Source organism: Leptonema illini DSM 21528 (assembly GCF_000243335.1).
In the GTDB taxonomy this organism is placed as follows: domain Bacteria; phylum Spirochaetota; class Leptospiria; order Leptospirales; family Leptonemataceae; genus Leptonema; species Leptonema illini.
Map to the genome: position 1 here is coordinate 3,785,552 of NZ_JH597773.1, position 55,898 is coordinate 3,841,449.

A 55,898-nucleotide genomic window follows, 5' to 3' on the forward strand; every position below is an offset into this window, starting at 1 on the left:
AAGACCGATGGTCGATGACGCTTCTGCATCTGATCGTCGACGGACTGTTTCATCTACGTTTCTTGCATGCCGATCCAAATGCGGCTAACTTTGGCTTTCGCGAAAACGGCGACGTGGTTCTCTACGATCTCGGATGCATGAAGGTCGTACCCGAGCCGATCTCGAAGGCCTACGCAGCCGTGGCGCGCAGTGTTCTGGTTAACGATGAGCAGGCGATTCCCGGCCTCCTGAAAGAGGCCGGCATCCATCGCATAAACGGCGATCCGCTTTCGCTGGATCTGCTCGGGCCTCATATCAGCCTCATCACCGATGTTTTTCCCGATAAGGAAACTGCCTTCGGCTCTGATCCTCTTGTATATGCGAAGATCATCGAGCTGGGCCGCGAGTCATGGACGGAGTCGCGAAACATCGCCTTCCCGGGCGACATCCTCTTTATTCATCGTACGCTGGGCGGTCATTTCGGGAATCTGCGTCGTCTTGCTGCAAGGCGTAACTGGCGTCAGGCCTTTCTCGAATTGCTTGACGCAGTTCAGGCCGAATGATGCCGAATGATGCAGGATGGTCGCTGCCGTTCTTTATCGTGCGTTACCATTCACTACCGTACGGGGCCGGACCTGCCTCCGCCTACAGATCGAATTCCAGAGCCGCTTCAGGTTGAAAGAGGATCTCGTCGACGACGAAGTAGCGCGTTCCGGCCGGAACCTTCCATTCGATCACGTTACCCGTTTTCTGTCCGAGCACGGCCGTTCCGATAGGGGATAGTACTGAAAGCTTTCCCGAAAGAAAGTCCGCCTCATCGGGATATACAAGCGTGTATTCAAAGCTCTGCGGATTGCCGAGGTCTTTGAGACGAAATCTTGATCTCATGGTGACGACGTCGGGCGGGATCTTCGCCTGCTTCACGCGACGGGCTCGCGTCAATTCAAGACGCAGCAGATGTAGATTCTCAGCTTCGCGCGGGGTGTGTTTTTCAGCGATGCATTCGTTGATGCGACGATAGTCGATATCGGTTATATAGATTTCAGCGGGCATGTTTGTGACCTCAAAGTGTATCGGATTGCTTTAGAGAGTGACCCTTTTGCGTTTTCAACAGACACAGGAAAAGATGGCGGATCTGCTGGTATGCTACGAACAGTGTTTGTGCGCAGATCCGCCAGGAGAGAACCAGGAGTCGGTTCTACGATATCAGGTTTGCAATGGGCTGTCGTCTTGCTTTATAAAGCGAGATGAATGAAGGCTGTATAAGAGACGGGGCCGGCGTGGACTGTGTCGCTACCTGTCGGAAGCGAAGCGGTGTCGTGCCCGTGATCTGTCGAAAGGCCGTATGAAATGCGCCTTTGGAGCGAAAGCCCGCCTCATAACAGATTTCAATGAGAGAAAGCTCGCCTCTCTCACGCAAGAGACGACACGCCTCGGCGACGCGATAGCGGTTCACAAGTTCGGTATAAGAAAGGCCCAGGCGGCGATTCAGGAACTCCGACATCTGATGCGTTGAAAGTCGCAGACGTCGCGCAAGTTCTTCGAGCGAAAGATCTTCATCAAGGTGTACGCGTTCCTGCTCGAAGAGCGCCTGCAGGGATTTCAGAATATGGTGATCGTCGACCCTTGAAAGATGAGTCTGCGTTTTCTGTTTATCGGACCAGGAGAGATCAACGATGAATCCTCCGACGACGATGGCGTCGCCGCTTCGTTCGCGAACACGTCCGCGCAAAAGGATCGTATGGAAGCGATGATCGGCTGACAATCGCAGTCGCAGGCTCATGATATCCTCTTCGAGAAGCAGGGCGGCCTCGGCGCGTTCAAGCCGCCGTCGATCGGCTGCATGAATCCGCTCGGTAAAGGCGCGCCCATCCGTCAGGACTTCGTCGGAACGAAGCTGCAGGATGAGAGCGGCGTCACTCCACTGTAGGAAACGACGCTGACCCTCACGATTAAGATGGTATTCAAAAGTGGCGCAGCCGAGAAGATCGGCTGCGTCTGTTCTTTCCGTTATCATGGCATTCTCCTGAGCACACGCATAGCGCGCAAAAAGCGCCGACACAATGCGACGCCTGTTTCAGTATGCCCCGGAATCCCCTTTCTGTCGTCCTCTTTTATAAAGAATGACCGAATAAAGAAGGAATGGTGTAGATTCAGGCGGCCGGGGCAGGGGAGTCATTTGATTAAAGGGTGACAGAATTACCGCCTCACGTTATTTTCCTGCCCATGTTCTCTTTCCGTCCCTTGCTGCGATCTCTGGTGGGTTCAGGTCTTCTGTTCGGCCTCCTGCCTTCCTTTTTCGCCCTCTTTCTCGCAGTCACCTGCTCGAAATCCGTCGAAGGTTTTTCGGCCGAAACAAACGAACGCCTGCAGGAGTTTTTCGAGCGTCATCGCCATACACAGAGCCGGAAGGTCGCCGTCTTTGACGGTGACGGCACCGTATTCGGTCAGGTACCTCATTACCTGGCCGATGAATGTCTGTTTCAATATGCGAAACAGCATCCTGATCGCCGGCCTGAAATCATCGAACGCATGAAAGGCCTCTCTAACGTCAGCATCCCCTATGTGCAGATGCGCGTGCACTACTTCGCCGGTCAAACTCCCGAGTTCTTGCGAGAGCTCGGTCAGGAATGTTACGAGCGTGACTATCGCGGTCGGGAGTATCCGCAGATGAAGCGGTTGATCTCTCTTCTGCAAGATGAAGGTTTCGAGGTGTGGATCGTTACAGCCTCGCCGGAGGTTCTCTATCAGGGATTTCTCAGTGAGGCGCTGGGCATCCCCCTTACAAACGTAGTCGGAGTGAAATCCATTGTGCGCGAAGGATGCATGAGCGAAGAGATCGTTCAACCTGTGCCGCAGGATGAAGGGAAACTCGAGGCCATCGCAACGTTTGTGCAGGCACGACCGTTGCTGGTGGGTGGGAATTCGCGCGGCGATCGCGAGATGATAGGCTTTGCATCCGATCTGCATCTCATTATTAATCCCGATGAGCACGTGGAGGCAGGCGAAACGGAAAGCGTGGCCAGCGTTGCCCGGCAAAGCGGATGGCTGGTGGAGCGTATCGAGGATCGTCCTGCGCCTGGCTTTCCTGCCGTCTCCCGTGAATACGGCATCCGGCAGAATAAAGAACACTGAGACGTTCTTACGGTGGGGCGCGAGGAGGCGACAGCTCTGTGTCAGCAATGGGAGGCGTGGGTAGTTTTAGCGTCAGGTGTGAGTCTGTCGAAAAACCTGAATCAATTCTGAATTCCCCTGGAAATTACCGGCCGGGTAGATTATCGGGGAGCATGGCACGCTACAAACAGCCTGACTCTGATCAGAGCCAGATCGTTATCTTGAATTTCTCGGAGTTGTTTCCGGAGGATCATCCCATCTCCCGCCTGCTTGAGACGGTCCGGCGGCTAGATCTCAGCCGCTTTGATGCGAGTTACAGGAATGATTCGAAGCAGGGAGGTCGCCCGGCCATGCCGCCCGACCGAGTTCTGGCTATCATCATCTATTCATTGTTGTATGGAAACCTTTCCATGCGAGCCCTTGAGCGAGATCTCGGACAGCGTGCAGATTTGATGTATCTGTCCGGTGGGATGGAGATGGATCATTCAACCCTCGGAAAGTTCCGGCTGAGGCATGCGGCAGCAATTCAGGAATTGTTCACGCAGACAGTGTTCCTCGGTATCGAATCGGGATTCATCGATCTGGATACCGTCAGCATTGACAGCACAAAGATCAAGGCCAGTGCAAACAGACGGGATATAGGCACTCGCGAGGAACTTGAAAGGCGTTACGAGCATCTTGAATCTGTCTGTAAGAAACGCTACGATGAATGGGAGGCATCACAGAACGATGCAGAACAGGAATTACTGGCAAAGAAAATCCAACAACTGGAGATCCAGAAAGAGAAGCTGTCTCTGGGGCTGGAGTTCTTGAAATCCAGACCTGACCGAAAGCGAGTTCATCTTACAGATCCAGATGCAGACTGGCACAAAGACGGATCCAACAGCTTCATCGTGGGTTATTCGACCCAGAATGCAGTGGATTTCCAGAGTGGCATGATTGTTTATCAGGAAATTGTTACGGGACAGAGCGACAGTACATTCACCAGTTCGCTTGTGAACAGAGTTGAGGGCGTAAAGGCGGAGTTCCTTCCCAAAAAAACAGACGAAATCAAATACGTTCTCGATTGTGGATATGCGAGCGAGAATATTCTCAAAGAGCTTACAGGGCATGACCTCTATATGCCAGACCGGGAACTGGCACACAAGAAGACCGGCGGTAAGATCAAGCCGGAGGAAAGAAATGAGGCTGCCGCTGAACCGCCTCTGATTGAGAGCAGCCATGCCTTGTTGCAATTCCACTACGACCGAGACAACGATTGCCTTCAGTGTCCGGCCGGCGAAATCCTCACCTTCCAGCGCGAGAGAAATCTACAGGGAGTCCTCTACCGGCACTATCGACGTTATGGCTGTTCCCGGGGCTCTATGAAAGAGCAATGTATTGGCCCGGAAGGCAAGCGCAAAGAGCTCTGGATTCAGACCAAACATATTCCCGATTTACAAGTCCGTAGTTTACCTCCCATCATGGAAGCAAAAAAAAGAAACGGGGATGCGGTCTATTTCCAATCCCCTTACCCTTCTCATGAGAGAGAAGCTGGCAACTCCAGATGGGAAGAAAACCTATGCTCGCCGATTTCCATCTGTCGAGGGCGTCTTTGGTGTGATGAAAAGTGCTCGTAATGGCTGGCAGTTCTTGCGGCGAACAAGAGAAAGGGTTCAAGTTGAATGGTCTGAGCGGTGCATTGCCCATAACCTTGCCCGAATGATCGGGTTTGTCCGGGTAAATCCGATTGCGGCTGACAATATCTGAGCAAGAGCCCGGTCGGGCGACCGGGAGCTCACGCGCTTAACGAGATAGGTTTTTCGACAGACTCGTGTAGGGTGGGTGCTATGTTTGTAGGATTCTCGTGAGTTCTCTCGTGACTGCATCGACCGAAATGGAACAAATCACTACAGGATTCCAGTGCCCCCTCACCCAAGCTGGTGAAGTTCCTCCATCTTCAAGGGACACCACCCCCAATGCGATTAGCATAAGGTAGACGAAGATGTAGCAGCGAGAGTATCCAGTCGCATTCGAAATCGCCGCCAGCCGCCCCCAATCCCGGTCATCCGGGTAAAAATTCACCCGCACCAGGCCCTGCCCTTCGTCCTGATACTGCTTCTTCCACTTTCCCGTTGTCTCCAGGAAGCTCAGTTTGTATTCCAGCTGCGGGTCATTCATTAGCCCGCTCAGATAGGAGGCAAGAGCCCAATGCCCTATTTTGATGTAAGGACTCCGCCAGAAGAACCGCCTGAATAGAGTTTCCGGAATAAGCAACGTGGATCGCGATCGGTAATAGGGCTCCCGATCCATTCGAGTTTGTTCGTTCATGAAGATGCAGGTCGGAATAGGGTCGAATCGATAGAAGAAAAGTGGAGCTTCTCAGAAAAATTCCCTGACGAGCCGAAGGCCTCTGCTGTGACATAAAAAATACTGTCGGACTTTTTTTTTCTGTACAGAATCGCGGTACTGCGCGATGCGGAGAGCAGGATGAACGTCATCCATCTCAACAACACGACGGGAAAGCGCAAAGGTCGGTGGATTCGCTATGAATTCGGCGAGGATCTTTTCGGATTCTTCTACTACGATGTGTTCAGCGGACGCAGCCGAAACGGCCGTCGGCTGAAGACGCGCATCTTTGCCGATCCCGCAGATTTCCTCTGTTCACTGGATATCGAGCTGTACAACAGCGAGAATCGCGACTACGTTCCTCGCTGATATTGGCGCCCGGTTTCCCGTCTCATCCGGCATTGCCGGGCGCTCCCTCATCCCCTGACCATCATCGCTCAGTCGGCTTCTTTTCCTCGGTGGATATCGATTCGATTCTTCTGTCAGCCGTGGGCACCGGCGCCGAATAGTTAGTACGGACGCCGAAGTAAAAGAATCGTGGCCTTATCGGATCAAGCTGCGCATCGTAATGATCGAGCATGTTGTCCACACCCACAAAGGCCTCGTAGTTTTCGAGGAACTTGTAAGAGAGCCGCAGATCCAGGATATGGTTGGCGTTTTTCATCTCGTAGCCGTAATCGGGCGTATCGGGATCGAGATCAATGAGCTTGAAGTCCCGATTCTGCTCTGCGGCGCGAAGAATTACGTTTCGGTCCACGACAAGGCGGCCACCCTGAAGCGTCGCCAGAGATTCTTTCTCATAGTAGAAGGCCTGTTTGCCGTTCACAGAGCCCTGTAGCGATATGCCGAGACCTGTTTTTCCGCCATAAGAGATACGATAGATGCCGCGATGCAAGGATCTCCCTTCCAGAGGAATATCCTGAAGACGATCCAGCGTATCGGTCAGCGTATAACCCACGGCAAACCTCAGCTTTTCAAAGGGACGTATCTCAACGAGAAACTCCGCCCCTCGCGTGTAGGCCTTACTGACGTTCACCGTTTGATAGGTCGTCAGATCGTTCTTGCGATCGGCAGTGCGGCGAAAGTCGATCAGATTCGTGATGGAGTTATAGTAACCGTCCAGACCGATCCACAGCCACTTCTTCGGCTCATATTCGATGCCGCCGTTGTAGCCGACGGAATGCTCCGGCTTCAGGTTTTCGTTGCCGACAACCTGATATCCGACGCCGGGATTCTGGAAGGCAAAATAGAGATCCTTGAACGACGGAGCTCTGTAGCCGCGCCCAACGCCAAAACGCAGCTTGACGTCCGATGAAGGATCCCAGCGCATCGACAGCTTCGGAGTCGTCTGCGATCCGAATTGCGAGTCGGATTCATAGCGCAAGCCCGGCACAATATAGAAATAATCGTCAAAGGGCTTATACTCGTCCTGTGCGAATACCGAGGCCCGCTGTCTGTAGCCATATCCGCCTTCACTGATGCGCGGCGATTTGTATTCTTCCCAGAGGCCTTCCACTCCTACGGAAAGCATGTGGCGTGAACCCATGGCGATATCAAGCTGCGCCCGCGCCTCCTGCACGCGATCGTCCTGGACCTCTTCAGAATCCAGCTCGTCCGAGGCGCGCTGATCCTGCGTTAGTGTATCCAGAAATCGCGCATGAGAGTAGGCGATGGAGAGTCGGTTATACGTACCGAACCGATAGTCCGTACGCAGACCGGCCATCACGTCGTGTGTTTCATTACTGCGATCGAGGATGGTGCGCGGAGGGCTGTAGTCCACCTTTTCCTGATTGAGGTAATGGTACGAGGCCCGTCCGGTAATATCCCATGCATCGGTGATCTTTACTTTTGTTCGGTTCGAGACGTTCAGATCCTGATAGGACGATCCCGTCGTGCCCTCGGTTACCGGCAGATCTTCGTTGCGCAGTCCGGGGATGTGCCCGACAAGAGAGCGTATCAATTTCAGGTCGTTCGTTTCGGGATCAAGATCATAGCCGTCCGATCGATGCCATCCCGTCGTCCACAGTGTGCTGATCCGCTCGCCTTTGACGCCCGTCGTCGCCGATGCATGCGTCTCATTGCCGCTACCGTAGTGTAAAGCTCGCCCCGAACCATACTGTAGCTCTGTGCTCAAACGTGCGGGCTCTTTCGGGTCGCGCGTGATGATGTTGATCACGCCACCGAGCGCATCGGCGCCGTATAGAGCAGAAGACGGTCCTTTGATGATCTCCACTCGCTCGATCTCTTCGGCTTTGAAGCGTGTGAGGTCGATGGCTCCGTCAAGACGTCCGGTGACGCGGTCCCCGTCGACAAGGATCAAGACGTATTCAGGCGAGAGTCCCTGAAGCCGCACTTCCTGCCCGCGGATGGCCGGCTTGATCTCGATGCCGTTTCGCGAACGCAGGATCTCGGCCAGGTTACGCGATCCCTGTGCTTCGATCTGCTGCCGGCTGATCACCTCAGTTCGGGTGACCGTATCTTCGACGGGCTTTTCGCGTCGATCGCCGGTCACGACGATCTCTGCGCGGTTCTCGTCTTCTGCAAGAAGAGGCGAAAAAAGAGGCGTAAGAAGAACGTTTATTCCCGTGCTAAAAGCAGCGAGCAGCAGTAAGGCTCGGATGTTCGTAATATTGAGAGGCTTCTTCATCTCACAGCCTCTTCCATCGGAAAGTCGGATAACCAGACGTTCCGGCGTCGCTATAATAATCCGTAAACTGGATGGCGATGATATCGGTACCGTTCTGCTGACGAATCAAGTAAACGATGTCCTTCGATTCAAGAACATGCGTCGTGCCATTGTAGCTGTACCAGTCGATCATGACCGACGATCCAGGAAAGGTCGATGAAGAGGATTCGCCGTCCTGCGATGTCTGCATCGTGTCGGCGACGAAGTTCGGGCATTCTCCTGCCGTCGCCGAAGAGAACTGACCGAGGCTCGTTACGGCATTGAGATCGGTGAGCCCGGTGCTACAGGCGCCGCCGTTAGCCGAACCGGACGCCCCGCTGTTCGTGCCGACCTGATACCGGCGAAATCTGAGATCCCACGACGTGCCCGTTGTATCGAGAATGCCAAGGTCCATGTTGCAATGCGTCCACTCCTTCGTAGAGATCGCCTTTGCAATGGTAGTGAGAACTCCGCCGGCCGATGTTGTACAGCTTCCTGTACCGGCTGCTTCGTCGATCTGCTCTTCTATAAGAGACCTCAGAAGAGCATTCTCCGGTTTATCCCAACGACAGCTGGCTGTTCCTGTGATAACGAGTGCGACAAGAAGGGCCGCTCGGAGGACCGTACTGGTTGTCATATTGAGAACGAGAATGAATCTCAAAAAAACTTGCATAATCTAACCGGATAAAATATGCGGTTAGAGGAGTCAAATGAAATTGAGTCTCAGAATCAGAAATGATTCATCTTGAGACCGGCTCAGGAGCTAAAGTATGAAACGTTTTTTACCCTCACTGATTCTAACAGTGCCTTTTTTCATCGGATGCCCGGGCGGCGAATCCAGCGATGACAGTGCAGCAGCATTGCTGTTACTTGCAGCGGGTGATAGCTCGCCGACCTGTTCCATCACCCACAGTGGGAACACGTATCAGATTCCAACCGTGCGGCTGAGTGGTGATTCTTCGGCAACGCTTCCGACTGTTCCCAAGGTTGCAAATCATGCACACTTTGCAGCTGTGCTCTTGCCCGCCGTCAAGCAAGGAACTACAGTGACGTTTGGATCTGATCCCAAGTATGCCCCAGGTGGTCCAACTTCGATGATCCTTGGCTACACGCAAACTAACTGTCCGACAGAATCCGGTAATGCGGATACTGCCATGTCAAATGCTGGGTTCAATGGAACGAACTATGCGTATAACGATGCCACGAAAACGATTACGTTCAATGCTACGGGAAACAACAAGGATATGATTATTATCATGGGCCCGGGAACAACTGACCCGTCTGGCGCGACAATTACAAGAAACGACCCCTGATATGTCATTGTAGTCTGGAGAAATCGAGAGCTTCCGGGGGATCAGTGATCCCCCTTTTTTTGCCCGCTCAATGCATTCTGAAATCAAGCGTCACGTAGAGTACGGTTTCGCTCTCTTTGAATTCCGGTGGAAAGGGAGGAAACGGACCGGCACGGCGGATGCTGGCCAGCGCCTCGCTGTTGAAACCGTCATATGAGCTTGTGCCCGTTAGAGAGCATTCTTTTACAGAGCCGTCGGCCTGAATGCGCAGCTTAACGGTGACTCGATCCTCGATGCCGGCCGCCTGTTCGCGCCGCGGATAACGCTTTGCCGCTTCGATACGGCGGATCACGTCGCTCAGATACACGTGTCGCGCCCCTTCGCTGGAGGATCCGGCCTCGGGAGCCGTTCCTTTCTTCTCGGTCGTCTGGAGGCTATCCGTCGTTTTCTTTGAGTCGTTCGTTGCGAAATGCACTGAGATGTTTTCGTACCGCACCTCTTTTGCTCTACTGTCAGGAGTGGCCGCGACCAATCCGAGGGCAAAGATCGGCGCGCTGGCTACGATCAATGCTGGTAGAAAGGTACGACCTTTTTCAATAGAGTCGTCCTTGCGGGCGTACGCTCTATGGCTCATCGCGATACCTCGTGCTCGATATGGAATTCGGGAATTCCCGCTTTGCGCGCTCCGTCCATCAGCTTCATAAATAGATGGAAGGGCGTATCTCGATCGGCGCGCAACGTCAGCTCTGTGATTTCAAGCGCCTTGATGCGACGGGGTAGCTCGGCCTCAAGGCTGTCGGTTGGAATCTCTTTCTCGTTAAGCAGAACGCGGCCGTCAGCCGTCACGCTGAGCACGGCCGTCATCTTTGATTGCGTCTGGCCGGTTGCTGCTTCGGGTAACGTAAGTTCGATCTGCGGCTTCACAAAGCGCGATCCGACAAGAAAGAAGATGAGCAGCAGAAAAACGAGATCAACAAGCGGAGCGATATCGACCCAGGCCCGCTGCCGTATGGGTAATTCAAATCGTGGCGGTGTCATGATAGTTTACCGTCATGATAGAGTTGCAGCAGCCTGTCCTGAAAGCGGTTCATGCGCTGCAGTCGTTCGTTTATGCGCGAAAGCAGAAATCCATGCAGCAGCTGCGCGGGGATGGCGGCGATGAGTCCGAAGGCCGTCGTGATCATCGCCACCCAGATGCCGTCGGCGAGCGTGGCAATATCGGCCTGTCCGCCTGTGATGGCCAGGGCATGAAAGGCTTCCATCATACCGGCGACGGTTCCAAGCAGTCCGAAGAGCGGCGAGAGCGATCCGATCGTATGCAGCGCATCGACGCGCTTCATCATTCGCTCCTGCATCAGCGTACCCAGGCTGCGAAGCGAGGCGAGGCGACTTTCAAGCGACGATCCGGCCTGTTCTAAAAAAGTACGGGCAAGGCGCACACCGGGATCGCGTGCAAAGCGCTGTTCTCTGTTCGGAAGCAGGCGATCGAGCACGCTCTGGTGAGAAGCGGGCTGAAGCGATTCGGCGAGCTGCTCTTCGGGTTCGCCCGGAGTCGTATACGTCCACAGCATGTAGAGGGCACGCTCAAGGCCGATGGCCACCGTAAAGATCAGGCCGATGAGAATCGGCCACATAAAGATTCCGCCGGCAGCAAAGAGCTGCGAAAGAGACATCGAGTTCATAGATTGTATTCCTGCGCGATTCTCAGAATCTCCGATATTGAAAATGAGACTGCGTCTTAATATCAATTAAACGCTTGTCGAGTCAGGACGCAATCGAAAAACGACAGAATGGAACTGGCAGGAAAGCTCAAAGAACATACGTCTGTCGTTCACCGCCAGACGGAGAACTCGTTCTTTATGAAGTGTTTTATCAGAGGGATGCTGGAGCGCGAAGAATACGCCCGCCTTCTTGCATCTCTATGGCCCCTTTATGAATCGCTCGAAGATGCGATGCGACGCAATCGTACGCATCGCATCGCCGGAAAGCTCTACTTCCGTGAACTCGAACGATTGCAGAACCTTGAAGAGGATCTTCAGTATCTGATGGGATCGCGCTGGAAAGAGATTCCCGTTCCCGACGCCTCTAAGGCCTACGCGGCACGGTTGCGTGAGCTCATGATAGATCATCCGCATCGCCTTGTCGCGCACGCCTATGTGCGGTATCTGGGCGATCTTTCAGGCGGACAGATACTCAAGAAGATCGCTTCGAAAACGCTCGGGCTCGATCGTCAGGGGCTTCGCTTCTATCATTTCGATGGGATCGTCGATGCCGACACATTCAAGACGAGCTATCGCGCAAGGCTGGATTCGCTTCCCGTCTCTGAAGAAGAGGAGAAGGATATCCTTGAAGAGGCCCTTCTGTCTTTTGAGATGAACGGACACATCTTTCAGGAACTGGAAGGCCCCGTGCGGCAGCGCCTGGGACCGAAGGCGGCGGCACTCGAAACGGCAGGCGCATGAATACGGTGGTTCTCACGGATCGGCAAAGCGACGGATGGCGTATCGCTCTGCCGGTCGTGCTTATCTTCTTTGTAATGGCCGCGAACACGGCCATCGTTCCCGTTCTGAAAGAGAGCGTGAAGGATCGCATTGATGAGAAGGCCCTGGGATGGTTTCTCAGTCTGTCGTATCTCGGCTCGTTTCTCTGCGCTCCGCTGGCGGGATGGTTATCCGACCGCAGCGGACACAGGAAGACGTGGATCGTGGCGACAGCCGCCCTTTCGGCTCTTTCGTATCTGTGGATGTCGTTTTTTCCCGATCCTTACATCTTCTTTGCCGTGCGCTTTTTCGAAGGGGCGGTCGGCGCCTTTGTTCTCTCGCTTCTCATGGCCTCCGTCGGCGATCTTGAGGTAGAACTCGGTCGTCCGTATCTGATGGGGCTTGCCGGTATGACGCTGGCGCTGGGTGGCGGTCTGGGCATGCCTCTTGGAGCGGCCGGCAAGGCTGATCCGGCTGTGCCGTTTATGATTTCAGCGGGCTTCATGGCTCTTGTCGCCGTCGGCGCGCTTGCTTTGCGAGATGCGGGACGTTTAGTCGAAAGCTCACATACGACCGTCGCCGATTTCTTCAAGCTTCTTCGCCTCGAATGGCTTCTGTTTATACCGCTTCTTTTTGTCTTTATCGATCGCTTTACGGCCGGATTTGTGACGGCTTCGTTGAATCTTCATCTGCGCGAAACGCTGCATCTCGGTCCTGGACAGACGGGCAGTATGCTTGGCCTTGTATTCTGGCCGATGGGCCTGCTCTCGTTTCCTGTGGCGCTGCTCATGAAGCGCACCGGCGTGCTTTTGCCCGTGCTTCTCGGATCATTCGTTTACGGCCTGGCCCTGCTGCTTCTTGGCTGGACGGATAACGTTGTTTTGCTGATCGCTCTTCTGGCCCTGGCAGGTCTCGGTGCGGCGTTGATGTTTGTGCCGACGCTTACGCTTGCTTCAAGGCTCGCGCCCGAGTCCTATCGTGGAACGGCCATCGGAGCCTACATGGGCATCGGCTCGCTGGGCTTTCTGCTCGGTCCGCTTGCGTCGGTATATTTAAAGTCCATGCTTGCCGATTATTTCGAGGGCATGACGCTCTTTGCCGTTCTATCTGGTATCTTCGGTTCGCTTGAGATACTGGTCGTGCTTGTGGTGCTGCCGCTGTACGGCTGGATCGGGCGACGGCTGCGCCAGAGCGAGGGAAAAGACGATTCAGGATTTTATCGACGATAGGAAACAGGGTAGCGCCTCCAAGAACGGCTACAAGCATCCACCGGGTCATGACGACGTTGTCCCGGTGAAGGATCGCTATGTCTGACTTGAACTCCGACTTCAGCTCGGCCTTCATTGCAACCATCTCGGAACGCAGCTCTCCCATTTCAACATGCAGCTTTGAAACTTCCGTTTGCAGGGTTTTTTCGAAGGAGAGCGCCGACACTTTCATCACATCTTCCTTCTGTAAGGTGAAGGGGGAGGCGAGAAAGTCAATGAATTTTGGAGCGGCCGGTGGCGGCCACTTCGTCGGGCAGATGGATCAGGTTCGACATGCCGTACCTCTACCAGAAGGGGTCTGAAATCGCGAAAGAGGCAAAAAAAAAATCTGTCGTTTGTGGATTAAAAAATGATGTGATTGGAAAGTAGAATCTACTCACCAACCGTTTCGACACGCGCTCCGATCGAGCCCTGGCCAAGGCGTACGTGAACGGTCGATCCGACCTTCGCTTCCATGGCTGAGCGTACGATACGACCGGCATCATCGGTAACGATTGCATAGCCGCGCTTCAGCGTCGACTCGGGCGAGAGCGTCTCCAGGCGATTGGAGAGCAGCGCCAGGCGATGCTTCTCTTTTTCGAGAGCCCTCTCCATTAATAGAGACATGCTTTCGGTGCTCTGCACTCGCAGTCGCAGCGTTTCAAAGACGGAGCGCGAAAGGGCGCGCATCTCTGAAATGCTCTGATCGAGTCGGTACTGAAATGGATCAAGGATGGCAAGCGGATTGCGATATACCTTCGATCCGGTAAGAAAACGAAGCGACTCTCGAGAGCGATCGAGCCGCTGTCTCAGATTTCTATGGATGCGATTTACCTGCAAATCCATCGTATAGACAAGATCACCGACCACCGGAACGCACATCTCGGCGGCGTTAGACGGCGTAGCGGCGACGGCGTCGGCTGCCAGCTCGCAAAGTGGATGATCGATCTGATGCCCGACGGCGGCCACGATAGGAAGGCGTGCGTTTGCGAAGGCTCGAACGATCGGCTCTTCGTGAAACGGAAGCAGATCTTCGAACGAGCCGCCGCCGCGACCGGCGATGATGACGTCGACGTTCCATCTCGGATCATGCAGCGCCTCGATGGCTGCCGGTACCGAAGTTAAAGCCTCTTCGCCCTGCACGATACACGGAGCGAGAACGATGTTGATGTCGGGAAAGCGGCTGCGGGCGACCTGAACGATGTCGCGAATGGCCGCTCCGGTGGCCGCAGTGGCCACGCCTAACGTAATCGGAGCGGCTGGTAGAGGCTTTTTGCGCTCTGCATCGAACAGGCCTTCTTTGGCCAGCTTCTCGTAAAGCTTGCGCAGACGCTCGTGTACGTCGCCCTTGCCGGCCTCGGCGACGCGAAGTACGTTCAGCTGATAGCTGCCGCCTTTTGTATAAACCGAGATGTCGCCAAAGGCCCGAATCTTCTTGCCGCTTTCCAGCTTTATGCGCATGCTCATATTGGCACGCTTGAAGAAGGTGCAGCGCAGAACGGACTCGCTGTCTTTCAAAGAGAAATAGATATGCCCGCTTGAATGGTGCTTCAGATCGAAGATTTCGCCTTCGATCCAGACGTTCTGCAGCTCGGGCTCCGATTCGAGCAGCTGGCGAATGAGACCGTTTGCCGCCGTCGGACTGAGGACGCGCGCATCCTCTTCGAGTAGCTGCACATCCTTCATGAACGGTCATCCTTACCGGGAGAAGCGGATTCTTCACCGCTTTTTCGTGACGGTTCCATCGCAGTATGCGAATGTTCGTGCTCCTCGCTCTCTTCCCAGATATGGTAGATACGCCAGATTGTGAGGAAGATGGCGAGAATCAGAGGCCCCAGGATGAAACCCGTAATGCCGAACTCTTTCAGTCCGCCGAGAATCGCGAAGAAAAGCAGCAGCGAATGAACTCCGAGTTTGCGATCGAGGATGCGCGGCTTGACGATGTTCTCAAGAACGAGGTAGCAGGTTAACCCATAGACGGCCAGGCCGACGGCCAGAACGGTGTCCTGCTTGAGAAAGTAGAGGAATAGCGCTGCCGGACCCCAGACCATCGCCGTGCCGATGACGGGAATGATCGAGAAGAACGTGGCGACGGAACCGTACAGCAGAGCATTCGGAATGCCGCAGAACCAGAGTCCGACGCCGACCATCGTGCCCTGTAAGATGGCGATGAAAACGTTCCCTTTAAGAATGGCCTGGAGGATCTCTTTCATGCGATCCTTGAACTGATCGACGACATCTCCTGAAAGAGGCATGGCGCGGCGAATCATCTGATAGAAAGAATCGCCTTCGCGAAACATGAAATAGAGCAGAATCAATCCGAAGCTGAGATTCAGAATGAACGCAAGCGACATGCCGATGCCGCCGAGAAAGTAGCTGTAAGCGCCGCCGACGAGCTCCCCGACTCGCAATGAATCGACGACGTCAGAATATTCGTTAAGAACGAGAAAGAGCCGATCGAGCCAGTAAACCCAGAAGAAGCTGCGTTCGGTAATGAGATCAATGAGCCCGGGAAAGGTCTTCGCCAGGATGAGGATCTGTTCGGATTCAACAAAGCCTCTGAGGTAAGTGACGATATCAAGACCCTGCTGGACGACCAGAACAAGCACCGTACCAAGAGGACCGAGTACGACGAATAGAATGATCACGAGCGTCAGGCTGGCGGCCACATCGCGACTGCGTACGGTGCTGTGCAGACGGTGATAGATCCCTTCGAAGGCTGTATAAAGCAGGATGGCCATGAAGACGGCCCATCCGAAAGAACGAAACGTGAAGAATACAAGGACGCCGGCGCCGATCAGGAAAAGACCGGAGGCGATGGGAGCGATGACCTCACGCTGTACGGTGCGGATCTGCGGCCGCTTCTTTTTCTCGGATTCGTTCATCGTTCATTTTTTGCGAGCTATGTCAACAACCAGCATCCGTGTTGGTCCGTGGCAAAAGATTTTTGAAGCCATTTTTGAGATGGGCTCTAAGCTCAATCGTCGGAGCTTTTTTTCAGATATAGCTTCACGCGGGCCGCTTCACCGTCTTCGACGACGATGGTGACGGTCTGCTGTACAAAGCTCTCGGCGACGATGACCGTCTTTCCATCTTTCTCAAAATGCCGGCTCTGTAATATCTGCCAGTTATCCCTTTTCAGAAGATTCAAATAGTGGTCGATTACGGTCTCGGCCTGATCCGTTGTTTCGATGAGCACGGCGTATTGGGCCGGCGACCAGAAACCCGCCGTATCAAGGACGCCGAGAAGCTTCGGCTTCCCGCTCGGATAAACAAGCTCGGGCGGAAAATCCTGGGGAAACTCGGCGGGATTCCTCGACAGCGTAAGATCGCCGCTGTGAATCGTCCGGTCGCCGCAGGCCGACAGAGCAAGAACGGCGACAAGACATGCGATGCGAAGGGTCTTCATCAGCGCACCAGCTTCACGATAAGATTCAGCCGCTCCACCTGTTCGACGACTTCGTAGATGCGATCGGGATCGATGAGAATCGTCGTCGGGCTGATCTGCTGCAGTACGACTTTCTTTGCGCCGATCTGGCCGAGCAGCAGATCCATGTGATTCGGATCTTCGGTCTGAAGAACGACGCATTCGTCTGTGATCGTAACAAGCGGAAAGTTATTCGTCCATTCTTCAACGGAGTACGAAAGGTTCTGCGGCAGATCGTTGCGTGACGTCTTTTTGAGAAAGTCGAGGAACTCTTCTTTCTTCGCCTTCAGTAGAATGCCTTCCTGAAAGGATTCTCTGGTGAGCTGGAAGTTATACACGTTCTCGAACGACTTCACCTCACAGAAGGCTTTGAGTAGATAGAGGCCGTGCAGGCTGAGTTTTTCGGGAATGGCGATGATGCTCAGGTCGGGGTTGATGATGATACCGCCCTTCTCATCGTCTTCTTTCAGCGGCTTGTGTTTGAAGAAATGCTCGCCAAGAGAAGAGATCTCGATCCAGCGATCGGGATAATGGGCGCGAATCAATCCGAAAAGCTGTAAAAAGAAGAGCGCCGACGTCAGTTCTTTGCGATATTCGTTCAGGCGATCGGGAAAGTTCTGAATGCGAAAATCCTTATCGAGAACGACGTGATCGCGAATCATGATGGCCATGACGGTCGTGTAGAGGCAACGCCCCATCTCGCCGATCAGTTTCACCGTTTCGTCGAACACGGCAGGCTGAAAGAACGGCACATAAACCGATTCAAAGACCTCTTCGTAACGGGTAACGCGCTCGCGTGATTTACGCACCTCGGCCATCACCTGCTTCATCAGTTTCAGCGGATCGCTCTGAAGAACTGCGTCGAAGTCATTGCGCAGCACCACATCGTCGCGTTTTGTGCGGACGATGTCGAGCAGCCGCATAACGGGCAGCAGCAGTTCGATCTGATAGATCTGACTTTTTTCGAGGAAGAGGGCGATGTCGGGGCGCAGCAGTCGGTTCTCGGTTTCGCGCAGGTCCGTCTGTTTGATCTTGCCCGATTTGGCAAGATTCAGTCCTTTGCGCGTGATATACACGATCTGCTTTTTGATGTTGATGAAGAAATCGAGATCGTTGCCGATGACTTTTTCCTGGCTGCGTTTGATGCCTTTTTTCGGCTTCAGAATAAGAGGGAATTCCGTAAGGTATTCGAAAACCTCGATCGGCATCACAAGCATGCGCACAAAGCGTTCGTCGACGTAGTAGTCGTCGAGCAGCAATCCGGCTGCGTCCATCTTGCGCACGATGTCGATCCACTTACCGCGTTCCTCTTCGATGAACTCACGTGCGGGGGAGATCTCGAGGATGCCGCCCTGATTGTAGGCGCGCAGGACAATCTCCTGTTCGAGATCGCCAAGCTCATCGACGAGCTTCTTCAGCTGTTCCTGTATGCCTGCCTTCGTATTGAGCGCGTTGGCCGCCTTTTTCCATTCGGCGGGCAGATCCTTGCGCGAACGCAGCACCTTGACGAGCGACTGCCGGAACTTCTGTCCTTTGTCGTTCGTCTCGACGCGAACATGGTCGGAGCTCTCGCGATACGCATAATAGCGGTCGAGCGTGTTCGTCAATCGCTCACGATTCTTGCGCTGGTAGACGAGAAAGTAGCGCTTGAGAACGCCCATCTCCATCTCAGCCGAGGCCGGTTGAAGCGTGAACTTTCTTGCGATTTCGCCGAGCGTCATCACCCGGTCTTTCGTTGACAGGATGGCGGTGTAGATGCCTACCTGTACGGGACTGAGCTTTTCGAGGATGCCGCGTACGTAGAACTCATCACTCATCGTATCGATGAGCTGCTGAATCTGACTTTTCTTGTCCCGGCCCGGTTTCTGGATGTTCCAGATCTTGAGCAGCCGTTTCAGCGAAGCGGCATCGAGGCGGTACAGTTCCGTAAACAGGGGATTTTCTTCGGTCATGTGGGAGATGTTGCCTCTGAAAATTGGAAAAAAAGAAACAGAGAACAGAAGAGATCAGAGCTACTCTCCTGTAAAACCATTTTCAATCTCGCGAAAGTGGGTGCACGCCGTCGCCTTCCTGTATGGCGGATGGTTTTTTTCCAATCGCCTGCTCTCCGATCCGGCGCTATACTATAGTCCGTTCTTTCGCGTTCTGGCCGGTTTCGTGATAATAGCGGGCATGGTCTTCGCGGTAGCATGCTTCCTGCGACCGAGGCCTGGCCTTCTTCGTGTGATGGCCCTGATGCTGCTTCTTTTTCATGTGCGACTCATGCTTGTCGATATCGTTCGCGTGCAGGGGCCGAGCATGCAGCCCGCTTTGCATGATGGTGACCTCATCGTTGTGGAGCGCCTGAGCAGCGGACTTCATCTTCCTGCCCTTGATTTTCCGTTCACGCTTTTTCGTGCAGACGATCCGGGCCCGCCCTGGTCGCGCACGCTCTTTGCCACAACAGCGAAGAAAGGCGATGTTGTTGTCTTTGATTTTCCGGAACGCCGGAGTGCCGGGCGATTCTACGTCAAACGGGTCGTCGCCCTTCCGGGGCAGCATTACCACTTTACCGAACACCTGCTTTTTATCGATGGAGAGCCGGTTTTGAATCCGGCCGGACAGATCGCCGTTATCGAGCCGTATCCCGAGCGGCATCAGACTCCGGTTATGGATCCGCCGGCCCGCCTGCTTGCACTCGACGCAGCCTTCGTCTATGCCAGCATGAACGGCGTCGGTGTGTCGGGGCGTGTGCCCGAAGGAGGCCTGCTTGTGATCGGTGATTCGTATAAAGAGAGCCGGGATTCTCGCGTAATCGGATTTGTTCCGATTTCGGCTGTACAGGGACGTCGCTGGAGCGATCTGGTATTCTGAGATCAGAAATTCGTATGGAAAAGCGCCGACTCAGATTGATGCTCTTTCTGGCCTTTCTCGGGCTTGGCTTTCTGGTGGTGCTCGGTCGCGCCGCCTATCTTGCCGGTCTCTTCGATCTGTCGGATCGCATGCCCGGTCCGGGATCGTCGATCCGCGGCCCGATCAAGGATCGACGCAGTATCAGCCTGGCGGTTACCGAAGAGGCGAGCACCATCGGACTGGCGCCGCCCGAGCTGCTTGATCCGGAATTCACCGCCCGGTATCTTGCCGGTTATCTCGAAACCGATTCGGGCGAGATCCTGAGAAAGATCTATCTCTATCAGGGGCGCAAGTACTTTCTGTTGCAGAGGCAGGTGGATAACTTTACGGCGCAGCAGATTATGGATCTGCGTCTGCCCGGCGTTTACAGAGAATACGAGAATCGTCGTGTTTATCCATCCGGACGTCTGGCCTCGAATCTGCTCGGCTTCACCGGCCGCGATTCGGCGCAGGCCCTGGCCGGTCTTGAATACGTATATAACGACGTGCTCACCGGCAGCGGTTATGAGCGCGGTCCTACGCTCTATCTGACAATCGATTCCATCTTGCAGTACCGGATGGAGAAAGCCCTGCGTAAAGGCTTCGAAGGCTCCGGCGCCGATCGGGCCGTCGGAATCATGATGGACGTCGAGACGGGAGAGGTGCTGGCGGTGGCGAACCTGCCCGACTTTGATCCGAATTTTTACTACAGAGACGACGCCGCGGCGAAGGGAAACTGGGCCATTCGGTTAAACTTCGAGCCGGGCTCGACAATGAAGGTGTTCGCCGCCGCCGCCGTCCTGAACGAGCGACCTGAAATCCTGAATAAGCGTTTTATGTGCAAGGGAGAGTTTCCCTTTCAGGGAGGATCGGTACGCTGCCTGCGACATGGCAAGACGCAGGCACACGGTGAGCTCGACCTGTTCGGAATCATCGAGCAGTCGTGTAACGTCGGCATGATCCAGGCGGCGTCGACGATCGACGATGCCACCCTCTACAAATACCTCGTCGAGTTCGGATTCCAGGAGCGCACCGGAGTTCTGCCCGAAGGCAGCGGCGAAACTCGCGGCTATATGCCCGAGCTGAAAAGCTGGGTGCAGTCCACGCACTATTATACGCCGATCGGCCAGGGCATCAGCGTTACGCCGATGCAGCTTCTGCGAGGTTATTCGGCCCTTGTGAACGGAGGCAGCCTGCTGCAGCCGTCTTTGATGAAGCGCATCGTCGCCGAAGAAGGCGTCGTGCTGGATGAGATGCAGATTTTATCGAAACCGACTTCGCTTCGTCCGGAACGAATGCAAATCCTGAATCGCATGATGAGGGCAGTCGTCGCTACGGGCACGGGTCGGGCGGCTAACCTGAAAGAGATCGAGATCATCGGTAAGACGGGAACGGCGCAAAAATCCAGTGCTGCCGGCTATATCGATCGTTATTCGACGTCGTTTCTTGGAGCCTTTCCGGCCGACCGCCCGCGCTATGCCGTTTTGATTCTGTATGACGGCGTCGGTGGCGATCAGTCGGGCGGGGGGTTATCCGCTCCGGTATTCGCCGAATTCGTGAGAAGCATTCTGCCGTTGATTGAAGCGCATTCCGAGGTCTTTGATGTCGCCGATTATGAAAGGAAACGGGAAAAGCGCGAGCAGGCAGACGAGCAGAAGCGGGAAGAACAGGGCGAAAGAGATCGAGAGAGTAGCCAGGACGAACCCGACGGAGGAACCGGAGCGGAGCAGGCCTACAGGCTTGCCGTAAGGCGTCTGAAGGCCCGCGAAGGCGTCGTACCCGACTTCCGCAATCATCCGGTGCGCACAGCCATCGAATGGTCGGCGATGCATACCGGCATTCGTCTGAATGTGCGCGGATCGGGCTATGTGTTCAGGCAGCAGCCGGCTCCGGGAACGCCGCTTCGCGACGCTCCGGAGCTGACGCTATTCGCCGAATGACAGAACGCTTTTTCGTTACCGATTGGCCTCGACAAAGCCGGCCGTGTCTTCATAGAAATCGTAGGTGAAGATCTTGCCGTCTTTGATAACGCATTTCAACGCCCAGGCGCTTTCGTAGGTCTTTCCCGTAGATTTCAGCTCATGCTTGAAACGGCCGTTTGCGAATACTACGTCGCCGCTGCCGATGACGTTCTCTACGGTGAACTCCTTTGTATTGAATGCGGCTCCGAGGCTCTGGATGAACTCCTCCACGCCTTTTTTGCCTTTATAGGTACCGTAGGGCTCGCCGGGTTTACGTCTACCTTCACGGACGGCGTTTATGGTCGCCTTCTCGTGAAAGCTGCCGATGAGTCCGGCCATATCGCCTTTGCCAAAGGCGTTGAAGAAGCCTTTAACGACGTCCACGCCGTCCGCCTTTTCTGCCTGAAGCGTCGATGCGAAGACCGACGATACAAGCAACATGAGTAATCTGTTACGCATTGTTTTCTCCTGATGACCGGCCCGTATTTTCGATACTGCCGGTATCGTTATTTCGATACCAGTAATATCGTAATTCGCTTGACCGGCAATCTTTTTCTGCAAGAAAAGCGGGGTGAAGAAAAAAGAGCCGGATCGCAGGCGGGGGCGGCCTCGATCCGCTGAATACGAAGAGGCCATTCTTGCAGCCACTTACGCGCTGCTTGCCGAAAAAGGGTATCACGGTTTCTCTATAGAAGATGTCGTGCAGGCTACGGGTGTGGCTCGCACGACGATCTATCGACGCTGGCCGGACAAGGCCTCTCTTGCCATGCAGGCCATTCTCACACAGATCAGTCCGTATCTGGACTTTGATGAACGACTTCCTTTTGCAGAGGCAATGAAGAAGCAGATGAAGGGTCTGGCCGGCGTATTTCAGGGAGATAACGGACGCGTCATTGCATCCGTTATCGGTGCGGCCCAGGACGATGAACAGCTCGCGAGGTCCGTTCGCGATGACTATCTGCGTCCGCGAAGGCGCATCGCCCATGATTTCATCAAGGGCGCGATACGCCGCGCAGAGTTCCCCGCATCAAGCGAGGCCGAGATTGAAGGATTCATCGACCTTCTTTACGGAGGGTTATACTTTCGCCTGCTGTTAAAGCATAAGAGGCCGGGCCTTGATGGCGTGGAACGATGGATCGACCTCGTCTTCGCGGCCCTCAAGAAGTAACTACAAAAGGTCAATCTATTGCTCTTGCCTTTCCTTACCCTGGAGGGCCTGTTTCTGGAACCGGCTTTTATCTCTTGCGCAGATCTCGTATCTGTCGGCCTGTTCTGCATCGTAGCAGTTCTCCCGACGGCATGAAGGCAACCTGCATTGTAACGGCCTTCTCAGGCGTCGTCGTATGATAATCATGCAGGCAGTGCCGCTTCGGATCGGGCGCCTCGCCTTCTTTCGGAAGCCGGTTCAGATCGCACCAGATGCGTTGCGTTTCGGTCTGCCAGAGCCTCCAGTCCCACTGCACGCTGTTACGCAGTCCGGCGGCATACATGGAATTCCACTGTCGCGAGGCGGGCAGATACGGATTGCCTCCGCCGTGGGCGCCGACAAAGATATCGATGCGATCTTCTTTGATGTGCGTCGGCGCTCCCGTGTCGGTGGCGCAGAACCATCCGTCGTGCACCGAGCCGTCTTCCATTTTCACATTGCGAGCGGCCACCTCGGGCATGAACACGGCGATGCCGAGTACGCCTCCGCGACGGCAGCCTTCGCGCTGCACGGCATCGTTCGGATATAGACGCGAACAGAACCCTTTGAAGTTCACGGCGATCGTTCGGTACGGAAAAACCTCATAGCCACGCCCGGCGCCCATCCCCCATTCTTCGTCATAGATATGATAACGCCCCTGAGTACCCGAGTAATGGTATTTCGTGCCATCGTCGGCGATGCCGCTGCCCTGCCAGCGCACCTGCTTCTGGAATTCCTGCGACGTATGTCCGATCACCTTACCCTGCGGAGAGAGAACAGGCACCTTCGGGCCCGGATGATGCTCTTCAAGGGCGAGGTGATAGTAGGTGAACCAGAACTTACCGAGGCTTGCCTTTTTATATGAAGAAACGGTCTGCAGGGCATCCTCTTTTCTCAGGCCGAGAAACAGCACCTCAAGCGGAAGCGGGCGATGATCGAGCTTCTGAACGGAAAGCACATGATCGACGGCTTCGGGCTGCCATCGCAGAGCGGCCGTCGGATAATAACAAACGTCTGCGTTTTTATCAAGCGGTTGACCTTTGTAGCGAGCAACTGGCGTGAGCTGCGCAACGGTCTCGCCGGCTTCGATCAGCGCCTCGTTATGATAGATGCGCGTGGCGACGTTCTTCTGATCCGCTCCTGAATAACAGGGGCAGCCTTCGGGCTGCATGAGGCAGACGGGTTTGGCGATACGGCCGTTTTTCACGGGGGCGCCGGGAAGCGTCGATGTGCAGAAGCTCAAAACGGCGATGAAGGCGAAAAGAGCGAAACGATGAGAAGGCATGAGTCCTCATCGTCGTCGGCGATTATCGCACAACCATTTTTAGAAAAGCGGCTTCGCGCTTGCTTCCTGATCCGTTTCGTACACTTTGTATCCCACATGCGAAAAAAAAAGAGAGCATGGCGGAGTGCCGGCCTTCTTGCCGGCCTTCTTGCCGGCTTTCTTCTGGTATTGTGCGTTCATGCAATTGATGCCGCTCCTGTCTCCGTTAATTTCGATCGCGTAGATCTGCGCGGTGCAGAGAAGGCGATGATTGAAACTTGCATCGATCCGGGGGGCGACATGCGCCTTGCCGATGTGATGCAGAGTGATTGCTTTCATCCTGAAAAGAAAGAGATCCCCGGCTTCGGGGAAACGACAAACAGTATATGGTTACGCGTGACGTTGAGTTCCGAATCTTACGTTGCAAGAATGCTCGAACTGCAATGGCCGCATATCGACGAGCTTGACGTTTACACCGTTCACTCACAGATGCTGCAGCAGGAGTGGTCTACGGGCGTGCGAAAGCCTTTTTCACAGAGGCCATACCCGACGCGAACGTTCGCCTTCCCGCTACAGCTACAACCCGGCGAAACAACGATTTATCTCAGAGCGTGGGCGATCGGTAATCTGCAGATGCCCATGACGGTATGGGAGGCCGAGGCCTTTGCCGTTCACGATCGCCGGGATCAGGTCGTGCAGGGCATGTACTTCGGCATCATCTTCGTAATGGGAATGTATAACCTTTTTCTCTTCTTCTCGTTTCGAGATATCAGCTATCTCTATTATGTTTTATACGTGGTCGCCTTTTCGCTTGTGCAGCTTGGATTTACGGGAACGGGCTTCGAGCTTTTCTGGCCGAACCTTCCGTATCTGCAGGTGCGGTATTTTCCGCTTTTTACGGGGTTAACGCTGATTTTTGTCTTTCCTTTTGCTCGCGAATTTTTGCAGAGCAGGGTGCACGCTCCGATCATGGATCGATTGCTCCAGGCTATGATCGTTCTTGGCGCTCTTTTCGTCGTGATGCCCTTCTTGATCGACCCGCATATTGCAAGCCGCATCGCTACGATCGCCACTCCCATTCCTCAGGTAATCGGTATTATAACGGCAGCCGTCGTTTACCGACGCGGATTCCGACCGGCGCGGTATTTTCTGCTCGCTTTCGGATTGCTTGCGCTGGCCATCGTCGTCACTCTCATGCGTTCGCTCGAACTGCTGCCCGTATCGTTCTTTACCGAGAACGGAATGCAGATCGGTTCGATCAGCGAGGTGATCCTTCTCTCGTTTGCTCTTGGAGATCGTATAAACACTCTGAAATCCGAGCGCGAGCGAATTCTGCGCGGATCTCTACTTCAAGAGCAGAAGCTATCGATGCTACGCCATGAACTCGATGCCGCACGCCGTATTCAATCGAGCGTATTGCAGAAAACCATCCCCCGCATTGAGGGCCTGGGCGTGGCCTCGCGATACATGCCGATGAATCATGTCGGCGGAGATTTTTTCGACTGCCTGCAGTTAGGCGAATCCGAAGTCTGCTTCATTATCGCCGACGTTTCGGGGCATGGCGTGTCGGCCGCCCTCATCGCTTCGATGGGACAGATCGCCTTCGATTTGCAACTGGAGCGAGCCCGTCGGCCCGAGCATGTTCTGCTCGGTATGAACGACATCCTGCACGGTCGCACGGGCGACTATTTTCTCTCGGCAAGCTGCGTTCATATCGACGCGAAGAACCTGAAAGCGCGGATCGCATCGGCGGGTCATCCGGCTCTACTGCTCTACCATCCGAGTCGAGAATCGCCTCTCGAAACGCGGCCACGCGGCAGATTGATCGGGCCTTTTCCTGATCCCTCCGTCGAAGGATTGGACCTGGACCTGCTCGCCGGTGACCGTATGCTTCTTTTTACAGACGGCATAACCGAGGCGCGCAACGGCAGCGGCAAGATGTTCGGAACCCGCCGTCTGAAGGAATTTCTGATCACGCATTACGAAGATGCGGTGGAGACCTTTGCCGACAGATTGTATGGCGAGGTGAGAAGATGGATCGGTACCGGCCAGTTTGACGACGATTTCACGCTGCTCGTCATCGACGTACGCAGAGACGGACAGACGGTCGTGGCGGTTACATCGGAATCGGCGCCGTAAACGCCGACAGCACCGCGTTAACCAGATCGTTTCTGCCGTTTCAATCTTCGTCTTCTACGGCGCCTTTTTTCAGCGTTCCGGCCGAGAGATTCTTGAGATACGAGATCACAAACGGATCAAGATCGCCGTTCATCACCGATTCAACATCGGACGTCTGTTCGCCTGTGCGAAGGTCCTTCACCATTTTGTAAGGGTGCATTACGTAACTGCGAATCTGGCTGCCCCAGGCTACGTCCTTCTTCTCGCCTGCCTTGCTTTCGGCCTCGGCCTCTTTCTTCGCCTTTTCGACTTCATAGAGGCGAGCCTTCAGCATCTTCATGGCGCGATCGCGGTTTTTATGCTGTGAGCGCTCGTTCTGACACTGAACGACGATGCCCGTCGGAATATGCGTGATACGAATGGCCGAATCGGTTTTGTTAACGTGCTGACCGCCGGCGCCGCTTGCTCTGTAGGTATCGACGCGCAGATCCTTCTCTTCGATCAAAACGTTCACGCTGTCGTCGAGTTCAGGAGAGATATGAACGGAGGCAAAGGATGTATGACGTCTTTTATTGGAATCGAACGGAGAGATACGGACAAGGCGATGTACGCCGTTCTCGCCTTTCAGATAGCCGAAGGCGTTCTCTCCTTTTACAAGAAGCGAGGCGCTTTTAATGCCGGCCTCATCGGCCTCTTGAAAGTCGAGCGTCTCGACGTCATAGCCGCGTTTCTCAAACCAGCGCGTATACATGCGATAGAGCATCTGCGCCCAGTCCTGCGATTCCGTTCCGCCCGCTCCTGAAGAGATCGTCACAAGGGCGTTGCGTCCGTCGTCCTCGCCGAGAAGCGCCTCAGAAAGCTGCAATCCGTCGAACTGTTCTTTCATACGGGCGAAGTCTTTCGACAGCGATGCAAAGCCCTCTTCTTCGCCGAGCTCATCAATCGTCAGGGCGATCAGATCACCGAAATCGTCCACCTCGCGGCGAAGCTCCACCCAGGGCTCGGTCTTCTTTTCAAGGGCTGACTTCTGACGTGAGATCTCCCGCGCCTGGTCGGCGTCATCCCAGAAATCGGGCTGACTCATGCGGTTTTCCATGTCAGAGAGCTCGACTCGCAGGGCGTCGATGCGGTTCTTATTCCAGCGCTTGAGAAAAAGCTCCTGGAATTCCCGCGCATCCTTTTCCAGTTCGTGTCGGTTTCGGTACTGGTAGTAATCTGTGCCCTTCTGCTCGGCCATAGCGCTCCAGTTCTCTGGCGGTCATTCTGGCGGCAAGACGAATCTGAACTCAGGATAGAGCTCGAATTGCAGCTCGTCCGTCATCGCAGACGTGCCGGTGCGTATCTCGAAGTAATAAAGAAGTTGTGGATTTGAATTTGACAGTTGCAGGCGGCGAAGAAGGGCAAAGCTATCCAGCGAATCCCGGCAGCGCACCTGTAGCGTAGCTGCCCGTTCCTCGATCCGCACTGTATCGGGCGCGCATCCATCGCTGAGCTCGGCCGCCATGCTCTGAAGCGGAACGGCACGATTGTAGCGCAGAGTCGTCATTGCTATCTGTAGCGTCTCGGACCTGTAGCTGCGTGCCTCAAATCGGTAGAACGCTCCCTCTTTCCAGATGCGAAAGACGATATCGTCGGGAGCTACAAAGCTATACGGAAGGCGCTCGTCTTTAAAAACGTTACCTTTGCGAATACCGTCAGACCAGAGAAAGGGGCGCTTCGGTTCGGCCGCAAGTAGCGCGGCGAAAACGGAGAAGAAGATAGCGATGATCGAAAGCCGCGTCACTGTTCTAAAGGGCCGTGCAACTGTTAAGAACAGCCGGAATGCTGTTATCAGCGATAATGACTGATCGGTCGATCTTGCCGTCATTCGGGCCCGCCTGCAACCGGTCCCAGGAATTCATCAGAGATACGAATGATATCGCGGTAGGTCTGCAGCGTATCGTGCATGCCGGGCCCTGCTGCGCCGTCGAAGCGTGCCATGTGAAAGAGCGCCTCACCTTCGTTAACAAGGGGGATGTTGGTCGTGCAGATGACCATGCCGGCGGCAGGATTGATAACGGCCGCCTGTTTTTCGGCAAAAGGATCGCCGATCCAGCCGAGTATCTCGTCGCGATCGACGATATCGCCGGGCTGTCGGGAATCCAGCATCACGCCCGAAATGGGAGCGCGGACCCAGGAACTCTGCTTGAAGATCAAAGGATCAAAGTCGGCCTTCTTCTCGCGAGTCGCTTTGCCGATCATGTCCAGATGTCGCATCACGCGTAGCAGTCCGCGCACGCCGGTGCGGATCGAAAGCTCGTCATAGCGAAGCGCCTCTCCCGCCTCGTAGAGCAGGCAGGGGATGTTAAACATTTTGCCGGCTGCGTGGCGCACCGATCCTTCGAAAGATTCGGAGTCGAGTATAACGGGAGCGCCAAAGGCTCTGGCGAGTTCGAGGTTGCGCTTTTCGGCTAACGTCGCGCGAATCTGCGGAAGGTTATAGCGATGCAGCGCTCCCGTATGGATGTCGATGCAGTGTGTGGCGATGGAGAGCAGCTCTCGAACGACGATGTGCGCCATGCGCGAGGTCAGGCTTCCGCGCTCCGAGCCTGGAAAGGAGCGATTGAGATCGCGCCGGTCGGGCATATACCGCGAATGCGCCTGCAGCCCGTAGACGTTCACGACGGGGACGGCGACGATCGCTCCACGAATCTTGCGCACGGACGGATTCGACAGCAGGCGGCGAATGATCTCCATACCGTTGATTTCATCGCCATGCACGCAGGCCAGGATCAAAAGAATCGGGCCTCTCTCTTTACCCGTAACGACGCGCACGGGCATCGACATGGGCGCATGCGCATAAAGACCCGGTACGGGAATCTCTACCGATGTCATGGATTCCGGCGGGATGTCGATGTCGGCGATTCGAAGGCGCAACGTCTTACTCCGGAACGGTACGCCGACGTCGGCGGGCGTTCGTTTTACTCTGATGATGCTCGACGAATTCGACGATGGCGCCTGCGATATCGAGCCCCGTCGCCCGCTCGATGCCTTCAAGGCCCGGCGAAGCGTTCACCTCCATCACAAGAGGGCCCCGATGCGAGCGCAGAATGTCGACGCCGGCGATGTTTAACCCCATCGCCTTTGTAGCGCGAACGGCCGTCTCGCGCTCTTCTTCGGTGATCTGCACCATGCGCGCATGGCCGCCGCGATGCAGGTTGGAGCGAAACTCTCCTTTCTGTCCCTGTCTGCGCATGGCGGCAACGACCTTGCCTCCGATGACGAAGCAGCGAAGGTCGGATCCTTCGGCCTCTTTTACATACTCCTGTACGAGAAAGTACTCTTTGAGACCGCGAAAGGCGTCGATGACGCTCGCCGCCGCCTGTTTCGTTTCGGCTAACACCACGCCGATACCCTGTGTGCCTTCGAGCAGCTTGATGATCAGAGGAGCTCCTCCTGCCATGCGAATGAGGTCGTCGGTGGCCTCGGGGGAGTGGGCGAATCCGGTGACGGGCAATCCGATGCCGCGCACGGCCAGCATCTGAAGCGATCGCAGCTTGTCGCGTGCTCGTGCGATGGCCCGGGCACGGTTCACCGCGTACACTCCCATCATCTCGAACTGTCGCAGCACGGCCGTCCCGTAGAAAGTGACGCTTGCGCCGATGCGGGGGATGACGGCCTCGACGTCGCTCAGCATTCGACCGTTATAATGCACCTGCGGATCGTTCGCCGTAATATTCATATAGCATTTAAGCGGGTCAACGATTTCGCAGTCGTGGCCGCGCAGCCGGGCCGCTTCGGCGAGCCGTCGCGTCGAATAGAGGTTAGGCCCACGTGATAGTATCAATAATTTCATTGTGCGGTCTCCGTTCGGAACGGTATTCCTTTTACGTGTCGGTTTTGTGAGATGAGTTCTACTTAGATTCTGAACGGCCTGGATCGACGACAAAACGTCCGATCAACGCCTGCCGTCCGAGCAGCATGCGAAAGATCATATCTTCGCGATTGGTCAGCGTCACCTCTATCGGGAACTCCTTCCCGGCGAGGCGGATGCGTGTCTGTATGACGGGCCGTTTCTCGACCTTGCCGCCCGAATTCTTCACGGAGCGTTCTTCGATTACGTTGCATTCATGCAGCACGCTCAGATCGGTGCGGCGACGATACGGGCGAATCCGAAACGATACCTTGCGGTGGCCGTCTTTGAAGAAGATTTTCATATCATCAACATGCAAAGCGGATGTACGGGCACCCGTATCAATCTTCACCTTGATCCGCTTCACGCCCAGATCGGGAAGGGCGGCCCACTCCTTCCATCCGACGACGGTAACCTGATTGTCTGACACAGCGTGAGAATCGGCCTTCTGTGCGGGCGGTCAAGTAGAAGCTGAGAATTCGACGACGCCGACGCATGATTAACCGGGTATCCAGGCTGGCACCTGGTCTTCGGGCATCGGAGTCGCAATATAAAAGCCCTGAATCGCATGGCATCCCATTTCGGCCAGCGCCGCCCGTTGTTCGTAGGTTTCGACGCCTTCGGCGATGACATCGTGACCGAATACTCCGGCGATGTTAATGATGGCCTGCACGACGGCCTTTCTGCGCTCTTCGTTGATCATACGATTCACGAAAAGTCTGTCGATTTTTACCGTCTGCACCGGTAGCTGGCTCAAGTAGGCCAGCGAGGAATATCCCGTACCGAAATCGTCCAGAGCGACGCGGATTCCAAGCGCCCGGCATCTTAAAATGATGTCTCTCGTTCGTTCGAAGTCGTTGATGGCGGTCGTTTCGAGGATCTCAATTTCGAGATCGGACACATGCGCTCCAGGAACCGATTCGATGACGGCCTTAAGATCGTCGATAAATTCCGGATGTTGCAGATGGCGTCCGGCGATGTTCACGCTAACATGCGAGGCGAGGCCGAGTCTTCTCCATAGCGCCGATTGTTCGACGGCGCCACGCAGCACGTATCTTCCGATATCGCAGATCAGGTCGTTGTTTTCGATTTCAGGCAGAAAGGCGCCCGGCAGGATTACGCCATCTTCGCGATTCCAGCGCAGCAGAGCCTCAAAGCCGCGGATGTCGTTCGATCGGAGGTCGATCTGCGGTTGATAGTAGATGGATAGGTCGCCGTTCTCAAGGGCCGAACGAACCCGACCGAGCGTGCTTCGACGCTCGCGGGCAAGTCGATCCTGTTCGCTATCGAACCAGCGGATCGTGCCGTGAGCGTCACGTTTCGCGTCGTCAAGCGCCATACGCGCATGCCGCATCAGCATGTCGCCGTCTGTGGCATCGACGGGAAACAGCGAGATTCCGGCCGAGGCCTGCAGCTCTATCGTATGATCGTCAAGTCGGATGATCAGATTTTTCGGTTCAAGGATCTGCAACAGTCTGTCCTGCGCCTCGTCGCGATCGGATACGTCGGTGATGAGCAGAGCAAACTCGTCCCCCAGGATGCGGGCGGCGTAAAACCAGGGAGCCGGCCGTAAAAGAAGGGCGAAGTCGGTCAGGACTTGATCTCCGGCGGAGTTACCGTACGTGTGGTTGATCTTAGCGAATTCATCAAGATCGATCTGCACGACGGCAAGCATGCGATTCGACGTTTTTGAACGCTGTAACGCCTCGTTCAGGGTGGCGGCGAAAAGCTGAGCGTTAGGCAGATCGGTCAGAGCATCGTAGTGAGATTCACGCTCGATGCGTCGCTGCACTTCGCGCTCATACGTTTCGCAGAGCTTGATGGCCGTGCCGAGACGGGAGAGAACGGGCTGAAAGAGCGTCGTCAGCGGCAGCGTCGTCGTCGGAGCGTCCACGCCGAGCAGAATCATATGCCCGTAACCCGGCACGGGCATGGCTAACGCTACGCGATAGGGACGACTTTTCTCATGTCCGTCGAGGATATGCTCGCCTTCAATAAGGCGGGATTCCTGACTCACAAGGTCTTTCGTCAATTGCAGGGCTTCCTTTCTTCTCTCAAGAAGCTTATAATCGCCGATTACCTGATCAAGGATCACACGGACGGAATCTCCCGCAATCAATTCATCCGTTACGAATATTCCGGCGGGAAATCCCGTATGATAAAGAAAACGTTGCAGCGTCTTCTGGATAAGGGCTTCGCGCGAGACATCGCTTCCGATCGTGAATGCCAGATCGTAAAGTACGACCAGAGCCTGTTCTCGATTTATCGACACGGTACACCGACCAGGGTGGCGTTATGAAAGAGCGGATATCGGCTTTGATGCGAGGTTCCGATCTCGCCCAGAGAGAGCGCGCCCAGAATATTCCGGAAGCCTCCGCGCGACCGGATCTCATCGATTTCCTTTTCGGCCTCCGGGCCGCGATGGAGCCGCCGTCCGGCACAGTAGAAAAGCAGCAGATCGGAGCAATCCGACATCGCGTTCAGGGATTCGGCTAACCGGGCCGGAGCTTTATGGGAGCCGGCGGCCGCATCGAGCAGAGTCAGGAAAGAGTTTGCCGGTATCTCGCCGATGCAGTAGATGCTGCCATCTTCGGTTAATCCTACGGGAATTCGCACAAGAACTTCGCCGTCGGCGCGCATGATGCCGAACGGGAAGTGGACGGCATAGTTATAGAAGTTCTCCCGCGTCACTTCCACGCCCTTTCGCTCGAACATGATCTGTCGATATCGATCGAGGGCCGGTTGCCAGTCGATCTGAATGATCTTATTACCCTCTGCCGACGTTGCCGTAATGAATTCCGCCGGCGCCGGATAGCCATGTTCGAGAATCGCTCCCGGGTGATCGGGAAGAATCTGTAGAAGAACGGCATCCCGATACAGAAGTTCGTTATCGAACAGACAATCGATTGGAGTAAAGCTCTCGCTGCCGGCATTGACGCCGAAAAGCCTCACTCGATCGGCGACATGCAAATACCAGGTGTCGAGCTGCGTTCCGATATTGGGAATCAGAGCGTCGAATATGCAGAAAAGAGCGGCCGGTTCATTTGCGGGAAGGCTCTTTACATATTGCGCCATGCGAGCGGCATTATCAGCCATACATGCTTCAGACGAAGCGTTCTCGAGGATTACGGGCTCCGGAGCGGCTTGCATCTCGATGACGATACAGCCTGCGGCGTCGAAGCGCCCGTCTGCCAGCAGAGCCGGGAAAAGCGCCCCGCTGATGCGCAATCCATCAGGCACGCTCTTCTGGATAACGGGAATCAGGCTCGCGTCTTTCTCTGAAAGAAGAAAGCAGTAACGGAGACTCGCATTGAGCTCGTTACATTGTTTGCTGATCGCTACGGGATCCGACGAATCCCATCTTTGAATTCGAAATCCGGCCACGCTTACTTTGATTGCAGTATGTGTTTGCTGTAAAGCAAATCAATTGTGGCCGATTCAATCTGTGCGACGCTGACGGTCGCGCAGTTAAAGGCGACGTCGAAGAAGTCCGTCGTCGGCGTCTCGCCCGATAAAAACTTACGCAAAAAGACACGCTCCTGGTCGACGGATTGAATGCGACGCAGCGCCTCCTCTTTAGAAACCTTATCTCTTTCCATCACCCTGTCGAGCCGCCAGGCGACCGGTGCATAGAGCTGAATGTGAAGGGAGTCGGGGATGTTGCGTGCAAGCATGGCGCCGCCCCTTCCGACGATGACATAGCGACCGTCCGTGGCCATTTTTAGAACGATGTCGGCAACCTTCTTTTTGATCTTAACGTCTCCGGGCATCGGGTTGCCGGGAAGCGACCTGAAAAGATCAACAAGCGGATGCACGGGATGCGCCCTTCTGTAGATCTCGTTCACAAGAGATTCGGGTAGCTCGAAATGATCGGCCGCTTCTTTGAGTATCTCACGATTCACGGCCTTCCATTCGCCGCGGCTGCCATCGGCAAGCGTCTTGCGCGAGAGAGTGCCGGCCAGTTTTTCGGCAAGCGTAAAGCCAGGACAGCCGTATTCGCGCGATATGGTAACGACGGGACCGGGCTTCTTCGGTTCCACCTCGGGGCCGAATTCGGCAAGGCGCCTCTCTTTCAGGTATTTTAAGATTGCATGTTCCGGCATGGGCTGAGCCTTCCCATAATGCTAAAGAAAATCAAGCAAATTTTGCTCTCCGGCAATTGATGAGATCGTGAATCAAAATGATGCAGGACTCAAGGCGACGATCACGCTTGTAACAAGCATAAGGATTGCGACGGGCGCCCAGATCATACGTTCTCTTTTGCTCGGCGTTATAAGATTCAGTACAGTGGCGAGCAAGCTGAAGCCGACGACGGCCCAGATCGCTTTTACAGAAAGCTCGTAGAACTCTGAGCCGGCGATGCCCGCCCGCGCAAGCACGATAAACGTAATGAAGGCGAGTACAACGACCTGGACCAGAGCGGCGATGCGCATTGCCGATGGAAGCTTCCCGGGAAAACGCCCTCCCATTGCGAATTCGCCCCACGGAGCGCCCGCAGCAAGGGCGATCTGGAATAGGATAACTACAATCGTGCAGAGAGCGAAGACAGAGGCGGCGACTTCGGACGTTGTGATTCCGTTGCTGACGAACATCGCTCAGCGACGTCTGAATGGAATCGCTGTCAAACAGAAATACGAGAGCCGTTCTGTGACATTTCACCCATTTTGAAGCGATCAATTTCAAACGGCGAGTCACAGGAGTTTGCATGCCTTACATCAACCTACAGATCACAAAAGGAGCTTCGCGCGATCAAAAGAAGAAAATTGTCGAAGAATTCACCGATACCCTTGTGCGTGTTCTCGGAAAAAAACCCGAGCATACGCACATCGTAATCCAGGAAATCGAAGAAGAGGACTGGGGCTTCGCCGGCATGCTGACGGACGATTACAGGAAGCAGCATCAATAGATAATAAAATCGGGCTGGCGCGGCTCCGCCGAGAGAAATTCGAAGGCAGGCCGCCCTGCGTCGCTGTCAAGCAGCCGCTGGAAGTCGGGTGTTCCGGGTGGGTAAACGATGCGTCGTTCGATCAGGCCGAAAAACTTGATGGGTAACCTGTAAACCTGGCCGGGAAGCAGATCGCGAATCTTTCGCTCTGCAAGATCATCGAATCGATCCGTACGATAGCGAAACAGAGCCTCTTTGCCGTCCAGATCGTAAAAGACGACATGATTCCATTCTCTCCCGCGATAGCGCAGATACAGAAAATCCGGCAGCGGCTTCTGCTCTTTTAAGGCGTCTCTGAATTGAAAGAGGCGCATGTCTGATTCGCGAAGAAGTCCTTCGTAGGGGGCGGATCCGGCCGGTTGCGCCTGGGCCGTGCCCGAGGCGACAAGGCATAGGAGAGCGAGGATTGTTATGCGTGCGCTCACTTTCACAGCTCTTTCAGAACGCGCTCTGCCTCTTTGCGAACCTTCGGGCTTTCATCGTGTTTTGACTTGAACTCGACCAGATCGCGATACTCTTTTAACTTTAACTCGCCTATATAGCGGATGGCGCGAAAGCGCGTATTCGCATCGTCGTCCTGAGCGGCCGCCCGCAGCTCTTCTTTTACGGAATCGTCGCCCATGCGTATCATGGCGAGAATGGCCTGCTGTTTTAACATGTTCATGCGCGCACGCTGTCGCGAATCACGAATGTTGCGAATCTCGTCGAGCACGGCCTGCATCGCTTTCAGATATCGATCCCGGCTCTCGCCTGTGGCCTTGCCGCCGTCTTTTGCCGCCGTCTTTCCGAGAGAGTTAGCCGCATAGGAACGCATGACCAGATCGGCGTCTGTATCGGCGACGATTGCAAGAAGCTTCTCTTCCATTGAGATCGCCCGGATCGAGCCTGCATACAGCAAAATGCTGCGCCGGCTTTCCATTTCGGTCGCGGGGTTATCCAGAGCGTCAAGCAACCGCTTCGTGAATTCGGGCGATTCGTATTTCAGCGTGCCGAGCGTTCGAATAGCGGCGTGAATCACCGAGTCGTTCTCGTTTAGCTCAGACTCCGACACAAGCTTTGCCAGCTTTTCCCCGGCTTCTTTCAGCTCGATCTTGCGGATGCCTTTCAGCGCTTCGAGGCGAACGTTGCGCTCCGTATCGTCGAGTCCGGCGATGTAGGCCTCTTTCGCTTTTGACGTGGATACGCCTCCTTCAGCCAGAAAGCGGAGCGCAGATTCGCGCACGGCAGCATCGCGATCCGTTTTCACGATGAGAACGAGATCGTCGTAAAAGTCGGATTGCTCGTCTTTCTTGAGGCGCTTGAGGTCCCGGATAGCGCTACGGCGATCAGTGCTCGAAGCGTAGAGGATGCGTTTCTTTAAAAGGGAGAGCGCCTCTTTTCGCTTTTCAGGGGATTCCTGCTTTCCCGGCTTTTCGAGGGTTTTCTCGGGCTGCTCTTCGGGCTCTTCGTCTTCTATGCCGTCGGGGTCGGCCGGGTCCGGGAAGACAGGCCCGGGTTGGAGAGCGGTCAGGGCGAGCAAAAGCATAAGCGTCGGAGTTCCGACGTGACGTAATACGGGCATGATCGGGCGGACAATCGGCCGTATTGCGGGCGTCAGGCCGGGAAAAGGCTCAATTCTGCGATTCGATCTCCTGAACCTGCTCTTCAAGCTCGCGAACGCGGGCCTCAAGCCGGCGCAGCAGCCGGTGGTTCTCGACGTTGTCGCGATATCGGAGGATGAGCCTCTCAATATCGACATGAATCTCTTCCATATTCCAGGGTTTTTCCACATACAGGTTCAGGCCGCCGCGATTGATGGCGTCGATCGCGTCTTTCAGACCGGCCTGCCCTGTTAGAAGGATCTTGATCGTCTCGGGAAGCATACGATGCACTTCTTCGAGCAGTTCATCACCTTTCAGGCCGGGCATGACCTGGTCCGTAATAACTACTTCGACCGATCCGCCCTGAGACATTATATCTTTGATCAGAGCAAGGCCCTCTTCTCCGCTTGTAGCCAGCTCCACGTCATGTGAGGCGCCAAAGAAGCGAAGCAGCTGCTCCCGCAGCGTTTCGAGAACGGCTCGCTCGTCGTCGATGCAGATGATGAATCCTTTTTCCATAATAGCCTGAGATACCTGCCGTTTCTATCAGTGCCCGGCCGGTTTTCTATTCGAAAAACAGCGGCCCTCTGTTGCAAACCGAAAAAAGGTTGTTCCGGAGCAAGAAGTGGCAATTTCTTGCCCCATGCCTCCCACGTCGGAACTCCGCTACCTGAAAACCAGCCAGATTGTTCCGGGCAAAGGCATGAGCTTCACCCTTTACGAAGTCGAGGGTGCCGACACCATTCTGAGAATGCTGACCACCCTGCCCGATGTGGACGAGATTTCGATCTACCCGAAGCCTCCTGTGAAAAAACTCTTTGCTCCGGAGCGCTGCGAAACCGTTGCCGCCGAGGAGTTTCTGAAGCTCTGGGAAGAGGGCGAGTCGCGCCGGGCGTGATCCTCAGGGCTTCAGATCGGGCGGTTACTCACTGTCGGGTCGTTCAAGAACCGGGTAGAACCATAATGACAGCATTTAACGCAAAAACATACTTCGTGTTCGTTTGTTTTTTTATTGATTTTGTTTGATTCTTTTGGGTTGACCTGCGTAACTGGTCTTTTTACGTAATGCAAAAGCCTACTCTAAATAAGAGGGACAAGTATATGAATCAGTTTTCAAGAAAGGCCTCCGTACTGGTGGCCGGCGTGATGTCGCTGGCAATTCTGAGCAATTGTGGTGGCGATGACAACAACAATGATGCTCTGCTGCTTCTGGCGTTGCAGCAGCCCCCCGCATCGGGGTCAAATCCAACCATCGTAGGCTCCCCGGCAGCCATAACAACGACGCGTGGAGCAACCCTGGCTTCCTCTTCAGCGGGAAGCGCGGCCTCTCAGGCTGCCGGCATTTCGCCGACTGCCATGCAGGCAGAGCTGATGGCCAGTATGGCGCAGATTAAGGCGGCCGCACAACCGGCGGCAGCGCTGAGTTGGACCAATCAGCAGATTGATCTTTCAACGACTCCGGTCTCTTGCAACTATTGGCCTGGAGCGACTAAGGTTACTGAAATCTCAACGCCTACAGTTCAGGGCAGTTTTGCCTTCCGAACCGGTTCGAAAATCGTCATGAACGGTACCTATAACTCTACGTCCACAGGATCATATCCGAATACGAGTTCGACGTTGGATGCCGACTATACGATGAATTCTGACTTTGTAGTGGACTTTACAGAGTGTGGAGTGACGGCCTTCGACGTGAACAACCTTGCCGCCTGGGACGGAAAGTACACTACCATTCCTGTGAAAAGCCTTGTGATTACGGGCGACGTTACATTTCAGGGGACCAGCACGAGAAAACAGCAGGGGACCTCAACAATGAGCCTGAATGGCTCTATCTATAGCTCTGAATCCAACCAGAACAGTCAATTCAGTTCTCAGTTCACCTCGTCTTCGACAGCCATGAAGGTTGCGAATACGCTGGCCGAACTTGCATCGGCCACAGCGAGCACCTCCTCTCTGACCGGCAGCGGTTCGGGTACTCAGGTAACGAATACAAAGACTGTACTGAATACCGATACCTCTGAGTATCAGGATTTTTCGATGCTGATGAACTGGAGCACGACGGAAACCGTGAAAGGAACAGTGAACGGCGAGAACGTCGAGATCACGATTCCGATGACGCTCAGTTTCAGCTGCTCAAGCCTGAGTTCCTGCACTATGTAAAGCTATTTGATCAGACGCGAACTCAGTTCGCGTCTGATCCCCTCCGGGCATCTTCTATGAACCTCTGGCATTCTTTAACCATCTTTACTGTCTTTATTCTTTCCTGCTCCCATCCTCCACAGGCCGCCTTCGATCATTACCTGAATCATCTGAAATCAGGAAAGGCCGAGCCTTATAAAGAGCTCACTCTGAATGGCAAGCCGTTGCCATTTCTTGTCGGGCCGCCGATCAAGGCGCGCGACGACTTATTTCGAATGATCGTCTCAAAGGCTCGCATCGAAACGCTCTCTTTTTCGAAGGGCGAGGACCGGGTTATCTATAAAGTTAAGATTCATACCCTTGATACGGAGAAACTCCTGGCGCAAACCCTCATGCATGTTGCCGTGATGCAACGTGTAGCCGTTGCTCCCGTTCCACCGGAGCAGCTGGAGGCTATTCCGTTTATTGAGATGTATCGCCTGGCTCTATTGCCTGATGCGCCGAAGAAGACCTTGCTTTCAGAGATTCACGTTGTGAAGAAAGACGCGAAGTGGGTCGTCGAGCCCCCTCCCGCATTCATCGGTGCACTGTTCGGCTTCGAAGGCCCTGACGCTCCGCCGGCCGTTACGCAGTGAGGTCTGTATATGCTGACGCGCATCCTCTCGCTGACGGTTCTCTGTTCTTTATCGGTTTCAGCCTGTACGAAAAGAGACGCTGCCTCAGATTCCCTGATGGAAGGGCTGCTGCTGGCCAGTGCCGGAGCAGGGGCATTCTGCGGTCTGAGTTCCGACGGGATTGCCATGGCGGGCGAAGTCCTTCTTGATGTCACCAGTTCGAGCCCGTCTTTGATTGAAGAGTTGAAAGCGCGTGATTCTTCGCTTGCCATAATCTCATCCGGTTCAGGCCTCCTCCGAGTACAGACAGAGCGCAGCTCTGAGTGGTTCAAAGGGATTCGAGGAGTGCGAAGTGCTCAAAGAAATTTCGTCTACCATATGCAGGCCACACCGGATGATGCCCTGTATGCCGATCTTTCCTGGCCTGCATTGATTGCGGCGCCGGCAGTTTGGGATCAGAGATCTGACTGCTCCTCCGTCGTTATAGCCGTCATTGACTCGGGTATCGGGCTTGGTCACTCCGAATTTGCCGGGCGATTGTGGACCAACTCCGGTGAGATTCCCGATAACGGTATTGATGACGATGGAAACGGTTTTGCTGACGATGTGCACGGCTGGGATTTTATCGAAGACGATGCAACGCCGGATGATCGTTACGGTCACGGCACGCATGTGGCAGGACTGATCGGTGCGGCCGGCAATAACGGGGATGGCGTGACCGGAATTTGCTGGAATGCTCGCATCATGGTGTTGAAGGTTTTCGACGCAGCCGGGTTAACCACTACGGACCGCGTGGTTCGGGCTCTGGACTACGCCGTTGAAAACGGAGCATCGGTTATCAACCTCAGCCTCGGCGGTACAGGAGGAGCGAACGGCGATCTGACGTATGGGGCTCTTGAAAGGGCTCGATCGAGCGATGTACTCGTCATTGCCGCCGCAGGTAATGAGGGGCGGGATAACGACATCGAGCCCTTTTTTCCTGCATCTTATGATCTGGATAATATCATCGCCGTTGCCTCCAGTTCCAGTGCCGACGGTATTAGCTCTTTTTCGAACTATGGAGCTGTATCGGTCGATATGGCGGCTCCGGGCGAATCAGTCCTGTCCACCTTCCCCTTCCTGAACGGAAAAACGGATTTCGAGGCGTTTGACTCGATCCAGGATTGGCGTCACGTTTCTGCCTCGTGGCGAGTGGAAGAAGTGGATGCTGTAGACAAACGGCTCTGTGGACTCAGCGATCCTTCGGGAGCGGGCAGCAGATACACGGCAAACTCCGATTCCATGGCATTCCGTCAGTACGATCCTGAGGGAGAGGGGCCTGTTAGAGTTTCTTTTCTCGCAAAGATCGATACGGAGCCCCTACATGATCGTTTCGAAGTCCTCTGGGGAACAGGCTCTTCCGCTCCTCAGAATTTGCTGACCTATGCAACTGGCCCGCGATTCCAGACAGTCGGCTGGATCCAGTATTCTTTTCTCATTGAAGAGAGCGGTCCGATTCAGCTTGGCTTTCGCCTGAAGTCCAACAGCAGCGTTGAGGCTGAGGGAGTGACTGTTTCTGCCCTGTCTCTGAGCAGGCAGAATGATGTTTCCGCCTATAAAAGGATGTCTGGAACATCCATGGCCACACCGCTGGTTGCCGGTGCAGCTGCTCTATTGCGCAGCGCAGATCCGAGCTGCCCATACTTAGATATTAAGAACGCCCTCCTTGCCGGAGGTCGACCCGCCCCGGCCTTTGCCGGGAAGTCGGGTACAGGCCGCATCCTGGATCTGCCGGGTGCTGCGGCAAACGGGGGCACCTGCTTGTTTCCATGAAAAGGCAGATCGTTGTAAGAATACATTTAAAAAACAGACTGAATGTTCTTTTTCTGGAAAATAGCGTATGTGACTTTGTTCAGTCTTTATGGCGACTGATCTCAAAGAAACCCATGGCCCTGGTCTATTATTGTGCCTGTTGCTGCTTACCTCCTGTATGCAGGCCGAGAAGGTCAGCCTCGATTCATCGGGCCTGGAAGGCCTTTTACTGAACGGGATTACTTTGAATGCAAATTCTTCAGCAGGTGATACCGGTGGAGGCGGAGATGGAGGCGGAGATGGGGATGGTGGGGGACCGACCACGCCGCCTGTGGCGCTGACGATGACGGCTTCGACACCAGCCTCGCTTTCGTCTCAGGATCTGCTTCTGGGCCGAAATGGCATTTCTATCACCATGAGCGAAACGCTCGACGATTCCGTTTCTCCGGTAGTGCACCTTTACATTGTTCGCTCGGGAACGGCCTATGAGCTGACCGGCTTGAATGAGACCGTTGCGGTAACCGGAAACTCTATCACTGTGGATCCTCATCTGCATGTCTGGCCCGGTATAGTTCGGATTCGTGTGGTCATAGAAAAGGCCAGTCTACGCACGGTCGACGGACGCTCGCCAGCTTCCGATATCAGCCTTGAATTCACTACGGCCGATACAAGTGGCCTCTACAGGGCTCCGATTCCGTTAACACGGACATACACGAACAGTGGCGGGGGCACACCTTACTATTCTGAGCCGGCCAGCGGGATGTACTGGATGCCCTGTGTGCAGGGGCGCAGCGGAGCCGATTGTTCAAGCGGTGTCGTTCAGCTCTTTACGTTTGAGCAGGCTCAAGCAGCCTGTGGAGCTCTGAATGCCGGTAGCGGGTACGGCGGCCTGAAAGGATGGCGTGTTCCGACAATAACCGAACTGGAAACCCTGCCCGATTACGGCAGAGTGAACCCGGCTATCAGTCCGACCTTCCCCGCAACGTGGTCTCTTCCTCATTGGACAAGCAGTTCCCGAGGGGCGGATGATGCCTTTGCCTGGACAGTAGATTTTCATGCAGGTGAAGTGCTTCTCAAAAATAAAGCCGAGAGCTTTCCTGTTCGATGCGTGCTGGATCAGCACGGATTCCATACAGACTCTGTGAGTCATGGGTTCACCTGGGATACGGATGAATTTGGAAGCACCTACTTGACGGACGGATACAGCTCTTTGCCGAAATTTGATATGTGTCCGTATGGATATTCTGCGGGCGGCCTTTCCTGCGTCGGTTCAGGAAGCGAGCTTGCCGCACAGGCCACGATCCGTACCGCCTGTCAGGCAAGAGAACCGGATTTTTTTCAGACTCAGCTCGCTTCGGTCAATGACATGAAATATATCATGCGACGGTTCAACCCGTCGGGTATGGCTCCGGGGCTTGCCACTGGAAACAGTAAAATCTACTGGACCGATACAAGGTTGGTGGGGAATCCATCACTGGGTTTCGCGGTAAACATCGCTACAGGCGAGATCTTCCTTGTAGATGTAAACACATTCAATACGGGGCGCTGCATCGTTGTTGCTCCGATTATTCTGGGTTAACAGTTCTATGAATACCGGCGTAAAATCCATAGGCCTGCTTGTTCTTGTTTTGTTATCAGCCTGCATGCAGGCCGAGAAGGGCTTCTGCTGAACGGGGTTGCATTGAATGCTAATTCTTCAGCAGGCAATAACGGTGGAGGCGGAGGCGGAGACGGCGGCGGATCGACCGGCACGGCACCCGTCATGCTGGACGCCAATCCTGATGCAGCCGATGGTGTCGTCTTCGTCAATGTGCACTTCTCAGGGCTTTATTTTGACTTTGATACGAACTTGCGAGCGACAGATACGCCAACCGTCAAGGTGGCCTTCTGGAACGGCAGCGTATGGGAAGAGCCTTCGAATCTGAATATTACGACATCCATATCGGGCTCACGGCTAACCGTTCAAACCGGTCTGGTCTTTTTTCCAGAGAACACCCGCGTTCGTGTCACCGTCGTCGGTTCCACGCTGCACAGCGCCGACGGTCTTGCCGGCACACAGGACTTCACGACAGAATTCCTCACAAACAAGATCGGGCCCCGCGTGATAACGACAGGATCGGGCAGATTTCAGTCAGCGACTTTAAGCGGAAATGATGTAGTAATTGATAATGCGACGACTATCCGCTGGACGAAGTGCGCACTCGGAACGGCCGCGGATTGCAGTGGAACTCCGCAGCTCTATTCACAGGGCCAGGCGATGGGGGCCTGTGCAGCTTTAAATACGATGAATAGCGGAGCGGGTTATGCAGGGCGTACGAACTGGCGCCTGCCGTCTATCGAAGAACTTGAAAGCCTTCCGGACTTTGAGCGAACCCAGCCGCTTCTTCCGTCGGCTAACTTTCCGAACCTCACAAGCGGGCAGTACTGGTCGATGAGCGCCGTGGGGCCCACCAGCACGCTTGCCTGGAGCATGAACCTTTATACGGGAGAACAGAACCAGACGGGACGAGCAACGGCGCTTCCGGTTCGATGTCTCAGCGATGAAGCAGGGTTTGGGCCATACAATTCTGGCAGCATTACGAGCGGTGGAGGATACAGGTTAGACGAAGACGGGTTGTCCATCTCGTACTACAGGCTGGATCTCTTCCCGACCTACTATTTTTTAACATGCGCGCTCGGGTTCTCATCGGTTTACTCCGGCAGCTATCTCTGCGAGACGCCACAGACTATTGCGGGAGTGCATTCTGAGCGCGTTGCTGCATGCGCCGCTGTGTCAGGTCGAAGGGCTCCAGCCATAGACGAGCTCCTGTTGATACTCCGTCGTGAACTGCCCGCAACGGGCTACAGGGCTGCGGATTTTTACGGAGCCGGCGGCGATACCATCGTCTGGTCGTCTACGACTGCAGCGGGAAGCAAGGCCTATGCCGTTGATTTTCAGACCGGAGCAATCAAGCTTTTGCCGCAGGCTGAATCACACGCCATCCGTTGTTTGCGGACGGCTGCGCCGTTTTAATCCTCGTTGAAGCAGAGAATCATCGCCGATCCGCGCTCGGGTAGCAGCGTTAACTGAAGCGCTGTGAGCACGGCGACGACGCGATCGGCGTCGACAAGAGAGGCGTGATCGAAGCGGTCAACGACTTCGATGCGGGCCCGCTCCGGCGCTTCGCCGAAAAGCTCCGAGACGCGATGACCGTTTGCCGGGTCGCGCAGGATGACGAACTGTTCGAATCGATCAAGGCCGCGATCAAGCACGACTCCTGCGGGGCAGCGGATGCGCGAAAGCACTTCACCGACGCGTCCGCCCAGAGGCTCGTCTGCGGCGAAGAGGCCGGCAGCTCCAAGAAAAAGATAATCCGGATTAAAGGCTTCGGTGTGCCGGACGATGGCGTCGGTAATGTTCGCCGCTTCTCTGTAAACGAAGCGAACGCGTGTTTGCAGCTCATCGGCGACGGATTTCAGGCGATCGAAGGATTCGGCGGTGTTATATGCCGCCTCTTCTCGGGGCACCGTCGGATCAGGCGAAAAATGAATGGCCTGAAGTTCTGCGGTCGGTCGCAAGAGATGCGCCAGCCTCAAAAGCAATTCGCCCATGCGCGGACGTCCGAATGATATTAGAATACGATCGCTCATGGCCTGAGAGGAGGAAATCAGGAGGATCGGTTTTCGTCAAGGGAAACGGAGGAGGGGAATATGCCCAGGGGCGGAATCGAACCACCGACACATGGATTTTCAGTCCATTGCTCTACCGACTGAGCTACCTGGGCGACCGTTGCAGACACTGTTTTCCCTGCCGGGAGTCGTGTCAATCGAAATCACTCTCTGGCTTCCGGGCCCGCAGGAATACGTTATGGTCGAAGTCGTTCCGGTGGCCGGGCTCCGTAACGAGTCGTTCAAACGTATCATACGGCAGATTCTGCATCAGAGCAAAAGAAGACCGGTACTCTTCAACGCTGATCTTTCCGCAGAAGAGGTTGGACTGGAACTGATAGATGCGGTGTTCCATCAGGAACTGAAGCGTGTCAAGATCCTCGACGGCCTCGGCCGTGATGGCCGCCTCTCTGTTATCGGCCAGCCTTTTACAATAGGCGATGAAGGCCAGGTTATCCAGGAACTTCGTCTGATCTTCGTTGGCCTTGAACCGAAAGCTCATCGGATCAAGCTTGAATTCGCGAATCATGATACCGAGATCAAGGATGACCTGATGGCTCTGACTTTTAACTCCGAAATCGTCGGCGGCGAAACCGATGCCGTATTGCCAGAACAGTTTGCAAACCTCTTTAAGAGAAGCGCGTCTTTCTTCATAGGGCTTCTCTACGAGTTCAAAGAGCATGCGTTCCGGTTCGAGGCCGATGCTCTGAATGAGTCCGTGCAGTCGCTTGACTTTCAGTTCATCGTGAAAGGTATCGATGAAGGATTGCGGCGAGATGTTAAACTTCAATTTGCCGGGAAGCCCCTCAGATGCGAGGATGAGTTTCTCGAGAATCAGCAACTCGAAGCGATTGAGATCCTGGTCGTCGGGCAGATCGGCGATCAGGTCGCGGTAATGAGCATAGTGGCCTCCGCCGATGAAAAGCTCGCCCCCTTTTACGGAGAATGTGTTCGTCGCCGGATCAAAGGCGACGGCCGGTTGAATCATCGCCTCGCGCTTCGATCCCGATAGATACATATTGGCTCTGTTGAAGAACGTCCACTTCCAGCGAGTCACGTTATCGTTCAGATTCTTGAGCGACGTTCCGTACAGCTCGCGATAGATCTCGACGCTGGCTGAGAGATAGTTACACGGCGTACGGCCGACTCCAAATTCAAAGGCGCAGAGCCCGTTTTTTGCGCATTCGTCCTGAAATCGACCGACGGCTCCGTCGATGTTCGGAATCTCGGTGCGGTCGTTGCGCGGAGAGAGACAGAGCAGAACGGTGTTCAGTTCTTCGAGCACGAGAAAGCCGAAGTCGATGTCGGTGGCGTTGACCAGCGAATGGATCTCTTCGTAGAGCAGGGAGGCGAAATCATCGAGAGGAAGACTGATTCTTTCAAAGCGGATGAGGAAAAGCGGACGTCCGCGGTTTACGGCAATAAAGCGCCTGATAAACGTTTCTTCTTCCCTGAATAGAGTGTCTTCGAGCATGAGCCACTGCGATCGCCCGCAGCGGCGACGATGTCAAGGTCAATCCTGTCGGTTCTGACAGGATTGATAGGAGTTTGTAGCGAATGAGGTTCGCCGGGTACGAAAAACTGTTGATCGGGTTTCCAGAATAGAAGAAACTGGCGGCATGGCCGATATCAAGGACTTCAACGTCCCCCCCCTTCCTGCCGTTGTTATGAAAGTCATGCAGTACGATCATACTTCGGCCGATGCCTCCGTTCACGACATCGAAAAGATCGTCGAAGGAGATAAGGGGGTGGCCGCCGAGGTCTTGAGAGTCGCTAACTCCGCCTTTTACGGACGATCAGGGAAGATCAAGATTCTCAAAGATGCGGTGACCCTGCTCGGTCTGAAGGCCCTGAAGAACCTCGTCATCTTTCTCGGTACAAAAGCCATGAATTCGAGCGTCAAAGATAAGACTCTGCGACGCTATGTGAACGAGCTGCCGATCGTCACAGCCCTTCTCGGCAAAGATATCGCGCATGATTTGAAGAAGAACGACATCGGCGAAGAGGTGTTTCTTGCCGGTCTTCTGCATAAGATCGGCATGAGCATCCTTGCTTTGAATAAATCCGAGCACTATGCGTTTCTTGTGCAACAGGTCGAGCAGAACGGCTTTGATCTGAACGAGATGGAGCAGAATTCGTATCAGGTGAGCAACGAAGTCCTCGGTCGCTCGACGGCCGAGAACTGGAAGCTGCCCGACGAGTTCGTGCGATGCGCCGGCATCGGGCCTCATACGAAGTTAGGCGATCTTCAATCCGACATGGAGCGCATCACCTACGTCGCATCGATCCTATCGATGCAGCTTCTGGGATTGCCCGTCACTCCCTCCGTCGCCTCGAATGCATCGGCCGTTTATGAATACATGGGCGGAGAAGGCGATCCAGCCGCCGTCTATGCAGGCGGAACGGTATTTGAAACGATCAAGGCGCATCCGTTTTATCAGATGGCCGTAAACTGAAATGTCCACACGTCGTCCGCATCGCATCCTCATCGTCGAGGACGATGAAACGCAGGCGCAGATGCTGCGGCATTTCATCGCGATGTGGGGATACGAGATTCAAGTGGCGATGACGGGCGAAGACGCCATCAGCGCCCTTGACACCTATCAGCCCGATCTCGTACTGCTCGATCTCTATCTTCCAGGCATTCCCGGCCTCGACGTATTGAAGCAGATTCGCGAGAAGAGCAAGCTACAGGATATTCCCGTCTTCGTCGTTTCGGCCGATGATAGCGAAGAGATTAAGATCGTATCGATGTCGTCGGGAGCGAGCGAATTCTTAAGCAAGCCCGTCGTCATGGCAGATCTTGTGATGAAGATTCAAACGGCTCTTGAACTGCTTGAATCGCGCCGCACCATCGAAGAGCTGAACCGCAAACTTGAAAAAGAGAAGAAGCGCCTGCTGCGTTATTTTTCAGAAGACCTCGTTGAAAAGATATTAACCGAAGAGATCCCGGCTGAGTTAGGCGGCGATATCGTTCCCGCATCGGTCATGTTTTTTGACATCAGGGGCTCCACGCCGATGGCCGAGAAGATGGGCCCGAAAAACTACGCTACCTTTATCAGTGATCTTTTCGCCGACATCATGGATATCATCTTCGCGAACAGAGGATCGGTGAACGAACTTCTTGGCGACGGTATTCTTGCAACGTTTGGATGCCCCGTTCCCACCGACGACGACGCCTTCAACGCCATCCGCACGGCCGTTGATATTCGCACCTACGTGCAGAACTTCAACTCCATGGTCGTCGATAAGATCGGATACGGCATCGGCATAGCGACGGGTCGAATCTTCGCCGGCAATATCGGCTCCATTCGCCGCATGAAGTATGCCGTGATGGGCGATCCCGTAAACGCGGCGGCCCGCATCCAGGATATGACGAAAGAGCTGAACGCTCCGATACTGTTCGATCATCATTCCTTCCAGCCGATTCGTAATCGCGTGCGGGCCCATTCGCACGGGCATTTCAAGCTTCGCGGAAAGGAAGAGGTGATCGAGATCCTGAGCCTTGATGAAAGACATCCTTTTATTGATAAGAAGCTCGATACCGAAGACGAACCCGCTCCGCAGAGCGGCCTGTTTCAGATGTTTCACGAGCGCGATCGCTTTATAGACGGTTGATATTAAAAACGGTTGATGATCCGATCAGCGCCAGGCAGGCCTGACGTTTTATCGACGCAAGGTACACGATTTCCCGAAGCGGCTAACGTTCTTTACTACCGGTCGAACCTTACTTCACGTCGATCACGAGCCGGAATCCGGCCTTATCGAGCTCAGAGGCCGGCATGCGCGCTTCGGCCCGCGCACGATCGGCGGGAAGATAGAACGCTCCTCCGCGAAGCACCCGCCGGATCCTGCCCATGTAGCGTTGAAACCGTGCACCGGGATACGGCGCATAATAGGACGACGTCCACTCCGGGGCGTTTCCGCACATGCCCACAAGGCCGCGGCGATTCTTATCCTGCAGCTCGTTCACGGCCACCGATCTGCCATGTTCGAGCGTTATACATCCCGTCGGATCTGCTCCGGCCGGATACGAGGGCGGAGATTCGCTGAATTCGTCGATGCCTTCGCGCTCGCGCAATCCGCCGCGGGCCGCAAGCTCCCACTCCCACTCGGTGGGCAGACGTTTACCCGTCCAGCGGGCGTAGGCCTGAACGTCGGCGAAGGTCGCATAAACGAAGGGATGATCGGCCTGGTCGGCCGGGAATCCTTCTTTCCATTCCGGCGGCATCGCATGCCCGGTTTTCTTGCAGAAGCGATAGTACTCCTGATTCGTCACCTCCGTGCGATCCATATAGAAGGCTCGGATGTGCGGCGTGACGCTCACCTCTCTTTCGTAGAAGTGCGGATTGAAATCGTCGCCCGCTTCGTCGGTTCCCTGTCCGAAGACGAGATAGTCCTCGGGAATGTACAACATCTCTTTCTTGTCGACGGCATGGCGTATAAGCGTCGGCCGCTCCTTCTTGCGCGAAAGTATGCGTGCAGGTGGATCGATCCTTTTTACGGGCAGATACTCCCCAAACGCAAAGCCGGCGCGGATCTCGGAGGTCGGTTCGACTAACATAGCATTCATATTCAAGACGCCGCCCGATTCGTTGAGACGTGTGATGCGGCATCGGGCCGTCTCGCTTCCGTCTTCAGAGACTATGATCCACTCTCGATCCGACCACACAAAGTAGGCCTCGACGGCATCGGGCGAACGATGCTTGAGAAAGCCGGGACGCTCCGCTTTAAGAATCAGCTCGGACTGTGATCGGATCTGACTGATGACGCCACGCCTCTCGAATCGCACCGGCTCATCGGCGCTGAGCGTTGATGCGGCGACCAGCAGCAGGGAAGCCATCAGAGAAACTATCACAGGCAAGGCCTGCGTGAAAGCGCTCTCTCTCTGGCCTTGTATATATGAAGAAAAACGACGTTTCACGGACATTCACCCACTGATCGTAGTATCGGTTTCTTTCGAGTGCAGTGTGTTATTTTTTTTAAGCTTCGAGAATGATGTCGAAACAACTCTTATCGTATGCGACTGTCGCTTTTCTGAAGCAAAACCTTGACGGATTCCGTAAAAGGTTGGTCCCTGTCGTAAACAGGAGGAGTTATGAAGATCATTAAGACTGCAGGGGCCGTTCTCGCGGCCGTCATCATCGTGCCGTTACTTGTGGCGGCCATTCTACCGAAAGAGTATACGGTGAAGCGATCGACGGTTATAGAGCGTTCGGCCGAAGAGGTCTTTTCTTATATAAAGATGCTCAAGAACCAGGATAACTACAGCGTATGGGCGAAGATGGATCCCGACATGAAGCGTGACTTTCGCGGCACTGACGGAACGGTCGGTTTCGTAAGCGCCTGGGACAGTGAAAAAGAGGATGTCGGCAAAGGCGAACAGGAAATCAAAAAGATCGACGAAGGCAAGCGCATCGATACGGAGCTTCGCTTTATCGAGCCGTTTGAATCGATAAGCGACGCCTATATGACGACGGAGCAGCTCGCCGATGGAAAAACAAGAGTCGTCTGGGGATTTCACGGTCGGATGAGTTATCCGATGAATCTCATGATGCTTTTTATGGATTTCGATGGCATGATCGGCAAGGACTTTGAGACGGGATTGGCCGATCTGAAGAAGATCCTCGAAGCCGAAAAGACAGGCCCATAAAGAAAGCCTGCTAAAGTAAGGCCTGTTCGAGAAGATCGAGATAGTTATTGGAACAGTCACTTTGCGAATCCCTATCGGAGGAAAATGATGTCAGAAAAAAGATCGTTCAGCCCGTATCTGTTCTTTCCTGGAAACGCCGAAGAGGCCTTTCTTTTTTATAAGAAGGCCTTCGGCGGTGAATTTTCATCGGTGATGCGTTATAAGGATCTGGAGGGACAGGAATTCCCGCCCGACGCCGTCGAGAAGATCATGCATATCTCGTTGCCGATAAGCGAGGGATTGGAGCTGATGGCCTCTGATTCCATCGAGTCGATGGGCCCGGGGTTAGTCGTCGGCAATAATTTCGCCGTCTCGATCGATGTGCAGAGCCGCAAAGAGGCCGACCGTTTGTTCGAACAGCTCTCGTCAGGCGGTAAGGTTCACTCGGCGATGAAAGAAGAATTCTGGGGCTCTTACTTCGGCATGCTCGCCGATCGCTTCGGAATTCAGTGGATGATTTCGAGTAAGTAAGGCCTCTTTTCATGGGAGGCCTTTTTCTTCTGGATTTCCTGACCAGAACTTGAGACAATGTCCCGACGCGGAGCTATGATGAGAGGCGCTCCGCGGTGAGGGAAGGTCTGTGTATGGTGCAGGAGGGGGGATGAGGAACAAGGAAGAGGTAGAATCTCTATTCAGATACATTGTGTCCGAAATCGCCGAGCAGCGAGTCGTTGTCTTCGTCGGCTCTGGTTTCTCACTCAATGCTCGGCCGGCTGACAATCGCAATTTGCGAATGAGAACCTGGGATGAGTTGAAGCGAATGGTTCAGCAGAGACTCGGATTGAGTGAAAAAGAGGCCCAGAAAATCAATACCCCTCGCCTGATCCAACTCTTTGAAAGTCGGTTTGATCTTCGTCAACGGAACGATTTGATCGCCGAAGCAATCCCTAATGATGCAGTCGAGCCCGGTCCGCTCCACCGAGAACTTGTGAAGTTTAATTGGGATTCGATTGTAACCACGAATATCGATACTCTAATCGAGCGGGCCTTTAAATTTGAAAAGCGGGCGTGTACTGTGATTTCGCAGGAACACGCAATGGCTCGAATTAAAACCATGCCCATCTATAAGATTCATGGCTCATACGAAGATGAAGCCACGTGGATTTTTTCTGAAAAGGAATATAACCAGAACGTTCAACCGTTATTCATCGACAAGCTGCGCACCATTTTTGCTGAGAAAACCGTTCTCTTCGTAGGCTACAGCTTGAATGACCCCGACTTAGATGCAATTCTATACCAGATACAGGCGCGTCTGGGACATTTCCAACGACGAGCCTATCTGGTCAGTCTGGATGATCAAACCATTCACAGAGCCTATTGGTTACAGCGGAATATTGATATCATTTCGGCCTCTGATGTCGATAGGGTTTCAGGCCATGTTGAAAGCTGTAATGTGGGGTCACATTCAGTATTCTTAGAGGCTTTTCTTGAGACCCTGCACCAGTTCGAGGGAGGGAATCCGATTTCGTATCAACGAGAGTCTACCTACCTATGGCGCGAGCGTGTTCTCAAGAAAGCCATGCGGGATCGAGCCGGGTCAGCCCTTGATACTGTTTTCTTGATGAATAACGAACTGTTTCAGAATAGAAAACGGTCAACAGTGCCGATCTCAGAGGAGGACTGCAACAGATATTGCGATGCGATATTGCAGCTGTATTCACTCTGCGACCGTGAGGGCTTCTCCCAGTATCGATTGGAAGTTCTTGCTGTCATCTTCGATGTCGGTGATGGCTCGATTTATGATGGAGCACGATTGTTTGATCTCGTTAGATCTTCCCTTTCGTCTGCCTTTAAGGAAGAATCAACTAAGAAGGTAGCAACAGTCTATAGTCTCTTTTCTGAAGCCTTATGGGAGCGACTTGTGGCCGGCCGTCTTACCGGTGTGGACGATGAGGTGCTCGAAAGGCATGTGAAGGATTCCAGGAAGGCGATGAGAAAAGCTTCTTTCGGCAAGGAAACGGCAGATTCATTGCGCTCTTCTATTCTGAGTTTGCGAATCCTACGATATGTTTCAGGCAACGGCATGAAAGAAACCAATCTTCTGCGTGTTCTGAAGACGCTATTGGTAAAGGATTCGATTCCGAAAAGGGCGAAAGCTTATATACGCCTGCGTTTTGCGATTTCCTGTCTATATTTAAACAATCTGAAGTCCGTGGAGGATTGTATTCGAGACAAAAAGGCTCTGGAGAAGAATCCATTCTGGAAGTCTCAATGGACAGCGATGCTGCAATGCGAATTAGGATTAGTGCAAGAGGCTGCCGCTGTTTATCAAATTCTGCGCTCAGCAGAATACTCGTTGGAAGTGCGGTATATGGCAACACAGGCCCTGCTGGATCTTTTGCCAGTAGCCGGTTCGTTTGTAGAAGCGATCCAGCAAAAGCGCGAGCACCGCTATGATTTGCTCAGTCGCCTTGAGGAGATCGAAAACGAAGCCGTTAAGGCCGGTGTGATGCTGGATGCTCATGATTTTATAGGGAAAATCAGAAAGGGCTTTATTGCGGAGCTAACTGAGAAGGCATTGGATGAGAGTGTAACAAAACAGAACCAATCAGAGGGAGTTTCGATTACGCTCATCAAATCAGACTCGCTGCAATTTGTGAATGGCGAGCTTTTTAAACGGGCGTTGAACGGTATGATCTTCCCCCAATATTCCGGAGGGAATCATGCAATTTGCTGTGCATAAGCTACCGGGCTTAAGTACCCGAGAGCAGAATGCCTCCTTCTACGGTTGTAGAACACTTCGATATAGTCAAACAGAATTCTTCGTAGGTCTTCAAAATTCGGAAAAAACCCGATTCTGTATAAACATTCAGTTTTCAAGGTATGGAAGAACGATTCCTGAACAGCATTGTCCCAGCAGTTCCCTTTGCGACTCATGCTCTGGCTTATCTTCTTACCTTTCAATACATCACGATACTCTTTCGATGCATATTGTACCCCACGATCTGAATGTATAATCAGGCCTTTGGTATTCTGCCCCCTTCGATTCAAGGCCTGCCTCAAAGCGGCAACGATCGACTCCGATCGCATATTGTCAGAAAGTTTCCAGCCGACGATTTCACGATTTCCAAGGTCCATGAAGGTCGTCAGGTAAGCGAATCCTCCGGTTGTTTCGATATAGGTGATATCAGTTACCCAGATTCGATCAAGTGCACCTGGCTCAAAGTTTCGCTGAACAAGATCGGGCGAAACCGGCAATTCATGATTGGAATCCGTCGTCTTTACACGAAAAACCCTCGGATTTCTTGCAGAAATGTCGTTTTCCCTCATCAGCCTTTCCACCCGCTTTCGGTTAACTTTCATGCCTGTATTATGGAGCTCCGGAGTCACGCGAGGACTGCCATAGGTACCAAACGTTTCATCAGCGATCACTCTGATTGCTTCCACAATTCGAGCATCTTCTGTTGAGCGCTGTGAAGGAGGTCGAATCTGTGATTCATAAAAGCCGCTCTCCGATACATCAAGCACACGGCACATCTTCCTTACCGAAAACTCGGAGCGATTCTCCTGTATCCAGGCGAATTTCATTTTCGGGGTTTCAAGAAGATGGCAACGGACTTTTTTAGAATATCGCGCTCCTCCTGTAGCTCCATGACTTCCTTTTTTAAACGATTAACTTCCTCTTGCAGGTTTTGCTGCTGGGGTCCACCCGGTTCTGATAGATACAGCGCTTTCCATGCTCTCAAGGAATTGACAGAGATTCCAAGATCGTCGGCTACTTCCTTGCTGGTTTTGCCGCCGCGAATCCACCGATCCACCGCCATTCTGCGAAAGCTATCATCGTAATGCTGGCCTCTTTTGCCCATAAATTACCCCTTTTCATTTTACTGTCTCCTGTCCAGGAAAAGGGGGGAAGATCAGTATTCCCCTGCTACTGAACATGAGAGTGAAGCAAGTTCGCAAGGGATTGAACATTTTGTATGATGGTCCTGGAAAATTGCCGGCGCTAATCGAGCTACAAGGCTTGTTGCCGATTTTTGATGACTACGGCCAAGAGAAACTTGTAAGCAATATGGGTATTTTGGCATGGAATCGACCAGGTATATGGTTAGCCTTACAGTCTCAGGTGGCTCAGCAATTCGATGATCTTGTCTCCTTCTTCTTGACATCATCGACGGCTAGAGGTCTACCTGAATCATCGCCGCCGTTTGTAAGATTGGCCTCGCTGATAAGCCTTGTCACATATACGTTTGCTTTCGCCTCTCGGGCCGTTCGAAATCGCATGCAAGCAACGGTAATAAGAATACTACAAAACCTGGAGCAATTGTCCTCGGCTGATCGTCCGGAGATCCTGAAGGCACTTCGATATCTATTCGATTGGCTGCTGGATAATCGAACAGCACGGGAAAAGGCCGATATTTTATCCCTTCTGCCGTTAAATGTATGGATTTCAATGCTCGGCGAGGGCATTATTGAGCAGTCGGTCGAGCAGTGGGATAATGACGTGTGGGAATGCATCTCCATTGATATTCGCACTGCCGTAGTTAAGCACATACAAGACAATGCAGACCGTAACCCATCTTTTTTCTTCCCATTGCTGGCATTTGCGCGTCGTGGCGGTGACGATCATCCCGTTTTGAATGCAGTTATCTCAGGTGTCGAGCGCTTTAGGGAAAACGAATCTGCTCACATCGAAAAGCAGGTCAAAGATGCTGCCGAGAAGACGCCGGGAAGTCGCAACATTGCGCAACTCGAAAAGGAACTCGACGAGCTGAAACGACACGAGCATTACACTGACAAAGATTTGCGAGGTTGGTTGCTCAGGATTGGCCGAGTCAAAGAGCCATTTGCATCGACTGCTTCAGTCAGTTTTATTGAAAATCTCCGAAGATCTCTTTCTAAGCAGTCGTTCGGTATCACTTCCCTTGGCGGCATTTTTTCTTTTTTGCGAACCGACCCTAGCGACGAAGAGAAGCAGGCGCTGGCAGAGTTGATTCCAGAAGTAATCGATAGGGAGCGTAAGAGCCCAAAAGGCGGCTGGCGTCTGGTACAGGGTGAGCCCGTCTTGGAAGGCGTTGCTGCCTACTACTGGCATTGCGAAATGTACGACGCTTGGTTTGATCTGATGGAAGAATTTGGCGTGTTCCTGTATCCAATGAATGCTCCAGACTTGCTTTCTAAAATGCGTGCGGCCGATGAAGAGAGTTCAAAAGGGTATGTCGAGCGGTTGCTATTGCATGCGCTGTCGGTGCCACGGCGAAACGATAGGCTTGAGGTCCTGCATATTCTTGAGGATCTTGTCTTGCATGCAAGGCTCGTTCTGCCTGCAGATATCAGGAGTCTTGCCATCATATCGAGGAATCCCGATTTTGTGGATTATAGGCCTTCTCTTTTTGCAATTCTGGCTACGGCGATGCTTAAACACTCTGATGATGAAGTAAGCTTCCATAGGGTTTGCAGCACGCTCGAAAAAGTATTGAAGCGAAATTCACTGCAGATTTCGCCATGGGCTTTATCGCGCTTTCTGGATTTATTCGAGGTTATTAAGCCGCGACTGACGGACGGTTCTTCTTTGCTCAAATCGATTCACAATGCAGAGGAAAAGTTTGCCATGCTTGACTTTCGCTACGCTCCCCTAACCAAGTACAGGACCGACCCATGAACCGAACAATAAAGATAGCATTCATTATCGATACCGTCATGGCCTCAGGGCTGGCCGCTTCCGTTT

The 55,898-nt window shown here is 54.1% G+C and carries 57 protein-coding genes and 1 tRNA gene (2 of these 58 running past the window's edge); 26 read left to right on the forward strand and 32 right to left on the reverse strand.

Annotated elements, in window-relative coordinates; all coding sequences use genetic code 11:
- Positions 1-542, forward strand: partial view of an ABC1 kinase family protein gene (locus tag LEPIL_RS17605; RefSeq protein WP_002774567.1) — the final stretch only. 772 nt of this gene lie to the left of the window's left edge; the window shows 542 of its 1,314 coding nt (coding positions 773-1,314); its start codon lies off the left edge, out of view; its stop codon occupies positions 540-542.
- Positions 543-624: 82 nt separating this feature from the next.
- On the opposite strand, the gene LEPIL_RS17610 is transcribed toward LEPIL_RS17605, so the two are convergent.
- Complete coding sequence (locus tag LEPIL_RS17610) at positions 625-1,032, reverse strand: GreA/GreB family elongation factor (protein WP_002774568.1); 408 nt, start codon at positions 1,030-1,032, stop codon at positions 625-627.
- Between the two features lie 145 nt (positions 1,033-1,177).
- The gene (locus LEPIL_RS17615) at positions 1,178-1,996 is read right to left on the reverse strand and encodes an AraC family transcriptional regulator (RefSeq protein WP_002774569.1); all 819 of its coding nucleotides are present in this window, start codon (positions 1,994-1,996) and stop codon (positions 1,178-1,180) included.
- A gap of 209 nt (positions 1,997-2,205) precedes the next feature.
- Here LEPIL_RS17615 and LEPIL_RS17620 point away from each other — a divergent pair, with 209 nt between their 5' ends.
- The 3 genes from LEPIL_RS17620 to LEPIL_RS23970 all read left to right on the forward strand — a co-directional run bounded on the left by LEPIL_RS17620 (position 2,206) and on the right by LEPIL_RS23970 (position 4,842).
- Positions 2,206-3,114: an HAD family hydrolase gene (locus LEPIL_RS17620; RefSeq protein ID WP_002774570.1), complete on the forward strand. Its 909-nt coding sequence runs from the start codon at positions 2,206-2,208 to the stop codon at positions 3,112-3,114.
- Between the two features lie 152 nt (positions 3,115-3,266).
- Complete coding sequence (locus tag LEPIL_RS17625) at positions 3,267-4,712, forward strand: transposase (RefSeq protein ID WP_052608442.1); 1,446 nt, start codon at positions 3,267-3,269, stop codon at positions 4,710-4,712.
- Positions 4,615-4,842, forward strand: coding sequence for a transposase (locus LEPIL_RS23970; RefSeq protein WP_246811967.1), 228 nt, complete (start codon positions 4,615-4,617; stop codon positions 4,840-4,842). The genes LEPIL_RS17625 and LEPIL_RS23970 overlap by 98 nt, the downstream gene beginning before the upstream one ends.
- Before the next feature lie 78 nt (positions 4,843-4,920).
- Here LEPIL_RS23970 and LEPIL_RS17630 read toward each other — a convergent pair whose 3' ends face one another.
- On the reverse strand, positions 4,921-5,403 hold the full coding sequence (locus LEPIL_RS17630) for a DUF1564 family protein (RefSeq protein ID WP_002774572.1): 483 nt from the start codon (positions 5,401-5,403) through the stop codon (positions 4,921-4,923).
- 159 nt (positions 5,404-5,562) lie between these two features.
- Here LEPIL_RS17630 and LEPIL_RS17635 point away from each other — a divergent pair, with 159 nt between their 5' ends.
- Positions 5,563-5,790 (forward strand): hypothetical protein, encoded by a 228-nt coding sequence (locus tag LEPIL_RS17635; RefSeq protein WP_002774573.1) that lies wholly within the window; start codon positions 5,563-5,565, stop codon positions 5,788-5,790.
- A 61-nt stretch (positions 5,791-5,851) separates the two neighbouring features.
- Here the strand turns inward: LEPIL_RS17635 and LEPIL_RS17640 are convergent, their stop codons facing one another.
- Positions 5,852-8,068: a TonB-dependent receptor plug domain-containing protein gene (locus LEPIL_RS17640; RefSeq protein WP_002774574.1), complete on the reverse strand. Its 2,217-nt coding sequence runs from the start codon at positions 8,066-8,068 to the stop codon at positions 5,852-5,854.
- A gap of 1 nt (position 8,069) precedes the next feature.
- Complete coding sequence (locus LEPIL_RS22530; RefSeq protein ID WP_002774575.1) at positions 8,070-8,759, reverse strand: HmuY family protein; 690 nt, start codon at positions 8,757-8,759, stop codon at positions 8,070-8,072.
- Positions 8,760-8,856: 97 nt separating this feature from the next.
- On the opposite strand from LEPIL_RS22530, the gene LEPIL_RS17650 reads away from it, so the two are divergent.
- Positions 8,857-9,399 (forward strand): hypothetical protein, encoded by a 543-nt coding sequence (locus tag LEPIL_RS17650; protein ID WP_002774576.1) that lies wholly within the window; start codon positions 8,857-8,859, stop codon positions 9,397-9,399.
- A 67-nt stretch (positions 9,400-9,466) separates the two neighbouring features.
- Here LEPIL_RS17650 and LEPIL_RS17655 read toward each other — a convergent pair whose 3' ends face one another.
- From LEPIL_RS17655 to LEPIL_RS22535, 3 genes are read right to left on the reverse strand one after another with little or no spacing between them, the layout of a single operon-like run.
- Positions 9,467-10,012 (reverse strand): energy transducer TonB, encoded by a 546-nt coding sequence (locus LEPIL_RS17655; protein WP_002774577.1) that lies wholly within the window; start codon positions 10,010-10,012, stop codon positions 9,467-9,469.
- Entirely contained in the window at positions 10,009-10,416 is a 408-nt protein-coding gene (locus tag LEPIL_RS17660; RefSeq protein WP_002774579.1) for an ExbD/TolR family protein, read from the reverse strand. The genes LEPIL_RS17655 and LEPIL_RS17660 overlap by 4 nt, the downstream gene beginning before the upstream one ends.
- Positions 10,413-11,060, reverse strand: a complete 648-nt coding sequence (locus LEPIL_RS22535) for a MotA/TolQ/ExbB proton channel family protein (protein ID WP_002774581.1) — start codon at positions 11,058-11,060, stop codon at positions 10,413-10,415. Before LEPIL_RS22535 ends, LEPIL_RS17660 begins: the two co-directional genes overlap by 4 nt.
- A 108-nt stretch (positions 11,061-11,168) precedes the next feature.
- Here LEPIL_RS22535 and LEPIL_RS17670 point away from each other — a divergent pair, with 108 nt between their 5' ends.
- Both LEPIL_RS17670 and LEPIL_RS17675 read left to right on the forward strand, forming a co-directional pair.
- The gene (locus tag LEPIL_RS17670; protein ID WP_002774583.1) at positions 11,169-11,840 is read left to right on the forward strand and encodes a biliverdin-producing heme oxygenase; all 672 of its coding nucleotides are present in this window, start codon (positions 11,169-11,171) and stop codon (positions 11,838-11,840) included.
- Positions 11,837-13,087 (forward strand): MFS transporter, encoded by a 1,251-nt coding sequence (locus LEPIL_RS17675; protein WP_002774585.1) that lies wholly within the window; start codon positions 11,837-11,839, stop codon positions 13,085-13,087. The genes LEPIL_RS17670 and LEPIL_RS17675 overlap by 4 nt, the downstream gene beginning before the upstream one ends.
- 411 nt (positions 13,088-13,498) lie before the next feature.
- Here LEPIL_RS17675 and xseA read toward each other — a convergent pair whose 3' ends face one another.
- From xseA to LEPIL_RS17700, 4 genes are all read right to left on the reverse strand, one after another.
- The gene (xseA, locus tag LEPIL_RS17685) at positions 13,499-14,791 is read right to left on the reverse strand and encodes an exodeoxyribonuclease VII large subunit (RefSeq protein WP_002774587.1); all 1,293 of its coding nucleotides are present in this window, start codon (positions 14,789-14,791) and stop codon (positions 13,499-13,501) included.
- Complete coding sequence (locus LEPIL_RS17690; RefSeq protein ID WP_002774588.1) at positions 14,788-15,990, reverse strand: AI-2E family transporter; 1,203 nt, start codon at positions 15,988-15,990, stop codon at positions 14,788-14,790. The genes xseA and LEPIL_RS17690 overlap by 4 nt, the downstream gene beginning before the upstream one ends.
- 92 nt (positions 15,991-16,082) lie before the next feature.
- Entirely contained in the window at positions 16,083-16,514 is a 432-nt protein-coding gene (locus tag LEPIL_RS17695) for a hypothetical protein (protein ID WP_002774590.1), read from the reverse strand.
- On the reverse strand, positions 16,514-18,484 hold the full coding sequence (locus LEPIL_RS17700; RefSeq protein ID WP_002774594.1) for a helicase-associated domain-containing protein: 1,971 nt from the start codon (positions 18,482-18,484) through the stop codon (positions 16,514-16,516). Before LEPIL_RS17700 ends, LEPIL_RS17695 begins: the two co-directional genes overlap by 1 nt.
- Positions 18,485-18,491: 7 nt before the next feature.
- On the opposite strand from LEPIL_RS17700, the gene lepB reads away from it, so the two are divergent.
- On the forward strand, positions 18,492-19,385 hold the full coding sequence (lepB, locus tag LEPIL_RS17705; RefSeq protein WP_002774596.1) for a signal peptidase I: 894 nt from the start codon (positions 18,492-18,494) through the stop codon (positions 19,383-19,385).
- Between the two features lie 14 nt (positions 19,386-19,399).
- On the forward strand, positions 19,400-21,343 hold the full coding sequence (locus LEPIL_RS17710) for a penicillin-binding transpeptidase domain-containing protein (protein WP_002774598.1): 1,944 nt from the start codon (positions 19,400-19,402) through the stop codon (positions 21,341-21,343).
- A 15-nt stretch (positions 21,344-21,358) separates the two neighbouring features.
- Here the strand turns inward: LEPIL_RS17710 and LEPIL_RS17715 are convergent, their stop codons facing one another.
- Positions 21,359-21,823 (reverse strand): nuclear transport factor 2 family protein, encoded by a 465-nt coding sequence (locus tag LEPIL_RS17715; RefSeq protein WP_002774600.1) that lies wholly within the window; start codon positions 21,821-21,823, stop codon positions 21,359-21,361.
- Between the two features lie 112 nt (positions 21,824-21,935).
- Here LEPIL_RS17715 and LEPIL_RS17720 point away from each other — a divergent pair, with 112 nt between their 5' ends.
- Positions 21,936-22,532, forward strand: coding sequence for a TetR/AcrR family transcriptional regulator (locus tag LEPIL_RS17720; protein ID WP_002774601.1), 597 nt, complete (start codon positions 21,936-21,938; stop codon positions 22,530-22,532).
- 67 nt (positions 22,533-22,599) lie between these two features.
- Here LEPIL_RS17720 and LEPIL_RS17725 read toward each other — a convergent pair whose 3' ends face one another.
- A complete protein-coding gene (locus tag LEPIL_RS17725; protein WP_002774602.1) occupies positions 22,600-23,835 on the reverse strand; it encodes an RlpA-like double-psi beta-barrel domain-containing protein in 1,236 nt (411 codons plus the stop codon).
- Positions 23,836-23,931: 96 nt separating this feature from the next.
- Here LEPIL_RS17725 and LEPIL_RS17735 point away from each other — a divergent pair, with 96 nt between their 5' ends.
- Positions 23,932-25,953: a 7TM diverse intracellular signaling domain-containing protein gene (locus LEPIL_RS17735; RefSeq protein WP_002774603.1), complete on the forward strand. Its 2,022-nt coding sequence runs from the start codon at positions 23,932-23,934 to the stop codon at positions 25,951-25,953.
- Between the two features lie 40 nt (positions 25,954-25,993).
- Here the strand turns inward: LEPIL_RS17735 and prfB are convergent, their stop codons facing one another.
- From prfB to LEPIL_RS17780, 9 genes are all read right to left on the reverse strand, one after another.
- Positions 25,994-27,169 carry a peptide chain release factor 2 gene (gene prfB / locus LEPIL_RS17740; RefSeq protein ID WP_002774604.1) on the reverse strand — a complete coding sequence of 392 codons (1,176 nt, stop codon included), beginning with the start codon at positions 27,167-27,169 and terminating at the stop codon, positions 25,994-25,996.
- A 21-nt stretch (positions 27,170-27,190) separates the two neighbouring features.
- Entirely contained in the window at positions 27,191-27,715 is a 525-nt protein-coding gene (locus LEPIL_RS17745) for a hypothetical protein (protein ID WP_143464668.1), read from the reverse strand.
- Between the two features lie 80 nt (positions 27,716-27,795).
- Positions 27,796-28,848, reverse strand: coding sequence for a succinylglutamate desuccinylase/aspartoacylase family protein (locus LEPIL_RS17750; protein WP_002774607.1), 1,053 nt, complete (start codon positions 28,846-28,848; stop codon positions 27,796-27,798).
- Positions 28,849-28,852: 4 nt separating this feature from the next.
- The gene (gene rimK / locus LEPIL_RS17755) at positions 28,853-29,767 is read right to left on the reverse strand and encodes a 30S ribosomal protein S6--L-glutamate ligase (protein ID WP_002774609.1); all 915 of its coding nucleotides are present in this window, start codon (positions 29,765-29,767) and stop codon (positions 28,853-28,855) included.
- A gap of 58 nt (positions 29,768-29,825) precedes the next feature.
- Positions 29,826-30,254: an ATP-dependent zinc protease family protein gene (locus tag LEPIL_RS17760; RefSeq protein WP_002774612.1), complete on the reverse strand. Its 429-nt coding sequence runs from the start codon at positions 30,252-30,254 to the stop codon at positions 29,826-29,828.
- 69 nt (positions 30,255-30,323) lie between these two features.
- Positions 30,324-32,096 carry a putative bifunctional diguanylate cyclase/phosphodiesterase gene (locus LEPIL_RS17765; RefSeq protein ID WP_002774614.1) on the reverse strand — a complete coding sequence of 591 codons (1,773 nt, stop codon included), beginning with the start codon at positions 32,094-32,096 and terminating at the stop codon, positions 30,324-30,326.
- Positions 32,087-33,208 carry an FIST signal transduction protein gene (locus LEPIL_RS17770; protein WP_002774619.1) on the reverse strand — a complete coding sequence of 374 codons (1,122 nt, stop codon included), beginning with the start codon at positions 33,206-33,208 and terminating at the stop codon, positions 32,087-32,089. Before LEPIL_RS17770 ends, LEPIL_RS17765 begins: the two co-directional genes overlap by 10 nt.
- 2 nt (positions 33,209-33,210) lie before the next feature.
- On the reverse strand, positions 33,211-33,927 hold the full coding sequence (locus LEPIL_RS17775) for a cytidylate kinase-like family protein (protein WP_002774620.1): 717 nt from the start codon (positions 33,925-33,927) through the stop codon (positions 33,211-33,213).
- A 72-nt stretch (positions 33,928-33,999) separates the two neighbouring features.
- Positions 34,000-34,416 carry a hypothetical protein gene (locus LEPIL_RS17780; protein WP_002774621.1) on the reverse strand — a complete coding sequence of 139 codons (417 nt, stop codon included), beginning with the start codon at positions 34,414-34,416 and terminating at the stop codon, positions 34,000-34,002.
- A gap of 113 nt (positions 34,417-34,529) precedes the next feature.
- Between LEPIL_RS17780 and LEPIL_RS17785 the strand changes: the two genes are divergently transcribed.
- Positions 34,530-34,730: a tautomerase family protein gene (locus LEPIL_RS17785; protein ID WP_002774622.1), complete on the forward strand. Its 201-nt coding sequence runs from the start codon at positions 34,530-34,532 to the stop codon at positions 34,728-34,730.
- Here the strand turns inward: LEPIL_RS17785 and LEPIL_RS17790 are convergent.
- Genes LEPIL_RS17790 through LEPIL_RS17800 form a run of 3 tightly spaced genes read right to left on the reverse strand, consistent with a single transcriptional unit; the run spans position 34,724 to position 36,868 of the window.
- Positions 34,724-35,194: a hypothetical protein gene (locus LEPIL_RS17790; protein ID WP_040919089.1), complete on the reverse strand. Its 471-nt coding sequence runs from the start codon at positions 35,192-35,194 to the stop codon at positions 34,724-34,726. The two genes, LEPIL_RS17785 and LEPIL_RS17790, sit on opposite strands and share 7 nt — an antisense overlap.
- Before the next feature lie 2 nt (positions 35,195-35,196).
- The gene (locus LEPIL_RS17795; protein WP_002774624.1) at positions 35,197-36,330 is read right to left on the reverse strand and encodes a HEAT repeat domain-containing protein; all 1,134 of its coding nucleotides are present in this window, start codon (positions 36,328-36,330) and stop codon (positions 35,197-35,199) included.
- Between the two features lie 49 nt (positions 36,331-36,379).
- Complete coding sequence (locus LEPIL_RS17800; protein WP_002774626.1) at positions 36,380-36,868, reverse strand: response regulator; 489 nt, start codon at positions 36,866-36,868, stop codon at positions 36,380-36,382.
- A gap of 124 nt (positions 36,869-36,992) precedes the next feature.
- On the opposite strand from LEPIL_RS17800, the gene LEPIL_RS17805 reads away from it, so the two are divergent.
- From LEPIL_RS17805 to LEPIL_RS17830, 6 genes are all read left to right on the forward strand, one after another.
- Positions 36,993-37,247: a hypothetical protein gene (locus LEPIL_RS17805; protein ID WP_002774628.1), complete on the forward strand. Its 255-nt coding sequence runs from the start codon at positions 36,993-36,995 to the stop codon at positions 37,245-37,247.
- A 203-nt stretch (positions 37,248-37,450) separates the two neighbouring features.
- Positions 37,451-38,506 carry a hypothetical protein gene (locus tag LEPIL_RS17810; protein ID WP_002774630.1) on the forward strand — a complete coding sequence of 352 codons (1,056 nt, stop codon included), beginning with the start codon at positions 37,451-37,453 and terminating at the stop codon, positions 38,504-38,506.
- A gap of 56 nt (positions 38,507-38,562) precedes the next feature.
- A complete protein-coding gene (locus tag LEPIL_RS17815) occupies positions 38,563-39,120 on the forward strand; it encodes a hypothetical protein (protein WP_002774632.1) in 558 nt (185 codons plus the stop codon).
- Between the two features lie 357 nt (positions 39,121-39,477).
- Positions 39,478-40,911, forward strand: a complete 1,434-nt coding sequence (locus tag LEPIL_RS22540) for a S8 family peptidase (RefSeq protein ID WP_169314832.1) — start codon at positions 39,478-39,480, stop codon at positions 40,909-40,911.
- A 157-nt stretch (positions 40,912-41,068) separates the two neighbouring features.
- Entirely contained in the window at positions 41,069-42,469 is a 1,401-nt protein-coding gene (locus LEPIL_RS22545) for an Lcl C-terminal domain-containing protein (RefSeq protein WP_157135109.1), read from the forward strand.
- A gap of 102 nt (positions 42,470-42,571) precedes the next feature.
- Positions 42,572-43,903, forward strand: a complete 1,332-nt coding sequence (locus LEPIL_RS17830; RefSeq protein ID WP_040919091.1) for an Lcl C-terminal domain-containing protein — start codon at positions 42,572-42,574, stop codon at positions 43,901-43,903.
- Here LEPIL_RS17830 and LEPIL_RS17835 read toward each other — a convergent pair.
- From LEPIL_RS17835 to LEPIL_RS17845, 3 genes are all read right to left on the reverse strand, one after another.
- Complete coding sequence (locus LEPIL_RS17835; RefSeq protein ID WP_040919092.1) at positions 43,900-44,520, reverse strand: hypothetical protein; 621 nt, start codon at positions 44,518-44,520, stop codon at positions 43,900-43,902. The two genes, LEPIL_RS17830 and LEPIL_RS17835, sit on opposite strands and share 4 nt — an antisense overlap.
- Before the next feature lie 61 nt (positions 44,521-44,581).
- A tRNA-Phe gene (locus LEPIL_RS17840) sits at positions 44,582-44,654 on the reverse strand.
- A 38-nt stretch (positions 44,655-44,692) separates the two neighbouring features.
- A complete protein-coding gene (locus LEPIL_RS17845; protein ID WP_002774637.1) occupies positions 44,693-46,012 on the reverse strand; it encodes an EAL domain-containing protein in 1,320 nt (439 codons plus the stop codon).
- Between the two features lie 145 nt (positions 46,013-46,157).
- Here LEPIL_RS17845 and LEPIL_RS17850 point away from each other — a divergent pair, with 145 nt between their 5' ends.
- Together LEPIL_RS17850 and LEPIL_RS22550 are read left to right on the forward strand one after the other, a co-directional pair.
- Entirely contained in the window at positions 46,158-46,994 is an 837-nt protein-coding gene (locus LEPIL_RS17850; RefSeq protein WP_002774638.1) for an HDOD domain-containing protein, read from the forward strand.
- A gap of 1 nt (position 46,995) precedes the next feature.
- Positions 46,996-48,156, forward strand: a complete 1,161-nt coding sequence (locus LEPIL_RS22550) for an adenylate/guanylate cyclase domain-containing protein (protein ID WP_002774639.1) — start codon at positions 46,996-46,998, stop codon at positions 48,154-48,156.
- A gap of 109 nt (positions 48,157-48,265) precedes the next feature.
- Here the strand turns inward: LEPIL_RS22550 and LEPIL_RS22555 are convergent, their stop codons facing one another.
- Positions 48,266-49,381, reverse strand: coding sequence for a formylglycine-generating enzyme family protein (locus LEPIL_RS22555; protein ID WP_157135110.1), 1,116 nt, complete (start codon positions 49,379-49,381; stop codon positions 48,266-48,268).
- Positions 49,382-49,636: 255 nt separating this feature from the next.
- Between LEPIL_RS22555 and LEPIL_RS17865 the strand changes: the two genes are divergently transcribed.
- The 3 genes from LEPIL_RS17865 to LEPIL_RS17875 all read left to right on the forward strand — a co-directional run bounded on the left by LEPIL_RS17865 (position 49,637) and on the right by LEPIL_RS17875 (position 52,913).
- Positions 49,637-50,191: an SRPBCC family protein gene (locus LEPIL_RS17865; protein WP_002774641.1), complete on the forward strand. Its 555-nt coding sequence runs from the start codon at positions 49,637-49,639 to the stop codon at positions 50,189-50,191.
- 87 nt (positions 50,192-50,278) lie between these two features.
- The gene (locus tag LEPIL_RS17870; protein WP_002774642.1) at positions 50,279-50,701 is read left to right on the forward strand and encodes a VOC family protein; all 423 of its coding nucleotides are present in this window, start codon (positions 50,279-50,281) and stop codon (positions 50,699-50,701) included.
- Between the two features lie 130 nt (positions 50,702-50,831).
- The gene (locus tag LEPIL_RS17875) at positions 50,832-52,913 is read left to right on the forward strand and encodes an SIR2 family NAD-dependent protein deacylase (RefSeq protein WP_002774644.1); all 2,082 of its coding nucleotides are present in this window, start codon (positions 50,832-50,834) and stop codon (positions 52,911-52,913) included.
- Here the strand turns inward: LEPIL_RS17875 and LEPIL_RS17880 are convergent.
- Both LEPIL_RS17880 and LEPIL_RS17885 read right to left on the reverse strand, forming a co-directional pair.
- The gene (locus tag LEPIL_RS17880; RefSeq protein ID WP_002771521.1) at positions 52,892-53,758 is read right to left on the reverse strand and encodes an IS3 family transposase; all 867 of its coding nucleotides are present in this window, start codon (positions 53,756-53,758) and stop codon (positions 52,892-52,894) included. The two genes, LEPIL_RS17875 and LEPIL_RS17880, sit on opposite strands and share 22 nt — an antisense overlap.
- Entirely contained in the window at positions 53,755-54,036 is a 282-nt protein-coding gene (locus LEPIL_RS17885; RefSeq protein WP_002769616.1) for a transposase, read from the reverse strand. The genes LEPIL_RS17880 and LEPIL_RS17885 overlap by 4 nt, the downstream gene beginning before the upstream one ends.
- 80 nt (positions 54,037-54,116) lie before the next feature.
- Between LEPIL_RS17885 and LEPIL_RS17890 the strand changes: the two genes are divergently transcribed.
- On the forward strand, positions 54,117-55,832 hold the full coding sequence (locus LEPIL_RS17890; RefSeq protein WP_143464642.1) for a hypothetical protein: 1,716 nt from the start codon (positions 54,117-54,119) through the stop codon (positions 55,830-55,832).
- On the forward strand, positions 55,829-55,898 hold the 5' end (the start) of the coding sequence (locus LEPIL_RS17895) for a hypothetical protein (protein WP_002774651.1). The gene runs 197 nt beyond the window's last position; the window shows 70 of its 267 coding nt (coding positions 1-70); its start codon is at positions 55,829-55,831; the stop codon falls past the right edge of the window. Before LEPIL_RS17890 ends, LEPIL_RS17895 begins: the two co-directional genes overlap by 4 nt.

Coding starts and splice junctions, on each gene's coding strand:
- LEPIL_RS17610 (WP_002774568.1), bottom strand. CDS start 1,032: ATGCCCGCTGAAATCTATATAACCGATATCGACTATCGTCGCATCAAC.
- LEPIL_RS17735 (WP_002774603.1), top strand. CDS start 23,932: ATGCGAAAAAAAAAGAGAGCATGGCGGAGTGCCGGCCTTCTTGCCGGC.
- LEPIL_RS17660 (WP_002774579.1), bottom strand. CDS start 10,416: ATGACACCGCCACGATTTGAATTACCCATACGGCAGCGGGCCTGGGTC.
- LEPIL_RS17670 (WP_002774583.1), top strand. CDS start 11,169: ATGGAACTGGCAGGAAAGCTCAAAGAACATACGTCTGTCGTTCACCGC.
- LEPIL_RS17810 (WP_002774630.1), top strand. CDS start 37,451: ATGAATCAGTTTTCAAGAAAGGCCTCCGTACTGGTGGCCGGCGTGATG.
- LEPIL_RS17880 (WP_002771521.1), bottom strand. CDS start 53,758: ATGAAATTCGCCTGGATACAGGAGAATCGCTCCGAGTTTTCGGTAAGG.
- LEPIL_RS22550 (WP_002774639.1), top strand. CDS start 46,996: ATGTCCACACGTCGTCCGCATCGCATCCTCATCGTCGAGGACGATGAA.
- LEPIL_RS17805 (WP_002774628.1), top strand. CDS start 36,993: ATGCCTCCCACGTCGGAACTCCGCTACCTGAAAACCAGCCAGATTGTT.
- LEPIL_RS17650 (WP_002774576.1), top strand. CDS start 8,857: ATGAAACGTTTTTTACCCTCACTGATTCTAACAGTGCCTTTTTTCATC.
- LEPIL_RS22530 (WP_002774575.1), bottom strand. CDS start 8,759: ATGCAAGTTTTTTTGAGATTCATTCTCGTTCTCAATATGACAACCAGT.
- LEPIL_RS17710 (WP_002774598.1), top strand. CDS start 19,400: ATGGAAAAGCGCCGACTCAGATTGATGCTCTTTCTGGCCTTTCTCGGG.
- LEPIL_RS17785 (WP_002774622.1), top strand. CDS start 34,530: ATGCCTTACATCAACCTACAGATCACAAAAGGAGCTTCGCGCGATCAA.
- LEPIL_RS22555 (WP_157135110.1), bottom strand. CDS start 49,381: ATGGCTTCCCTGCTGCTGGTCGCCGCATCAACGCTCAGCGCCGATGAG.
- LEPIL_RS17640 (WP_002774574.1), bottom strand. CDS start 8,068: ATGAAGAAGCCTCTCAATATTACGAACATCCGAGCCTTACTGCTGCTC.
- LEPIL_RS17700 (WP_002774594.1), bottom strand. CDS start 18,484: ATGACCGAAGAAAATCCCCTGTTTACGGAACTGTACCGCCTCGATGCC.
- LEPIL_RS17635 (WP_002774573.1), top strand. CDS start 5,563: ATGAACGTCATCCATCTCAACAACACGACGGGAAAGCGCAAAGGTCGG.
- LEPIL_RS17675 (WP_002774585.1), top strand. CDS start 11,837: ATGAATACGGTGGTTCTCACGGATCGGCAAAGCGACGGATGGCGTATC.
- LEPIL_RS17695 (WP_002774590.1), bottom strand. CDS start 16,514: ATGAAGACCCTTCGCATCGCATGTCTTGTCGCCGTTCTTGCTCTGTCG.
- LEPIL_RS17655 (WP_002774577.1), bottom strand. CDS start 10,012: ATGAGCCATAGAGCGTACGCCCGCAAGGACGACTCTATTGAAAAAGGT.
- LEPIL_RS17865 (WP_002774641.1), top strand. CDS start 49,637: ATGAAGATCATTAAGACTGCAGGGGCCGTTCTCGCGGCCGTCATCATC.
- LEPIL_RS17690 (WP_002774588.1), bottom strand. CDS start 15,990: ATGAACGAATCCGAGAAAAAGAAGCGGCCGCAGATCCGCACCGTACAG.
- LEPIL_RS17715 (WP_002774600.1), bottom strand. CDS start 21,823: ATGCGTAACAGATTACTCATGTTGCTTGTATCGTCGGTCTTCGCATCG.
- LEPIL_RS17850 (WP_002774638.1), top strand. CDS start 46,158: ATGGCCGATATCAAGGACTTCAACGTCCCCCCCCTTCCTGCCGTTGTT.
- LEPIL_RS23970 (WP_246811967.1), top strand. CDS start 4,615: ATGAGAGAGAAGCTGGCAACTCCAGATGGGAAGAAAACCTATGCTCGC.
- LEPIL_RS17775 (WP_002774620.1), bottom strand. CDS start 33,927: ATGCCGGAACATGCAATCTTAAAATACCTGAAAGAGAGGCGCCTTGCC.
- LEPIL_RS22535 (WP_002774581.1), bottom strand. CDS start 11,060: ATGAACTCGATGTCTCTTTCGCAGCTCTTTGCTGCCGGCGGAATCTTT.
- LEPIL_RS17795 (WP_002774624.1), bottom strand. CDS start 36,330: ATGCCCGTATTACGTCACGTCGGAACTCCGACGCTTATGCTTTTGCTC.
- lepB (WP_002774596.1), top strand. CDS start 18,492: ATGTTGCCTCTGAAAATTGGAAAAAAAGAAACAGAGAACAGAAGAGAT.
- LEPIL_RS17780 (WP_002774621.1), bottom strand. CDS start 34,416: ATGTTCGTCAGCAACGGAATCACAACGTCCGAAGTCGCCGCCTCTGTC.
- LEPIL_RS17725 (WP_002774602.1), bottom strand. CDS start 23,835: ATGCCTTCTCATCGTTTCGCTCTTTTCGCCTTCATCGCCGTTTTGAGC.
- LEPIL_RS17845 (WP_002774637.1), bottom strand. CDS start 46,012: ATGCTCGAAGACACTCTATTCAGGGAAGAAGAAACGTTTATCAGGCGC.
- prfB (WP_002774604.1), bottom strand. CDS start 27,169: ATGGCCGAGCAGAAGGGCACAGATTACTACCAGTACCGAAACCGACAC.
- LEPIL_RS17875 (WP_002774644.1), top strand. CDS start 50,832: ATGAGGAACAAGGAAGAGGTAGAATCTCTATTCAGATACATTGTGTCC.
- LEPIL_RS17815 (WP_002774632.1), top strand. CDS start 38,563: ATGAACCTCTGGCATTCTTTAACCATCTTTACTGTCTTTATTCTTTCC.
- LEPIL_RS17885 (WP_002769616.1), bottom strand. CDS start 54,036: ATGGGCAAAAGAGGCCAGCATTACGATGATAGCTTTCGCAGAATGGCG.
- LEPIL_RS17800 (WP_002774626.1), bottom strand. CDS start 36,868: ATGGAAAAAGGATTCATCATCTGCATCGACGACGAGCGAGCCGTTCTC.
- rimK (WP_002774609.1), bottom strand. CDS start 29,767: ATGAAATTATTGATACTATCACGTGGGCCTAACCTCTATTCGACGCGA.
- LEPIL_RS22540 (WP_169314832.1), top strand. CDS start 39,478: ATGCAGGCCACACCGGATGATGCCCTGTATGCCGATCTTTCCTGGCCT.
- xseA (WP_002774587.1), bottom strand. CDS start 14,791: ATGAAGGATGTGCAGCTACTCGAAGAGGATGCGCGCGTCCTCAGTCCG.
- LEPIL_RS17630 (WP_002774572.1), bottom strand. CDS start 5,403: ATGAACGAACAAACTCGAATGGATCGGGAGCCCTATTACCGATCGCGA.
- LEPIL_RS22545 (WP_157135109.1), top strand. CDS start 41,069: ATGCAGGCCGAGAAGGTCAGCCTCGATTCATCGGGCCTGGAAGGCCTT.
- LEPIL_RS17870 (WP_002774642.1), top strand. CDS start 50,279: ATGTCAGAAAAAAGATCGTTCAGCCCGTATCTGTTCTTTCCTGGAAAC.
- LEPIL_RS17615 (WP_002774569.1), bottom strand. CDS start 1,996: ATGATAACGGAAAGAACAGACGCAGCCGATCTTCTCGGCTGCGCCACT.
- LEPIL_RS17835 (WP_040919092.1), bottom strand. CDS start 44,520: ATGAGCGATCGTATTCTAATATCATTCGGACGTCCGCGCATGGGCGAA.
- LEPIL_RS17620 (WP_002774570.1), top strand. CDS start 2,206: ATGTTCTCTTTCCGTCCCTTGCTGCGATCTCTGGTGGGTTCAGGTCTT.
- LEPIL_RS17625 (WP_052608442.1), top strand. CDS start 3,267: ATGGCACGCTACAAACAGCCTGACTCTGATCAGAGCCAGATCGTTATC.